This is a genomic window from Chenggangzhangella methanolivorans (assembly GCF_042648545.1).
GTDB lineage: Bacteria > Pseudomonadota > Alphaproteobacteria > Rhizobiales > Methylopilaceae > Methylopila > Methylopila methanolivorans.
Genome location: NZ_JBHRXS010000006.1, coordinates 1 through 57,042, shown reverse-complemented (window position 1 = coordinate 57,042; position 57,042 = coordinate 1). Strand labels below are relative to the sequence as shown.

The following is a 57,042-nucleotide window of genomic DNA, read 5'->3' as shown; positions in this document are numbered from 1 at the left end:
TCGGTGCAGCGCACGCCGATGGCGCGGACCGACTGGAAGCGCTCCCAGGTGGTCCCGTCGGGCTGAAGGCGGAAGGAGCCGTCAGGCCCGATGATCTCGGTGGTCGGTCCGGGCATTTCGGCGGCGGCGGGCTCCGACGGCTGTTGCTGGCCGCCCGGCGCCGACAGGCGCGGACCGCCTTCCGGAGACTGCGCGGCGGCCGGCGCGGCGAGCGCGAGCGCCAGAGCCGCGGCGAGCGAAAGACTGCGGGTCACGGGTTCGATCCTCCCTCGGATCTTGTTCTTTTTCTGGAGAGTCCGCCGCCCCGTTTTCGGGGTCAGCCCGCGATCTCGTAGCGGTAGCTTTCGATCACGGTGTTAGCGAGCAGCTTCTCGCACATCGCCTTGAGGGTCTCTTCGGCCTCGGCCGGATCCGACGTCTTGAGCTCGACGTCGAACAGCTTGCCCTGGCGAACGCTCTCCACGCCCTCGAGGCCGAGCGAGCCGAGCGCGCCTTCGATCGCCTTGCCCTGGGGGTCGAGAACGCCGGTCTTCAGCGTGACGGTGACGCGCGCCTTCATGGGTGTCATGGGCTCCGGTGTCGGGAATTGCGGGCCCTTCGTTTAGGCGCTCGCGCGGCCGAACGCCAGCCGGAAGGGCGGCCCGTCAGCGCGCGGCCGACAGCGCGGCGCCGATCGCCGCGACCGCGCGGGCGCGGACCGCGCCGGCCTTCGGAGCGTCCATCGACGAGGCCACGACGCTGATCGTGCCGGGCTGCCGCTTGTCGAACAGGGTCGCCATCATCAGCACGAGGCCGCTCGGGCATTCGCCGCGCATCTCGAAGCGCGAGGCCTGCTCGCCGTCCCTGGCGGCGGCGAAGTCGGAGAACTCGCAGGCCTTGTTGGCGGGGTTGTTCTTGAAGCCCTTTTCGTAGCCCGCGAGCGTGCCTTCCGGATCGGCGATCACCGCGTCGCGCGCGGAGTCGGGAGCCGGACGGAGCGCGATCGCGATCTCGCCGGAGGGCGGACAGGCGGGCGAGCCGCAGACGTAGCGCACGAGGTCAGGCGCGGCGCTCTTGACCGTCCAGTCGCCGCCGAAGGGATTCGGAAGCTTCGACAGGTCGAGCGCCGCGGCGGGCGCGGAAAACGCGACGGCCGCCCCTAGGGCGGCCGCGAAGACCATTGGGGTCATGGGATGACCATTCGGGTCATGAGATGACCTTACGTGTCATGGGATCCTCCGGCGCATGACGCCGCGGTCCGGAAAGGCCGCGGCGCATGCGTGTTTCGGGTCACTCCTTGGAGGTCACCAGCACCGGCCCGCGCCCGTTCGGAACCTCCGATTCGGGCAGGATGCCGAGCCGGCGCGCGACCTCGGAATAGGCCTCGACCAGCCCGCCCATGTCGCGGCGGAAGCGGTCCTTGTCGAGCTTGTCGTTCGACTTGATGTCCCAGAGGCGGCACGAATCCGGGGAGATCTCGTCGGCGACGACGATGCGGACCGTGTCGTTCTCCCAGAGGCGGCCGGTCTCCATCTTGAAGTCGACGAGACGGATGCCGACGCCCAGGAACAGGCCGGACAGGAAGTCGTTGACGCGGATCGCCAGCGCCATGATGTCGTCGATCTCCTGCGGGCTCGCCCAGCCGAAGGCCGTGACGTGCTCTTCGGAGACCATCGGATCGTTCAGCGCGTCGTTCTTGTAATAGAACTCGATGATCGAGCGCGGCAGCTGGGTGCCTTCCTCGAGCCCGAGCTTGGTCGCGAGCGACCCCGCTGCGACGTTGCGCACCACGACCTCGAGCGGGATGATCTCGACTTCGCGGATCAGCTGCTCGCGCATGTTGAGCCGACGGATGAAGTGCGTCGGCACGCCGATGTCGTTGAGATGCTGGAAGATGTACTCGGAGATGCGGTTGTTCAGCACCCCCTTGCCGTCGATGATCTCGTGCTTCTTGGCGTTGAAGGCGGTCGCGTCGTCCTTGAAGTGCTGAATCAGCGTGCCGGGCTCGGGACCTTCGTAAAGGACCTTCGCCTTGCCTTCGTAGATGCGGCGGCGGCGGTTCATCGGCGTATACCGTGGCTTGAGGAAATCCATGTCACCTGCCGGGTGTGTCGGGCCTGACCGGAGGGTCGTGTCTCATCCGGCGCGCGCGGAAAAGGGTGTGGTCGTCGCGAGAAGCGGCGTCCGCGCGAGCGCGGAACATAGGCGATCGGGCCGCGCCGCACAATGAGCGCGGGCTTGCGCCCTCCCCGGCATAGAGTCGCGCGGCGGGCGGGTCCGCCCGAGACTCTGTCGGCGGGCCGCCGCCGGCGCTAGACTCTTCTTCTGGCCCGCGCCGACGGCGCGCCGCGGCCTGCTTTGCGGAGACCCGTCCATGCCCCGGATTCGCCTCGGACTTCTCGCCGTTTTCTGCTGCGCGAGCCCTGCCCTCGCGACGCCGCCCTGCCCCGGCGTGACGGTCGCGCACGGCGCCGCGACGCCGGCCGAGGCGGCCGCCGTCGGCCGCCAGATCTCGAGCGGGGCGCTGCCGATCGACAGCAAGCTGTCGGTCGGCGCCTGGAGCGTTTTCCACGTCAAACCGAAGAGCGCCGACGCGCTGTGGCTGTTCTTCAAGGGCGATCCGGCGAAAACGCAGCGAATCTACCTCTCGCCCGGCCTTGGACGCCCGGACGAGTATCAGGACATCCGGCAGGAGGTGGAGCAGAACGCGGCCGGCATTCCGCCGGCGCTGTCGTCCTGCTTCGCCCATCTCGTCACCGGCGGCTGACGCGCCGCGAGACGGATTGCCCGGCGAGGACGCACGGCGATAGGGTCCGGCGATGTTCGCCCGCTCGCTCCTCGCCTTATCGCTGACGCTCGCCGTCGCCTCGCCCGCCCCGGCCGAGCCCGAAAAGCCGCCTCTCCCGCAGAACCGCCAGGAGTGGGCGGTCGCGGCCCGACTGACCTTCGCGGGCGCCCGGCCGTTGCCGGACAGCGTCAAGGGCGTCGCGGGCTCGCTGCGGACGGTGGTGCGCATCGAGATCCGGCGCGACGGCTCGATCGCGGACGTCAGGATCGAGAAGTCCTCCGGCTTCGGGCCGGCGGACGAGGCCGCGCTCAAGATGGCGCGCGACGCCGGATCGCTGCCCCCGCTGCCGGCCGACATCCCCGGCGAGACCCATGCGGCGACGCTGCCGCTCATCATGACGCTCGCGCCGACCGACGAGGCCGACCGGCGGCTCTACGTCCACACCGATCTCGGCCTCAGGATCGAGACGCCGCCGCCCTTCCTGCTCGACCCGCTTCCCAACAATCCCCGCCTCACGGCGGGCGTCCAGGTGACGGCGGCCGGCGCCCCTCCCCCTTACGCCGCGCCGAACGAGCCGCTCTGCCTCGTCGGATTCAAGAACGCCGACGACCCGTCGCGGACGCAGGAGGGGCTGAACGAGGATGCGAGCGTCGACCGCGCGCTCGCCGTCCAGACCCGCGCCGCGGAGGCCAACAGCCTCGCGGTCGATCGCACGTCCGTCACCGACTATCGGGGCTCGAAGCTGATCGAGCTGTTCCAGACGCCGAGGGCCGGCGCCCCCGGCTGGAGCGACTCGGAGTTCTACGTCGCGATGTTCGAGCGGCCGAGCGGGGCCTACGCCATCACCTGCGTGGCGGCGAAGGGCAGGATGGCCGAGGCCCTCCCGACGTTCCAGACGATCCGCGACGGCGCGGGGATGATCGAGGCGGCGAGCGCGCCTCCGCGATGACGCCCAACCGATTGGAAAGGCGCGGCGGCGGATAAGTCCGCGCCCGCGCCTTACCAATCGGCGCCGCTGCGCTAACTCCACGCGTTCATCGGATTGAACGAGCGGCATCCTCCGCGCTTATCCGTCTCGAAAATGCTCAGCCGCTTGAAACGGATCCTGGTCGTCGAAGACGAACCGCTCATCGCCATGGAGGTCGAGAGCATTCTCGAGGACGGCGGCCACGTGGTGGTGGGGGTCGCGCGCGACGCCGACGCCGCCTTCGCGATGGCGGAGCGCGAAAAGCCGGACGCGGCGACGATGGACATCGATCTCGCCCGGAAGACAAGCGGGCTGGACGCCGCCGAAAGGCTCTACCGGCGGCTCGGCGTGCGCAGCGTCTTCGTCAGCTCGAGGATCGACGCCCGCGTGATCGCGGCGGCCGCAGATTTCGAACCGCTGGGCTTCGTCAGCAAGCCGCCGTGGAAGACCGAACTCCTTGCGGCCTTGCGCAAACTAGAGTGATGGCGCGGGTTCGTCGTCCGGCTTGCCCGCCAGGCTGTAGCGGAAGCCGCCCTCGGCGTAGTCCAGCTTCGCGGACCCGTTGAAATAGGCCGGCACGACGCGCTTCAGGAGGCGCGTGCCGAAGCCCTGCCGAACCGGCTGCGCGGCGGGCGGCCCGCCTTCCTCGGCCCATTCGAAGCGGAAGCCTCCGCCTTCGGAGGCCCATGACAGGCGAACCGAGCCGGCGTCCGTCGACAGCGATCCGTATTTCGCGGCGTTCGTGGCGAGCTCGTGGACCCCGAGGGCGAGCCCGAGCCCCTGCTGAGAGCCCACAAGCTGCTTTTGGCCCGACACGATGATCCGCGAGACGGCTTCCTGGTGAGGCGTGAGCGCCGCGGCGACGACGGCCGAAACCTCGACGTCGTCCGACGACGACTCCATCAGCACGTCCTGCGCTAGCGACAGCGCCTTGATGCGGGCGCCGACGGTCTCCTTGGCCTCCTGCAACGACTCGGCGTGGTTCAGCGTCTGGTTCACGATCGACTGGATCATGGCGTAGGCGTTCTTCAGCCGATGCGAGAGCTCGCGCTGGACCACGATGCGGAGCCGCGCCGCCTCCCGCTGCTGTCCGATCTCCACATTCGCGTCGCCGAGCGCCTCGGTCAGGGCGTCCGTCTCGGCGCGCTGGCGCCGTCCGGCCTCGACCTGCGCGGTGGTGTCGGTGGTGACGTTGAGGACGCCCGCGACCTCGCCGGCGTCGTCGTAGACCGGGCTGTAGAAGAACGTCCAGGTGGTCGGCTGGGACACGCCGAAACGCATCATGTCGAGCGGCATGTCGTTCACGGACGCGCCCCGGCCTGCGAGCGCCTCGCTGATGAGCGGCTCGACGTCCGTCCACACGTCCGCCCAGAGAACCTCGATCGGCGCGCCGATCGCGTCTTTCGCGCGGTCGGCGAGGATCGGCAGGAACGCCTCGTTGTGGAACTGGAGAAGGTCCGGCCCCCACCACACGCACATCGGCTGGCGCGACGAGATCACCGTCCTCAGGATCGTCCGCAAAGCGATCGGCCAGGCCTCGACCGGTCCGAGCGACGTCGCGGACCAATCCTTTGCGAGGATCTCGTCCCAGATCGCGCCCTGTTCGTAGGCATCGCCTACGGAGCTGCGCCACGGTCCCGGAAACTGTGATTTCACCGCCGACCCGTCGCGGACTGGAGCCCATCGTCAGACCGAGATATTTCGGCGTCGAGACCGCTGTCAATCCGGTACCTTATTACGGTCACGGTCCCTACATCAGCAGCAGAAGCGACCGTCCCGCGACGTCGATGGCGTCGCCGCCGCCCGGCTGCGGGCGCGGATCGGCCTCCGGCTGGTCGGTGTCGACCATGACGGTCCAGTCGCCGCCGCCGTCTTTTTCCGGAACGACGAACGGCACCACGCCGTCATGGGCGTTGAAGATCAGGATCGCCTGTTCGTCCGCGGTCTTGAGCCTCAGGCCGATGCAGTCGGCGTTGGAGTCGGCCCAGTGCTCCGGCTTCTGCTCGCCGCCGCCGGGATTGAGCCACGAGATCTCCATGCCGTCGCGGAAGCTCGAGCGGCGCAGGATCGGGTGATCGGCGCGGATCTTGGCGAGCTTCTGGGTGAAGGCCAGCAGCGCCTTGTTGTTGTCGTTGAGATCCCAGTTGACCCAGGAGATCTCGCTGTCCTGGCAGTAGCCGTTGTTGTTGCCGCCCTGCGTGCGGCCGAACTCGTCGCCCGCCAGGATCATGGGCGTGCCGTGGCTGAACAGGAGCGTGGCGAGGAAGTTGCGCTTCTGGCGCTCGCGGGTCGCCACGATCCCCTCGTCGTCGGTCTCGCCCTCGACGCCGTAATTGTACGAGCGGTTGTGCGAGTGGCCGTCCTTGTTGTCCTCGCCGTTCGCCTCGTTGTGCTTGTCGTTGTAGGTGACGGTGTCGTGCAGCGTGAAGCCGTCATGGGCGGTGACGAAGTTGACGCCGGCCCACGGCCGCCGCCCGTTGCGGTCGTAGACGTCGCCCGAACCCGTGATCCGCGCCGCGAAGCCCGAGAGCGTGTCGGAGCTCTTCTTCCAGTAGTCGCGCACGTCGTCTCGGTACTTGTCGTTCCATTCCGCCCAGCCGGGGGGGAAGCCGCCGACCTGGTAGCCGCCGGGCCCGATGTCCCACGGCTCGCCGACGAGCTTCACCTGGCGCAGCGTCGGATCCTGGTTCACGGCGTCGAAGAAGCCGCCGCGCGGATCGAAGCCGTCGGGCTCGCGGCCAAGGATCGTGCCGAGATCGAAGCGGAAGCCGTCGACATGGCATTCCTCGACCCAGTAGCGCAGCGAATCCGTCACCATCTGCAGCACGCGCGGATGGCTGGTGTTCACGGTGTTCCCGGTGCCGGTGTCGTTGATGTAGTAGCGCGGCTCGTTCGGCATCGTTCGGTAGTAGCTGAGGTTGTCGATGCCCTTGAACGAGAGCGTCGGCCCGAGCTCGTTGCCCTCCGCCGTGTGGTTGTAGACCACGTCGAGGATGACCTCGATGCCGGCGTTGTGGAATGAGCGCACCATGTGCTTGAAGCTCGCGATCCGCGCCCTGCCGGACTTGCCGTTGCCGCCGGCGTAGCGCGCCATCGGCGCGAAGAAGCCGATGGTGTTGTAGCCCCAGAAATTCTTGAGGCCCTTGCCCTCAAGATGCTGGTCGTCGAGGAAGGCGTGGATCGGCAGCAGTTCGACCGAAGTGACGCCGAGCGCTTTGATGTGGTCGATGACCGCCTTCTGGCTCAAGCCGTCGAAGGTGCCGCGCACGTCCTCGGGCACGCCGGGATGCAGCATCGTGAAGCCGCGGACATGGGTTTCGTAGAACACGGTCTTGTCCCACGACACGTCGGGCTTGCGGTCGCCCTGCCAGTCGAAGGCGGTGTCGGCGACCTCGCATTTCGGCGTAAACGGCGCCGAATCCCGCTCGTCGAAGCTGAGATCCTTCTCCTTGGCGTCGAGCCGGTAGCCGAAATGGCTGTCGTCCCACGTGATCTCGCCCGCGAGCGATTTGGCGTAAGGGTCGAGCAGCAGCTTGTTGGGATTGAAGCGGTGGCCTTCCTCTGGCGCGTAGCGGCCGTGGACGCGGTAGCCGTAGCGCTGGCCGGGGAGGATTCCGGGCAGGTAGCCGTGCCAGATCTCGTCGGAGAATTCGGGGAGCGTGACGCGCTCGACCTCGTTGTCCTTCTCGTCGAAGAGGCAGAGCTCGACGCGCTCCGCATGAGCCGAGAACAGCGCGAAATTGGTGCCTTCGCCGTCGAAGGTCGCGCCGAGCCTGTTCGGCCGCCCGGCCTCCGCCCGGCGGTCGGTCTTGATGTCGCTCATGCGGTCGCTAGCCCTTTCCCCGAGGCGGCAAGCCCCGACTTCGTGTCCCGTCACCGCGATGAGAACGGCGCGCAAGCGCGCGCGTTCCCGGTGATCGTCGGATCACAAAGAAACTAGGACAGGGCCCGCCGACGTCAGCCCTTCGGCTTGGGTTTCGCGGCCTTTCCGGGCTTGTCCGCCTCGGCTTTGTCCTTGACGGGCTTCGCGGCCTTGGCGGCGGCCGGCTTGGCCGGCTCTTTCGCCGCAGCCTTCGGCGCCTCCTCGGTCGCGACCTTCGCCTTTTTCGGCTTGGCGGGCGCAATGTCGACCGCCGCGCCCTTGGTCGGTCGCGGCTTCGGCGCGTCGTTGGCGACGACGGTCTTCGTCACGACGCCGCTCGCGCCGGCGCCCTTGACCACCGGCTTCACGCCCTTCGGCTTCTTCGCCTTCGACGGGACCGGCTCGCCTTCGCTCGCGGCGATGCGCTTTTCGGCCTCGTACCAGTGCTCGTCGCCGCGGCCCTCCGGCCGTCCGGCCTCGTTCCAGATGCGGTACGCCTCGTCCTGAACACGCCTGTCTCGATCGCCCATCGCCCTCTCCTTCACCCGCTTCAGGGGTTGTCGGCTTAAACGGCCGACCGATGTGTGGGTTTCCGCTGCGGCGCGGCGCCCTGACCCGCCGCCTTGCTTGAGTGACGCTCAGACTACTGATTCGTTTCGGAGATTCGAATGTCCTATGCCTCAATCGACGCCGTCGACGCCGCAAAGCGCCCGCGGATCGCGATCGAGGCGGTGAGGCCGAGCGTCGACGGCGGCCGTTTTCCGGTCAAGACGATCGCCGGCCGCCCGATCACGGTCGAGGCCGACATCTTCGCAGACGGCCATGAAGTGCTGCGCGCCGAGATCCTCTGGCGCGGGCCGAACGGCGGCGACTGGAAGCGCGCGGCCATGGCCGAGGTCGTCAACGACCGCTGGACCGGGACCTTCACGCCCGACGAGATCGGTCGTCAGGAATTTCTCGTCGAGGCCTGGTGGGACGACTTCGGCACCTTCCGCCGCGATCTCACGAAAAAGCGCGACGCCGGCTTCGACGTGGCGCTCGAGACCGACGAGGGCATCGAGATGCTCGAGGAGTTTTCGGCGAAGGCCGAGCCCAAGCTAGCCCGGGCGCTTGCGGACGCCGCGCTGAGGACGCGCCCGCTCGACGTCGCCGGGCGCGTCGCCGAGCTGCTGTCGTCCGATGCCGCGCAGGCCGCAAAGGCCGGCGACCCGCGCCACCACGCGGCGCGCACCGAGCCGTTCCCGCTCGAAGTCGAGCGCACCAAGGCCGAGTTCGCGAGCTGGTACGAGCTGTTTCCGCGCTCCGAAAGCGGCGACCCGGCACGCCACGGCACGTTCCGCGACGTGATTAAGCGCCTGCCCATGATCCGCGACATGGGCTTCGACGTCCTCTACTTCCCGCCCATCAGCCCGATCGGGTCGTCGAACCGCAAGGGTCCGAACAACACCCTCACCCCCGGCCCGAACGACCCCGGATCGCCTTACGCGATCGGCTCGGAGGCCGGCGGCCATGACGCGCTCCATCCGGAGCTCGGCTCGCTCGAGGATTTCAAGGCGCTCGTCGACGCTGCGGCCGAACACGGGCTCGAGCTCGCGATCGACTTCGCGATCCAATGCTCGCCCGACCATCCGTGGCTGAAGGAGCATCCGGGCTGGTTCAAGTGGCGCCCTGACGGCTCGATGAAATACGCCGAGAACCCGCCGAAGAAGTACCAGGACATCGTCAATGTCGACTTCTACGGCCCGGACGCGGTTCCGGGCCTTTGGGCGGCGCTGCGCGACGTCGTGCTGTTCTGGGCCGAGCAGGGCGTGAAGATCTACCGGGTCGACAACCCGCACACCAAGCCGTTCCCGTTCTGGGAGTGGATGATCGCCGAGGTGAAGGCCAAGCACCCGGACGCCATGTTCCTGTCGGAGGCCTTCACCCGCCCAAAGGTGATGTATCGGCTCGCAAAGGTCGGTTACGGCCAGTCCTACACCTACTTCACTTGGCGCAACCACAAGAAGGAGCTCGAGGACTACCTGATCGAGCTCACCACCACCGCGCCCAAGGACTTCTTTCGGCCGAACTTCTTCGTCAACACGCCGGACATCAACCCGTTCTTCCTGCAGACCTCGGGCCGGCCGGGCTTCCTGATCCGCGCGGCGCTCGCGACGACGCTCTCGGGTCTCTGGGGCATGTATAACGGCTTCGAGATCTGCGAGAGCGCTCCCCTGCCCGGCAAGGAAGAATATCTCGACAGCGAGAAGTACGAGATCCGCATCCGGAACTGGAACCAACCGGGCAACATCATCCAGGAGATCACGCGGCTCAACCGGATCCGCAAGGAGAACCCGGCGCTGCAGACCCATCTGGGCGTGAAGTTCTACAACTGCTTCGACGACAACATCATCTATTACGGCAAGGCGCGCACCGCCCCCGACGGAACGCCGATCGACATGGTGCTGTGCTTCGTCGCGCTCGATCCCCATTCCGAGCGCACGGCCGGATACGAGGTCCCGCTCTGGGAGTTCGGGCTGCCGGACACCGGGACCGTTGAGGTCGAGGATCTGATGCGCGGCAACAGCTTCACGCTGACCGGCAAGAGCCACTCGATCTACATCAACCCCCACGAGCTGCCGTTCCACGTCTGGCGGCTTAAGCCCGCGGGAGCCGTGGCATGAACGTCCAGCACTCAGCCCAGACCAAGCCGACCGGCACGCTCGTCTCCAAGGACGGCGTCGATCCGCTGTGGTTCAAGGACGCCATCATCTACCAGCTGCACGTGAAGTCCTTCATGGACTCCAACGGCGACGGCATCGGCGACTTTCCGGGCTTGATCTCCAAGCTCGACTACATCGCCGATCTCGGCGTCAACGTGATCTGGCTGCTGCCGTTCTACCCGAGCCCGCGGCTCGACGACGGCTACGACATCAAGGAATACACTGGCGTCTCGCCCGACTACGGCACGCTGCAGGACGTCAAGCGCTTCATCCATGAGGCCCACAAGCGCGGCCTGAAGGTGATCTCCGAGCTCGTCATCAACCACACCTCGGACCAGCATCCGTGGTTCCAGCGCGCGCGGACCGCCAAGCCCGGCTCGGCGCACCGGAACTTCTACGTCTGGTCCGACAATGACGAGCTCTATTCGGGCACGCGCATCATCTTCCTCGACACCGAGCGCTCGAACTGGACCTGGGATCCGGTGGCCGGCGCTTATTTCTGGCACCGGTTCTACAGCCACCAGCCGGACCTGAACTTCGACAACCCGCAGGTGCTCAAAGCCGTCTTCAAGGTGATGAAGTTCTGGCTGGACCTCGGGATCGACGGGCTTCGGCTCGACGCCGTGCCCTATCTCATCGAGCGCGACGGCACCTCGAACGAGAACCTCCCCGAGACCCACGACATCCTGAAAAAGATCAGGGCCGAGCTCGACGCCACCTATCCGGACAGGTTCCTCATCGCCGAGGCCAACATGTGGCCGGAGGACACCAAGGAATATTTCGGCGACGGCGACGAATGCCACATGGCGTTCCACTTCCCGCTGATGCCGCGCATGTACATGGCGATCGCGCGCGAGGACCGCTTCCCGATCACCGACATCATGCGGCAGACGCCGGCGATCCCGGAAAACTGCCAATGGGCGATCTTCCTTCGGAACCACGACGAGCTGACGCTCGAAATGGTCACGGACAAGGAGCGCGACTATCTCTGGAACACCTATGCGTCCGATCGCCGGGCGCGCATCAATCTCGGCATCCGCCGGCGCCTCGCGCCGCTGATGGAGCGCGACCGGCGCCGCATCGAGCTGATGAACTCGCTGCTGCTCTCGATGCCCGGAACGCCCGTCATCTATTACGGCGACGAGATCGGGATGGGGGATAACATCCATCTCGGCGACCGCGACGGCGTCCGCACGCCGATGCAGTGGTCCATCGACCGAAACGGCGGGTTTTCGCGGGCGGACTTCGCCTCGATCGTGCTGCCGCCGATCATGGACCCGCTCTACGGCTACTTCGCCGTCAACGTCGAGGCGCAGGCGCGCGACCCGCATTCGCTGCTGAACTGGACGCGCCGCATGCTCGCGACGCGCCGCCAGCACATCGCCTTCGGCCGCGGGACGCTGCGCTTCCTCTATCCGTCGAACCGCCGGGTGCTCGCTTATCTGCGAGAGCATGAGGGCGAGACGATCCTCTGCGTCGCCAATATGGGCCGCAGCCCGCAGGCGGTGGAACTCGAGCTTTCCGAGTTCGAGGGCCGCGTGCCGGTCGAGATGACGGCCGGCTCGGTGTTCCCGCCGATCGGCCAGCTGACCTATCTGCTCACCCTGCCGCCTTACGGCTTCTACTGGTTCATCCTCGCCAAGGAAGCCGAGGCGCCGAGCTGGCATACGCCCGCGCCCGAGCCGATGGCCGACTTCGAGACGCTCGTCCTGCGCGCCGGCGTCGACGACGCCATGCAGGTGGAGGCGCGCAAGACGCTCGAGACCGCGGTGCTGCCGAACTACCTGGCGCGCCGCAGGTGGTTCTCCGGGAAACACCAGAAGCAGATCATCCCGCGCATCAAGGGCATGTCGCGCCTGCCCGGCGACGGCGAGCCGATCGGCCTCATCGAGATCGAGGTCACGGGCGGCGCCGAGCCGTCGCGCTGGCTGCTGCCGATCGCGGTCGTGTCCGAGGACGACCCGCTGCCGGCGCTCGCCGGGCGGCTGGCTTTGGCGCGCGTGCGTCGCGGCCGCGAGGTGCAGCTCCTCACCGACGCCTTCGCGCTGCCGGCCTTCGCCCATGCGATGGCGCGCTCGCTGAAGCAGTCCGCGCGGCTGCCGAGCGGCGACGGCGAGATCGTGTTCGAGCAGGCGGAAGGCGCGAACGTGCCGGAGCTTCCGGCCGACGCCGAGATCAACTGGCTCTCGGCCGAGCAGTCGAACTCCTCGCTCATCGCCGGCGACCTGATGATGATCAAGGTTCTGCGCAAGATCGCGCCGGGCGCGCATCCGGAAGCCGAGATGGGCCGCTATCTCACCGAGAACGGGTTCGCGGCTTCCGCGCCCTTCCTCGGCGAGATGGTGCGGGTCGCGACCGACGGCACGCGATCGACGCTCGCGATCGTGCAGGGCTTCGTCCAGAACGAGGGCGACGCCTGGACCTGGACGCTCGACCACCTCACCCGCCAGCTCGACGAATTCGGCTCGACGGGCGGCGGCGAGATGACCGAGGTCGAGCGCTTCAGCGAGTTCACGGACTTCGCCGGCAATCTCGGCACGCGCCTCGCCGAGCTTCATGCGACGCTCGCCAAACCGAGCGCAGACCCGTGGTTCGCGCCGGCGCCGGCCGCGACCGGCGACGTCGAGGGCTGGAAGGCCCGCGCCACCGGGCTGCTCGAAGGCGCGATCAACGCCCTGCGCGCCAAGGCCGACTGGGTCGACCCGGCGCAGGCGACGCGCGCAGGCTCGATCATCGCCCGCCGCGACGCGCTGGAGACCGCGATCGGACAGCTGGCGGAAGCCGGCGGCGGCACGCCGATGACGCGCATCCACGGCGATCTCCATCTCGGCCAGATCCTGGTCGCGAGCGGCGACGTCGTGTTTATCGACTTCGAGGGCGAACCCGCCCGGCCGCTCGAGGAGCGCCGCGGCAAGGCCTCGCCGCTGCGCGACGTCGCGGGCGTGCTGCGCTCCTTCGATTATGCGGCCGCGATGGTCGGCCGGAACGAGCAGGCCTCGGCGCATGTCGCGGGCCCGCGGCGCGACGAGTTCCTGGAGCGCTTCCGCGTCGACGCCGCCCAGGCCTTCCTCGACGCCTACCGGGCGCGCGCGGAAGCCGAGGGGCTTTCGGTGTCGAGCGAACTGCTCGACATGTTCCTGATCGAGAAGGCGGCCTACGAGATCGCCTATGAGGCGGCGAACCGTCCGGCATGGATCGACGTTCCGCTTGGGGGCCTGCACGCCCTTGCGGCCCGACTCGCTCCAGAAGAGGGAGGCCAATCATGACCGCCGCCAGAGCCATGGCCATGCGCCCAGGCCCGGAAGGACATATGAAACTCGACCGCTCCGCCCTCGACGCCCTCGCTCACGGCGCCCACGCCGACCCGTTCGGCGCGCTTGGCCGCCGGGACGACGGCGACGGCCCCTATATCCGCGCGCTTCTGCCCGGCGCGCTTTCGGTCGAGGCGATCGACGCCAAGACCGGGGCGTCGATCGGCAAGCTCAAGCAGATCGAGGACACCGGCGTGTTCGAAGGCGCGGTGCGGGGCGTGGACCCCTATCGCCTGAAGATCGACTGGCCGGGCCAGCAACAGGAAACCGAGGACCCCTACTCCTTCGGCCTGCTGCTCGGCGACATGGACCTGCATCTCCTCGGCGAGAGCCGCCATTTCGAGCTCGCCTTCGCGCTCGGCGCCAACGCGATGGAGATCGAAGGCGTCAAGGGCGTGCGCTTCGCCGTCTGGGCCCCGAACGCCAAGCGCGTCGCGGTGGTCGGCGACTTCAACGCCTGGGACAAGCGCCGCAACCCGATGCGGCTGCGCCACCCCTCGGGCGTCTGGGAGCTCTTCATCCCGCGCATCGGCCCGGGCGAGCGCTACAAGTTCGCGCTGCGCGGGCCCGACGGCGGCGAGCTTCCCGACAAGGCCGATCCGGTGGCGAAGTCGGCCGAGCCTGCGCCCGGCACGGCCTCGATCGTGGCCGATCCGAAGGCTTACGAATGGACCGACGGCGACTGGATGGCCTCGCGCGAGCGACGGCAGGAGCCCGACAAGCCGCTGTCCTTCTATGAGGTCCATCTCGGCTCGTGGATGAAGGACGGCCGCGCGGTCGACTGGAACTTCGCGATCGAGAAGCTGATCCCCTACGTGTCCCAGCTCGGCTTCACGCATGTCGAGCTGCTGCCCGTGGCCGAGCACCCGTTCGGCGGCTCGTGGGGCTACCAGCCGCTCGGCCTGTTCGCGCCGACCGGCCGCTACGGCGCGCCGGAGGACTTCGCGAAGTTCGTGGACGCCGCGCACGCCGCCGGGATCGGCGTGGTGGTGGACTGGGTGCCGGCGCATTTCCCGACCGACGCCCACGGCCTCTACCGCTTCGACGGCACGCCGCTCTACGAGCACGCCGACCCGCGCGAAGGGTTCCACATCGACTGGAACACCGCGATCTACAATTTCGGGCGCCGCGAGGTGCAGAACTTCCTGATCGCGAGCGGCCTGCACTGGCTCGAGCAGTTCCATGTCGACGGCCTGCGCGTCGACGCCGTGGCCTCGATGCTCTACCGCGACTACTCCCGCAAGGAGGGCGAGTGGGTGCCGAACCATCTCGGCGGCCGCGAGAACCTCGAGGCGATCGGCTTCCTGCAGCACTTCAACGCCGTGATGCGCGAGCGCGTGCCGGGCGCCATCACCATCGCGGAGGAATCGACCGCCTGGCCCGGCGTCACCCGCACCACCACCGAGGGCGGCCTCGGCTTCCACTACAAGTGGAACATGGGCTGGATGCACGACACGCTGAACTACATGGAGCAGAACCCGATCTACCGCTCCTACAACCATGACGGCATCACGTTCGGGCTGGTCTACGCCTTCTCCGAAAAGTTCGTGCTGCCGCTGAGCCACGACGAGGTGGTGCACGGCAAGGGCTCGCTGATCGGCAAGATGCCGGGCGACGCCTGGCAGAAATTCGCCAATCTGCGCTCGCTTTACGGGCTGATGTGGACCCACCCCGGCAAGAAGCTCCTGTTCATGGGCGGCGAGATCGCCCAATGGAGCGAGTGGAACCACGACGCGCAGGTCGACTGGCCGGCGCTCGACGACCCGCACCACGCCGGCGTCCAGCGCCTGATCCGCGACCTCAACGCGATCTACGCCAAGGAGCCGGCGCTCCATGCGCGCGACCACCTCGACTCAGGCTTCCGCTGGGTGATCGGCGACGACCGGACGAACTCCGTCTTCGCCTTCCGCCGCGAGGGGGAGGACGGCGCTCCGCCGGTTCTCGTGGTCGCCAACATGACGCCCGTGCCGCGGCACGGATATCGCATCGGCGTGCCGAAGGCGGGCTGGTGGAGCGAGATCATCAACACGGACGCAGGCCTCTATGGCGGCTCGAACGTCGGCAATGGCGGCGGGCTCGAGGCGCAAGCCGTCGAGAGCCACGGCGAGGCGCAATCGCTCGACCTCTCGCTGCCGCCGCTGTCGGTGATCGCGCTGCGCGCGGGGTAGGCTCGGGAACTGGGGGAATGAACACGGTGCGGGGTCAAATGCGCTCGGGGGAGCACGCCGGACTGAGTGATGAAGCCTTGAGCACGGCGCGACGCCTCCGCCCCCCTCTCCCGCGTGCGGGAGAGGATAAGGGTGAGGGGAAGTCGGCGCGCCCGTTCTTTTTGACTTTCCCTCATTCGACCTCGGCTTCGCCTCGGCCACCTTCTCCCGCAAGCAGGAGAAGGGAAGAGCCATGAGCATCCTCGAAGAGGGCCTGCCCTACCCGCTCGGCGCGACCTGGGACGGGCTCGGCGTGAACTTCGCCGTCTTCTCCGCGCACGCCGAGCAGATCGACCTCTGCCTGTTCGATCCTTCGGGCCGGCGCGAGATCGCGCGGATGGCGCTGCCCGAGCAGACCGACGAGGTGTTTCACGGCTATCTGCCGAACGCCCGCGCGGGGCTGCTCTACGGCTTCCGGGCTCACGGCCCCTACAACCCGCAGCACGGCCACCGCTTCAATCCGAACAAGCTGCTGCTCGACCCCTACGCCAAGCAGCTCGCGGGCGAAGTGCGCTGGTCCGACGCGCTCTACGGCTACCGCCTGCACTCCCCGCGCGCCGACCTCTCGTTCGACCGGCGCGACTCCGCGCCCGGCATGCCGAAGGCGGTGGTGATCGACGGCAGCTTCAACTGGGGCGACGACCGGCCGCCGAACGTGCCCTGGGGCGAGACCGTCATCTACGAGGCGCATCTGCGCGGCCTCACCATGCTGCGGCCCGACGTGCTGCACCACGAGCGCGGCACGTTCGCGGCGCTCGCCAGCCCCCCGATGATCGAGCACTACAAGCGGCTCGGGATCACCGCGGTCGAGCTTCTGCCGATCCACGCCTTCGTGCAGGACCGGCGGCTGGTCGAGATGGGGCTGAAGAACTTCTGGGGCTACAACAGCCTGGCGTTCTTCGCGCCCGAACCGCGCTACCTCTCCGACGGCTCTCTGAACGAGATGAAGGTCGCGATCCGCCGGCTCCATGCGGCCGGGATCGAGGTCGTTCTCGACGTCGTCTACAACCACACGGCCGAGGGCTCGGAGGAAGGCGCGACGCTGTCGTTCCGCGGCCTCGACAACCTGTCCTACTACCGACAGGAGACCCATGACTGGCGCCGCTGCGTCAACGACACCGGCTGCGGCAACACCGTCAATCTCTCTCATCCGCGCGTGCTGCAGCTCGTGATGGATTCACTTCGCTACTGGGTCGAGCACTATCACGTCGACGGCTTCCGCTTCGATCTCGGCACGGTGCTCGGCCGCGAGACCCACGGGTTCGACCCCGGCTCCGGCTTCTTCGACGCCGTGCGCCAGGACCCGGCGCTCTCGCGCGTCAAACTGATCTCGGAGCCGTGGGACATCGGGCCGGGCGGCTACCAGCTCGGCAATCATCCGCCAGGCTTCGCCGAGTGGAACGACAAGTTCCGGGACTCGACCCGCCGGTTCTGGCGCGGCGACGGCGGGCAGCGGCCGGAGTTCGCGGCGCGGATCGCGGGCTCGTCGGACCTCTTCGACAAGCGCTCGCGAAAGCCCTGGGCCTCGGTCAACTTCGTGTCCAGCCACGACGGCTACACGCTGGCCGACACGACGTCCTACGAGCGTCGCCACAACGAGGCGAACGGCGAGGACAACCGCGACGGCCACGGCGAGAACTACTCGTCCAACTGGGGCGTCGAGGGACCGTCGAGCGATCCGGAGATCCGCGCGACCCGCGCCCGCGTCGCCCGCGCGATGCTCGCCACGGTGCTGTTCGCGCAAGGCACGCCGATGCTGCTCGCCGGCGACGAGTTCGGCCGCACCCAGAACGGCAACAACAACGCCTATGCGCAGGACAACGAGACCTCCTGGGTCGACTGGCGCAAGGCGGCGACGCCCGAGGGCGAGGCGCTCGTCGACTTCATCGGCCGGCTGATCGAGCTCAGGCGCGCCCACAAGGTCCTGCACTGCAATCGCTTCCTGCACGGGCTCGACCAGCCCGCGCCCGGCGTGCTCGACATCGCCTGGTTCGACGAGAACGGCGCGCCGGTTTCTCCCGACGCCTGGAACGACCATCGCGAACGCACGTTGACGCTGCGGCGCGCAAAACCCCGAGCCGACGGCGCCGTTCCCCTCGTGACGCTGATGATGAACCCGACGCCGGAAGACCGCGCCTTCGCCCTGCCGCCCCCGAAGCTGCCGACCACGATCCTGTGCGACACGGCGGCGCCCGAGGCGCCGGAGCGCTTGGCCGAGGGAGACCGCGTCACGGTCGCGGGTCGCAGCGCCGTGCTGCTGATGTCGCTCCATCCGCCCGTGCGCCGCGGGCGTCCGCCGAAGCTCGAAGCCATATCCGGAGACGACCAAGCTTGAGCGACGCCTTCGTCCGCCCCCTGCCCCTCGGCGCGACCTACAAGGCGGGCGGCACGACGTTTCGCTTGTGGGCGCCGGCCCTCGACGACGTCGAGCTCGAGATCCGGGACGACGACCCGCGCAAGATGGAGCGCGACGAGGAAGGCTGGTTCGCGCTCACCGTGGACGTCCCCGCCGGCGCGCGGTACCGCTACCGCCTGCCCGACGGGCTCGCCGTCCCGGACCCGGCGTCGCGCTTCCAGGACGGCGACGTCCATGGCTGGAGCGTGCTGGTCGATCCGCTCGGCTATCGCTGGCTCGCGGGCGACTGGGCCGGACGGCCATGGCGCGAGGCGGTGCTCTACGAGCTCCATGTCGGCTGCTTCGGCGGCTTCCGCGGCGTCGCCGCCGCTCTGCCGCGGTTGAAGGACATCGGGATCACGGCGATCCAGCTGATGCCGATCTGGGATTTTCCGGGCGCGCGCAACTGGGGCTACGACGGCGTGCTGCCTTACGCGCCGGACGCCGCCTACGGGACGCCGGAGGAGCTCAAGGGCCTCATCGACCGCGCCCACGAGCTCGGCCTGATGATGTTCCTCGACGTCGTCTACAACCACTTCGGGCCGGACGGGAACTACATTGGGGCCTATGCCCCGCCAGCCTTCCGCGAAGATCTTCACACCCCCTGGGGCGGCGCGATCGACTTCCGCCTCCCGGAGGTCCGCTCCTTCTTCACCGAGAACGTCCTCTACTGGCTGATCGAGTACCGCTTCGACGGCCTGCGCTTCGACGCGGTGCACGCGATCTGCGAGCAGGACTGGATCGACGAGATGGCGGCCGCCGTCCGCTCCAGCCACGAGCTGCGCGACCGCCGCATCCATCTCGTTCTGGAGAACGAGAACAATCAGCAGAGCCATCTCGCCGGCGACGTCGACGCCCAGTGGAACGACGACTTCCACCACGTCTTCCACGTGCTGCTGACGGGCGAGCGCGAGGGCTATTATGACGATTTCGCAACGGATACGGCCGGAAAGCTGGCGCGCTGCCTGAAGGACGGCTTCGTCTATCAGGGCGAGCTGATGGCCCATATCGGCCATCCGCGCGGCACCCCGTCCGGACATCTGCCGCCCAAGGCCTTCGTGTCGTTCCTGCAGAACCACGACCAGGTCGGCAACCGCGCTTTCGGCGACCGCCTGACGACGCTCGCGCCCCCGGGCGGCGTCGAGGCCGCGACCGCCGCCTTCCTGCTCTGCCCGCAGATCCCGATGATTTTCATGGGCGAGGAGGTCGCGAGCGAGACCCCGTTCCTGTTCTTCACCGACTTCCAGGACGAGCTCGCCGACGCCGTGCGCGAGGGACGGCGCAAGGAGTTCTCCAAGTTCGCGGCCTTTGCGGGCGAGGAGATCCCCGACCCCAACGCCAAGTCGACCTTCGAGGCCTCGATCCCACAGCCCCATCCGACGCTCGCGGGCGAGCGCGCCGCTCTGTTCAAGCGTCTTCTCGCGATCCGCGCCGCCGAGATTTCGTCGCGCGAGGCGACCGCCGACGCCGAGGCGGAAGCGATCGGCCCCAAGGCGGTGCGCGCGACATGGCGCTTCGAGGACGGGGCGCGGCTGACGCTCGCGGTCAATCTCGCCGACAGCCCGCTGGACGTCGCCCCGATCGAGGGCCCCCTGCTCTACGAGAGCGCGCCCGGCGTCGCCGACGCCGCCCGGGCGGGACGGCTCGAGGGCTTTGCGGTCGTCGCGTTGATGGAGAAGGCATGACCACGGACGATCTCGTCCGCCGCCTCGCGACCCGCGCAGGTTTCGCCGTTCACTGGACCGATCAGGCCGGCAAGGCGCAGGAGGTCTCGCCCGAAACGCTGAAGCGTCTGCTCGCCGCGCTCGGCGTCTCCTGCGAGACCGAGGCGCAGGCCCGGGACGCGCTCGCGTCGCTCGACGCCGCCGACCGCGCCCGCCCGCCCCTCGTCACCGCGCGCGTCGGGGAGCCGTTCGACATTCCTGAAGCGACGGCCGTGCAGGCGCGGCTGACGCGCGAAGACGGCGAGATCTTCGAGTTCATGCTGCAGGACGCCGGCGACGACCGCGCCCGCGCGCGCCCGATCCTCGAGCCCGGCTACCACCAGCTGGAGTTCGGCGACGAAGCGATCGTCGTCGCGGTCTCGCCCGGCCGCGGACGTTCGATCGTTGACGCCGGCCAGGGCCGGCGCATGTGGGGGCTCGCCTCGCAGGTCTACGGCCTCACCCGCAAGGGCGACGGCGGGATCGGCGATCTCGGCGGGGTCGCGGCGCTCGCAGAAGCCGCCGCCGCGGCCGGCGCCGACGCGCTCGCGCTGTCGCCGCTCCACGCGGGCTTCTCGGCCGACCCGCACCACTTCGGCCCCTATTCCCCGTCGAGCCGGCTGTTCCTCAATCCGCTGCACGCCGATCCCGACTTCCTGTTCGGCGAGGAGCGCGTGCGCGAGGCCGCCAAGGCCGCGGGCGTGGCGGCCGGCCGGGCCAAGCTCGAAAAGGCGGCGCTCGTCGACTGGCCGGGCTCGGCGGCCGTGAAGCTCGCGACGCTCCGGACGCTCCATGACAGCTTCCGCGCCGTCGAGCTCGGCGCGGACACCACGAGCCATCTCGCGCTCGACTATGCGGCTTACCTTCGCGAGGGCGGCGCTCTGCTGATCGAGCACGCCCGCTTCGAGGCGCTGCACGCGGCGCGCTTCGGCGCGGATCCTGGCCAGTGGGACTGGCGGCGATGGCCCGAAGGCCTCAAGGATCCGAACGGCCCCGAGGTCGAGGCCTTCGCGCGCGAGCATGCCGGCGAGGTCGATTTCCACCTCTTCCTGCAATGGATCTCGGACCGCTCTTTCGCCGCGGCCCAAAGCGTGGCGCACAAGGCCGGCATGGCGATCGGCCTCGTCTCGGACCTCGCGGTCGGCATGGACGCAGGCGGCAGCCACGCCTGGAGCCGGCAGCAGGACGTGCTGGTCGGCCTCTCGGTCGGCTCGCCGCCCGACCTGTTCAACCCGAACGGCCAAGCCTGGGGCCTCGCCACCTTCTCGCCGATCGCGCTGAAGGCCCAAGGCTTCGCGCCCTTCCTCGCGACGCTGCGCGCCTGCATGAAGAACGCCGGCGGCGTCCGCATCGACCACGCCATGGGGTTCGCCCGTCTCTGGATGGTCCCGGAGGGCGAGAGCTCGAAGCACGGGGCGTATCTCTCGTTCCCCGTCGACGACATGCTGCGGCTCACCGCGCTCGAGTCGCTGCGCAACGACTGCGTGGTCGTGGGCGAGGACCTCGGCACCGTGCCGGAGGGGTTCCGCGACAAGCTGGCCGCGGCCGGCGTCGCCGGCATGAAGGTGCTGCAGTTCGAGCGCGACGACGCGCACGGCTTCTTTCCGCCGGACTATTACCCGCAGGACGCGCTCGCCATGACGACGACGCACGACCTGCCCACCATGGCTGGCTGGTGGTCGGGCGCGGACATCGCGCTCAAGGCCTCGATCGGCGGCCAGCAGTTCGGCGAGACGTCAGAGAACGACACGGCGACCCGCGAGGGCGAGCGCGGCGAGCTCTGGCGCGCCTTCGAGCAGGCGGGCGTCGCGCGGGGGCCGCGGCCGGCTCCCGACGAGACCGATCCCGCCGTCGCCGCCTCGATCCGGTTCCTGGCCGCCACCCCTTCGAAGCTCGTGCTGCTGCCGCTCGAGGACGCGCTCGGCCAGGTCGAGCAGCCGAACCTGCCCGGGACGCTCGACGAACATCCGAACTGGCGCAGGCGCCTGGCCAAGCCCGCGACGGAGATGCTCGCGGAGCCGAAGGCCGCCGAGCGGCTGAAGAGCCTGAACAGGAGACGAGAGGGGTGAGCCGCGTGGAGCGAGCGCAGCCCTTCTCCCCTCCCCCTTGCGGGGAGGGACCGGGGATGGGGGCGGCTCCGAATGAGGCTCAGAGGGCGACGTCGCTCTCCGCAGAACCGAGGCGCTCGATCCTGAACCACCCCCACCCTCACCTTCCCCGCAAGGCGGAGGGAGTTGAGACGTCGCGCCACGTCCTAGACGAGCGCCAGAAACCATCGACCCGCGTCGCGATCCAACGGAGCCCCGCCCCATGACCAACGCTCCGGCCGTCGCCGCCCCTCCCCGCGCCACCATGCGCTTCCAGTTCCACAAGGACTTCCCGTTCGAGCGCGCCATCGCGCTCGTGCCCTATCTGCGCAGGCTCGGGATCAGCCACCTCTATTCCTCGCCGATCCTGACCGCCCGCGCGGGCTCCAACCATGGCTACGACGTGGTCGACCCGACCAGGGTGAACCCCGAGCTCGGCGGCGAGGACGGCTTTCGCAAGCTGGTGGCGGCGCTGCGCGCCGAAGGCCTTGGAATGGTGGTCGACATCGTCCCCAACCACATGGCGGTCGGCAAGGACGACAACGCCTGGTGGCTCGACGTGCTGACCTATGGCCGCGGCTCGCGCTTCGGGCATTTCTTCGACATCGACTGGGAGCCGGCCGACCCGGCGTTGCGCGACAAGATCCTGCTGCCCACCCTCGGCGTGCCCTACGGCGAGGCGCTGCGCTCGGGCGACCTCAAGCTCGCGCGCGACGGCAAGCGCGGCGGGATCACGCTGCGCTACGCCGACCACATGTTCCCGATCCGCCCCGAAGACCGCTACGACATCGAGACCGCTGGCGGCATCGAGGCCTACGACGCGACGACCGAGGACGGCCGCGCCCGTCTCCACGCGCTGCTCGAAAAGCAGAACTGGCGGCTCGCCCACTGGATGGTGGCGGGCGACGAGATCAACTGGCGGCGCTTCTTCGACGTCAACGAACTCGCAGGGCTTCGCGTCGCCGATCCCGCAGTGTTCGAGGCGACCCATGAGAAGCTACTCGACCTTTACGCCGAGGGGCTGATCGACGGGTTCCGCGTCGACCATATCGACGGGCTCGCCGACCCCGGCGGCTATGCGCGGAACCTGCGCGACCATCTCGACGAGCGGCAGGCGGAGCGGCCGGGAGAGCTTTCCGAGCAACGCGCCTATCTGGTGATCGAGAAGATTCTCGGCCCCGGCGAAGAGCTCGCGCGCGACTGGAAGGTCGACGGCGCGAGCGGCTACGACTTCATGGACGACGTCAGCGCGCTGCTGCACGACGCTGATGGTGAAGAGAAACTTAACGTCTTTTGGGCCGAGATCAGCGGCCGGCCCGCCGACTTCCATGTCGAGGAGGAGACGGCGCGGCGCGAGATCCTCGACCGCTCCTTCTCGGCCCAGCTCGACCAGGCGACCGACGCGCTGCACCGGGTGGCGCGGCTCGACTACGAGACCCGCGACACGCCGCGCGCCGCGATCCGCCGGGCGCTCGTCGAGCTGCTCGCGCATTTCCCGGCCTACCGCACCTACGCCAACGCGATCGAGGGACGCACGGAGGCCGACAAGCCGATCTTCGCGAAGGCGCTCGAAAAGGCGCGCCTGACCATCATGCCGGCCGACGCGCCGGTGCTGGACCAGCTCGACGGATGGCTCGGCGGCAAGAAGGCGCCGGACGATCAGCGCATCCTGCTCGACAAGGCGATCCGCCGGTTCCAGCAGCTCTCGGCGCCGGTCGCCGCCAAGGCGGTGGAGGACACGGGCTTCTACCGCTACGGCCGGCTGCTTTCGCGCACCGACGTCGGCTTCGACGTCGCGACGTTTTCGATGGACGTCGCCGAGTTCCACCGAAAGGCGGCGGCCCGCGGCGAGGCGTTCCCCGACGCGATGCTCACCGGCGCGACCCACGACCACAAGCGCGGCGAGGACGTGCGCGCGCGGCTCGCGGTGTTGAGCGAGATCCCGGACGAGTGGACCTCCGCGGCCCGCCGCTGGCGCGAGGCCTCGGCCGAGCTGCGGAGCGCGGACGGGCCGTCGGCCGCAGACGAGCAGATCCTCTGCCAGACGCTCGTCGGAGCCTGGCCTCATTGGCTCTCGCCCGACGACGCAACGGGCTGTGAGGCCTTCGCCGACCGCGTCGCGGGCTGGCAGGAGAAGGCGCTCAGAGAAGCAAAACTCCAGACCGACTGGAGCGCGCCGAACGAGGCCTATGAGACCGCGGCGCGCGACCTGCTCATGAAGCTGATGACGACGCCCGGCCTGAAGCTGCGCGCCGAGATTGCGGCCTTCGCGCAGCGCATCGGCCCAGCAGGCGCGGCCAACGGGCTTACGCAGACGCTGCTCAAGCTCACCATCCCGGGCGTGCCCGACACCTATCAGGGCGTCGAGTTCTGGGACCTGTCGCTGGTCGATCCCGACAACCGCCGCCCGGTCGATTTCGCGGCCCGCGAAGCCGCGCTCGGAAAGGCGGAGACGCCGCTCGAGGCCGCCGCCCATTGGCGGGACGGCGCGGTCAAGCAGGCGCTGATCGCCGCGACTCTCGCCGAGCGCGCGCGCTCGCCGCGGCTCTTCTCAGAAGGCTCCTACGAGCCGCTCGAGATCGAGGGTCCGGACGCCGACCATGTCGTCGCCTTCGCCCGCACGCTTGGCGGCGACACGGCCGTCGCCGTCGCGTTCCGGCAGGCCTGCGGGCGCCTGGACGCCTCCGACGGCCTGCGGATGGCCGAAAAAGTGTTGCAGAAGAACGTCATAAACATGCCTGCGACATTGCGCGACAGGCAGGCGACAGACCATGTCACCGGACGGTCAACGAGGCTGAAGGCCGAGACGCTCTTGGGCGATCTGCTTCTTCTGCCCGTCGCTTTTCTGACGTCTTCGTCCTGAGGCGTAAGTCGTTCTGCGTATATTCAATTGCGCACAATTCAGCCCATTCATTGGAGGTGGTCGCAGGGGGCGGCCGATGACACCTCCGGCGAGGGGGCCCGGCGAATGGACGACATCAAGCTGTCTTTGTCCGCTCAGGACACCGAACTCGTTGCCCAGGCGCTCGACGTCTACGCCACGACGTTGATGTGCACGCCTCTCGGGCTCGGGCTCGATCTTCTGGTGCAGGTTCGCGCGCTGCGGTCGCGCCTCGCCGACACGGCGAGCCGGCACGTCGCGACCATGGACGCGCTGGACGATCCCGACACCAACGTCGTGATGTTCGCCGCACGGGCGTGACGCCCGGATGCTGCGGGCGTGAAACCCAAAGGCCCTCGTCCCGGGCTTGACCCGGGACCCAGAGCCGAGACGCGTTTCCAGATCATCTGACGATCGCGCTCCGTTCTGCTGACGCATCGGTTCTGGGTCCCGGATCGAGTCCGGGACAAGAACCCCATCCCCCTTCCCCATCCATGCGACGCCCCGCCACGGCCTTCGCCGGTCCTGCGCGCGCTCGCGCCGAGACGCCGGGGTTGCCCTCCCCCGCCCCCGCGTCATCTACTGCGTTGCAGCATTCGACATATCGGCCCGGCTCTTGCTAGGTCGACGGTCGACCGACTCATGCGACGGGGGACCTGGCTCATGAACGACACCGCATCCACCACGGCGGCCGATCTGGAGCGTCCTGTCCGCGGCGGCTCCGACGCCCCGGAACCGGGCGCCGCCGCCAAGAAACTCGGCAAGGAGATCCTGGCCGAGCTGACCTATTCGGTCGGCCGCACGCCCGACACCGCAAGCGACCGCGACTGGTTCGTGGCGACCGCGCTCGCGGTGCGCGACCGGATCGTCGACCGCTGGGTCGCCGAGCACAACGCCGCGACCCCGCAGAAGCGCGTCTACTATCTCTCGCTCGAGTTCCTGATCGGCCGCCTGCTGTTCGACGCGATGAACAATCTCGGCCTGATCGAGGACGCCCGCGAGGCGCTTGCAGGCCTCGGCGTTGACATCGACAAGGTGCGGGCCGCCGAGCCCGACGCGGCGCTCGGCAATGGCGGCCTCGGGCGCCTCGCCGCCTGCTTCATGGACTCGATGGCCTCGATCGGCGTGCCGGCCTTCGGCTACGGCATCCGCTACGATCACGGCCTGTTCCGCCAGGGCATGCGCGACGGCTGGCAGCAGGAATATCCGGAAGACTGGCTGTCGTTCGGCAATCCGTGGGAGTTCGCCCATCCCGAGGTCGACTATCCGATCGGCTTCGGCGGCTATGTCGAGCAGGTGATGGAGGGCGGCGAGCCGCGCTTCGTGTGGCGCCCGGCCGAAACCGTCGAGGCGGTGGCGATCGACACGCCCGTGGTCGGCTGGCGCGGCAAGCACGTGAACACGCTGCGCCTCTGGTCGGCCCGCGCGCCTGACCCGATCTCGCTCGACGCCTTCAACCGCGGCGACTATGTGGGCGCGCTCGCCGACCGCGTGCGCATCGAGTCGATCTCGAAGATCCTCTATCCGTCGGACGAGACGCCGGCCGGCCAGGAGCTGCGGCTGCGGCAAGAGTACTTCTTCGCCTCCGCCTCGCTGCAGGACCTGATCCGCCGCCATCTCGGCGAGCGCGGCGACATCAAGAGCCTCGCCAGCCACGTCTCGATCCAGCTCAACGACACCCATCCGGCGATCGCCGTGCCGGAGCTGATGCGCATCCTGCTCGACGTCCACGGCCTCTCATGGGACGAGGCTTGGAAGATCACGGGCGCGACCTTCTCCTACACCAACCACACGCTGCTGCCCGAGGCGCTCGAGAGCTGGCCGGTGCCGCTGCTGGAGCGGCTGCTGCCGCGCCACATGCAGATCATCTACCTCATCAACGCGCTCGAGCTCGAGGCCGCGCGGGCCAAGCGCCCGGGCGACGACGCGCTGCTCACCACCATCTCGCTGATCGACGAAGGCAACGGGCGCCGCGTGCGCATGGGGTGGCTCGCCTTCATCGGCTCGCACAAGGTCAACGGCGTCTCGGCGCTGCACACCGACCTGATGAAGCAGACCGTGTTCCGCGACCTGCACGCGCTGCATCCCGGCCGCATCGTCAACAAGACCAACGGGATCACGTTCCGCCGCTGGCTCAGCCAGGCGAACCCGCTGCTGACCGACGTCATCATCGACGCGATCGGGCCGGAGATGCTCGACGACCCGACGCAGCTCGACAAGCTCGCCGCGCTCGCCGACGACACGGGGCTCCATGACAGGCTGATGGCCGCGCGCCGCGAGAACAAGATCGCGCTCGCCAAGATCATCATGGAGCGCAACGAGGTGAAGGTCGATCCGGACGCGCTGTTCGACGTCCAGATCAAGCGCATCCACGAATACAAGCGCCAGCTGCTCAACATCCTGGAGACGGTCGCGGTCTACAACGCGATGCGCGCCCAGCCGATGCGCGCCTGGCTGCCGCGCGTGAAGATCTTCGCCGGCAAGGCGGCGGCGAGCTATCACACCGCCAAACTCATCATCAAGCTCGCCAACGACGTGGCGCGGACGGTCAACACCGATCCGACGCTGCGCGGCATGCTGAAGGTCGTGTTCCTCCCGAACTACAATGTCAGCCTCGCCGAGCGCATCATCCCGGCGGCCGACCTCTCCGAGCAGATCTCGACTGCGGGCCTCGAGGCGTCGGGCACCGGCAACATGAAGCTCGCGCTGAACGGCGCGCTGACGATCGGCACGCTCGACGGCGCCAATGTCGAGATCAAGGAGCATGTCGGCGACGACAACATCTTCATCTTCGGCCTGACCGCCCAGGAGGTGGAGCAGAAGAAGCGCGCCGGCTACGACGCCCGCGAGGCGGTTGCGGCTTCGGCCACGCTGCGGGAAGTGCTGGACTCGGTCGCCGGGGGCACCTTCTCGCCCGACGATCCCGGCCGCTATCGCGGGCTCGTGGACGGGCTTCTCAACCACGACACCTTCCTGGTGACGGCCGATTTCGACGCCTATTTCGCTTCCCAGCGCGCGGTCTACAAGAAATGGCGCGACCGGCCGGTCTGGATGCGCTCGAGCGTCATCAACACGGCGAAAGTGGGCTGGTTCTCGTCGGATCGGACCATACGTGAATACGCTGAAGAGATCTGGAACGTGACGCCCTCGGCCTGACGCGGCCGGGCGTCCCGCCCGCCCCCGCGAAGTCGTGTCGAGGAGAGTGTTTTATGCCGCCTGCATCCCCGCTCGGACCGCCTTACGCCCGTACGGCCATGGCGTTCGTTCTCGCGGGGGGCAGAGGCTCCCGTCTGATGGAGCTGACGGACCGCCGGGCGAAGCCGGCGGTCTATTTCGGCGGCAAGACGCGCATCATCGACTTCGCGCTGTCGAACGCGCTGAATTCCGGCATCCGCCGCATCGGGGTGGCGACCCAGTACAAGGCCCACAGCCTGATCCGGCACCTGACTCGCGGCTGGAACTTCTTCCGCGCCGAGCGCAACGAAAGCTTCGACGTGCTGCCCGCGAGCCAGCGCGTCTCGGAAGACGCCTGGTATCTCGGCACGGCGGATGCGGTCTACCAGAACATCGACATCGTCGAGGACTACGCGCCGCGCCACATCATCATCCTGGCGGGCGACCACATCTACAAGATGGACTACGAGCAGATGCTCGCCCAGCACGTCGAGAGCGGGGCCGATGTCACTGTCGGCTGCCTCGAGGTCAAGCGCGAGGAGGCCTCCGGCTTCGGCGTGATGCACATCGACGAGACCGACCGCATCGTCGACTTCCTCGAAAAGCCCAAGGATCCGCCGGCGATGCCGGGCAAGCCCGACATGGCGCTCGCCTCGATGGGCATCTACGTGTTCGACACCCCGTTCCTGTTCGACCTGCTGCGCGAGGACGCCGCCGATCCAAACTCGTCCCACGACTTCGGCAAGGACCTCATCCCGGCGATCGTGAAGGGCGGCAAGGCGGTCGCCCACCATTTCTCGAAGTCCTGCGTGCGCTCCCTGTCCGAAGACGAGCCCTACTGGCGCGACGTCGGGACGGTGGACGCCTATTTCGAGGCCAACATCGACCTCACCGACTTCGTCCCGTCGCTCGACCTCTACGACAAGGACTGGCCGATCTGGACCTTCGCCGAGATCACCCCGCCGGCGAAGTTCATCCATGACCGCGACGACCGGCGCGGACGCGCGATCTCGTCGCTGGTCTCGGGCGGCTGCATCGTGTCGGGCTCGGGGGTGAAGGAGTCTCTGCTCTTCACCGGCGTGCGGGTGAACTCCTACGCCGACGTCGACCGGGCCGTGATCCTGCCAGACGCCGTCATCGGCCGCTCGGCGCGGCTCAAGAACGTGGTGATCGACCGCGGGGTGAAGATCCCCGAGGGGCTCGTGGTCGGCGAGGATCCGGAGTTCGACGCCAGCCGCTTCCGCCGCACCGAAAAGGGCGTGTGCCTCATCACCCAAGCGATGATCGACGGGATGTGAGCGCTTTTCACAATCTTGGATTGCTATAGCCTCTCGCGGGATGACGCGGGGGGTTTTAATGAGAGGCGAGTATTCGCGTTTGTTGCGCGCGCAAGGCTACAGTGAGGGAACTATCACGGCTCAGCTTCACCGGGTGTCCCGCGTCGAAACGCATCACGGCGATCTTGACGACTTTTACGAGCGCGACCGCTGTCGATCGCTGATTCAAACGCTGACGTACTCTGTAGACGACAGCCGTCACGGCCGCCCCAATCCGTCCAAAATCCCGTTTGTCGGCGATGTTCGAAACAATCTCGCGTCCTACAAGAGCTCTGTGCTCTGGTACGTACGGTTTCGAGACACGGAGAGGAGCGGCCCGACAGCAACGTCCATCGAACTCGGCTCTCAAGACGTGCGCGTAGCGCCTCGCGGCCGCGAAAAGCCCGATCCAAAACGAACTCGACAATTGGCAGCGCGAACGCTTGCTGATTTCGATCTGGACGGCCGCTCCGCTTTCGAGGCGTTGATCGAACTCTCACGCTATGGATCGGTCGCTCAGGCTGTCGCGTCGCTGACTTTGTTCAGCCATCCGGTGACGGTTCACCAAGCCGACGGCAAAGCAATTTTTCGATCCATCCGAGATCAACGCCGCGTTGGCGAGCGCGCTGAAATCGACGGCTGTCCCGTTCTTCTCGATGACAACAAGAGCCCGACAGACGCGTTCTTGTGGGCCAACGGCCTTTCGCGGCGCGGGCGCGACGTCCAGTTCAACCACGTCTATGCGGCAAGTCGAGATCCAGACAGCTATACGTCACTCGCCAACATCTGCATGACGCCCGCCTTCATCGCGAAGTTGACCGACACCAGCGCCGCCGTGCGCGCTCTGCTCCGGTTCCGAAGCTTTCAGCTCTACGGTTGGACTCCGAAGGATATCGAGCCGCCGGCCCGGCCCGACGAATACGAAAGCCTCGAATGGGCCGCGCCTCTCCCCGCCGTGCCGGACCTTCGCGCGACGATCGAGCGGGCGATGGCGACGAAGCCGAAAGACCGAACGGTAAAGGCGGCAAGCGAGCTCGGCTGGCTCTTCGGAGCGCCAGATAGCCCGCAGCAAAGGCCCGTCCCATGAACCTCGCCGCCAAGCTGCTCCGCCGCGCCGAGGAGGGCCGGCCGGTCCGGGTCGGCCTCATCGGGGCCGGCAAGTTCGGCGCGATGTTTCTCGCGCAGGCCCGCGCGACCCCGGGGCTGCACGTCATGGGGATCGCGGATCTCTCGCCCGACCGCGCCCGCGCGGCGCTCGTGGCGACGGGCTGGGACGCCGACGCAGCGATCGTCGGCTCGTTCGACGCCGCGCTTTCCGGCGGCGGCGTCGCCATTGTGGAGGACGCCGAGGCCCTGATCCGCGCGAGCGGCCTCGAGGTCGTGATCGACGCCACCGGCAGCCCGTCGGCGGGCGTGCGGCACGCGCTGCTCGCCGCCGAGCACGGCCGGCACATCGTGATGGTCAATGTCGAGGCGGACGTGCTGGCCGGCCCGCTGCTCGCCAAAAAGTTCGAGCAGGCGGGACTGGTCTATTCGATGGCCTATGGCGACCAGCCGGCGCTCGTCTGCGAGATGGTCGACTGGGCGCGCGCCTGCGGCTTCGAGGTCGTGGCGGCGGGAAAGGGCACGAAGTACCTGCCGAGCTATCACGCCTCGACGCCCGACACCGTGTGGGACCATTACGGGCTCTCGCCCGAGGAGGCGAAGGCGGCGGGCATGAACCCGCAAATGTTCAACTCCTTCCTCGACGGCACCAAATCCGCGATCGAAATGGCCGCGATCGCGAACGGCACAGGGCTCAAGGCCCCGAAGGGCGGCCTCGCCTTCCCGCCCGCAGGCGTCGGAGAGCTCGCGAGCGTGCTGCGGCCGCGGGCGGACGGCGGCGTTCTGGACGGGTCCGGCATGGTCGAGGTCGTGTCGAGCCTCAACCGCGACGGGTCGCAGACGCCGAACGACCTGCGCTGGGGCGTCTATGTGACGTTCGAGCCGAAGGATCCCGGCGGCGACTACGCCCGCCGCTGCTTTCGCGAATACGGCGTGTCGACCGATCCGACGGGGCGCGTCGCGGCGCTCTGGCGGCCCTCGCATCTCATCGGGCTGGAGCTCGGGGTGAGCGTCGCCTCGGCCGCGCTCCGCGGCGAGCCGACAGGCGCGCCGACGGGATTTCGCGCCGATGTCGGCGCCTGCGCCAAGACCGCGCTCGATGCGGGCGCGACGCTCGACGGCGAGGGCGGCCGCACCGTCTGGGGCCGCCTGATGCCGGCGGAGGACTCGCTGCGCCTCGGCGCGCTGCCGATCGGCCTCGCGCACGGGGTGACGCTCACGCGGCCGATCGCCAAGGGCGAGATCGTGACCTGGAGCGACGTCGAGATCGCCGACAGCGAGGCGGTGCGCGTCCGGCGCGAGATGGAGGCGGCGTTTCGGCCTGATCCCACTAGCCAAAAAGCCTAAGCTTGCGCGGGGATTAGACCGGGCGGCCGGCTTGCGCGGCGGCAGTCGGCGGACCAAGGTTCGCTCGTCGAAGCAGAGTTCGCGCGTCCATGTCCCTCAACGTCCTCGCTGTCGCCTCCGAGATCTACCCGCTCATCAAGACCGGCGGCCTCGCCGACGTCGCAGGCGCGCTGCCGGCGGCGTTGAAGCCGCACGGCGTCGAGACCACGACGCTGCTGCCGGGCTATCGGCAGGTGATGCAGAAACTCGGCGCGGCCGAGCCGGTGGCGGAGTTCGGTGACCTGTTCGGCGGCCGCGCTCGGCTGCTCGCCGGCGAGCACGCAGGCCTCGACCTGCTGGTGATCGACGCCCCCCATCTCTACGACCGCGCAGGCGGCCCCTATTCCGGCCCGGACGGAACCGACTGGCCCGACAACGCCTATCGGTTCGCGGCGCTCGGGCGCGTCGCCGCCGAGGTCGCGCGGGGGGCGGCGGGCCATCCGATCCCTCAAGTCGTGCATATGCACGATTGGCAGGCGGGCCTTGCGGCCGCTTACCTCACCTACGCCCCCGGCCCGCGGCCCAAGATGGTCGCGACCATCCACAACATCGCCTTTCAGGGCTGGTTTCCGCCGACCCTGCGCGGCGCGCTCGGCCTGCCCGACCATGCGATGGACATGGACGGGGTCGAATATTACGGCGGCGTCGGCTTCCTCAAATCCGCGCTCTATTTCGCCGACCGCATCACCACCGTGTCGCCGACATACGCCAGCGAGATCCTCGAACCGGACGGCGGCATCGGGCTCGACGGCCTGTTGTCGGCGCGCGCCGCGGATGTCTCCGGCGTGCTGAACGGCGTCGACACGGAGGTCTGGAATCCCGCGACGGATCCTCGGCTCCCCGCGCGCTATTCGGCCGCCGACCTGTCCGGCCGGCGCGACACGCGGCGCGCGCTCGCCGAGCGCTTCGGGCTCGACCCGCACGGGACGCGGCTCATCTTCGGCGTCGTCAGCCGGCTGTCGAGCCAGAAGGGGCTCGATCTCCTCGCCGAGGCCGTGCCCACCATCCTCGAGCTCGGCGCCGACCTTGCGCTGATCGGCTCCGGCGAAGGTTGGCTCGAGGAGCGCTTCTCGGCGCTCAGCCAGCGGCATCCGGGACGCGTCGGCTGCTTCATCGGCTATGACGAGGATCTCGCCCATCTCATGCAGGCCGGCGCCGACGCGATCCTCGTGCCCTCGCGGTTCGAGCCCTGCGGCCTCACCCAGCTCTGCGCGCTGCGATACGGCGCGGTCCCGGTGGTCGCGCGCGTCGGCGGCCTCGCCGATACGGTGATCGACGCCAACCCCGCGGCGCTCGGCCCGGGCGTCGCCACCGGCGTCCAGTTCTCGCCGGTCTGCCAGTCGGCGCTCGAGACCGCGCTCCGCCGCACGGCGGCGCTCTGGGCCGACAAGGCGGCGTGGGCGAGGATCCAGCAGAACGGCATGGCGGCCGACGTCTCGTGGAACGCGAGCGCCGGAGCCTATGCGGCGCTCTATCGGGAACTGGTCGGGAACATCTAGAGCTTCGGCAGCGCCACCACCGGCCCACTGGTCACGGTGAAGGTCGCGAGATCCACTTCCAGGAAGCGTGTCTCGTCGTACTTGCGGACGAAGCAGCGGAGCTTGGGCGCGTCGGCCTTCACCAGCATGCTGCCGTAGTTCGTCTCGTCCGCACGATCGAACTCATCGACGCCCTCGGCCAGCGTGATCATGCTCCCGCCGTCCGGCCGCACCATCACGACGCGCTTTGCGTCGTCGTCGGTCAACAACTTGTCTCCGTTGCTGTCCGCCGGCACGTAGACGTAGAGGTGGGCGACAGGATCGTCCTTCTCGCTGAAGCGCACTGCGTGCCGCCGCAGGACCAGCCCGCTGTCCGTCGGAAACACCCGCTTGATCTCACCGGTCTGCGTGTTGAAGAATACAACGTTGAGCGCGATCTGATCTTCGCCGCCCTTAAAGCCGGAGGACAATGCTGGTCGCTTGCGCGAAGACGAAGCGCGAAGCAGCGGCGCCTCGAAGACGGAGGGTCCCGAAGGCTGGAAGCCTCCGACCTTCAGTTCGCGAGCAGGTTCGCGCGCCGGAGCGTCTTTCTCACCAGCCGACGAGATCTCGACGACATTGCGTGCGCGAGGGCCGACCAGCTCAACGACCCAGTAGACCACTGCCAGGAGGCTCAGCAGCGCCAGCCCAAAAATCACCAAGGCGTTCATGCGCCAGATGAAACGAAAGAACGCGTTGCTATCGGTCATCGTTGACGGTCGCCTTCATTGCGCAATCCGCTCCACGCGGGTGGTAGCCTGACCATGGGACAAATTTCCGCCCGCACCAACGGCCCTCGGCGCAAGGCGCTCACCTTGCCGCTCCGCTCCCCCGAAAGCGGCATTGGCCGGACGCCAGCGAGCCTCTATCGATCGTCACGACAAATCGACCGATAGAGCCGAGCCCCATGACGTCGCCCTATGACGACCTTCCCAAGACGCCCGCGAACCATCAGCCGCTGACGCCGATCGGGTTTCTGGCGCGCTCCGCGATGGTGTTTCCCGAACGCGTCGCGATCATTCATGGGCCGCTCAAGCGCACCTACGCCGAGTTCTGGGACCGCGCCCGGCGGCTTGCGGCGGCGCTCGCCAAGCGCGGGATCAGGCGCGGCGACACGGTCTCGGTGCTGCTCTCCAACACGCCCGAAATGCTCGAATGCCATTACGGCGTGCCGATGACCGGGGCGGTGCTCAACACGCTCAACACACGGCTCGACGCCGAGATCCTGGCCTTCACTCTCGACCATGCCGAGACCAAGGTTCTGATCGTCGACCGCGAGTTCTCGAAAGCGATGACGGCGGCGCTCGCGAACGCCAGGGTGAAGCCGCTGCTGATCGACGTGAACGATCCCGAATACCATGGCGCCGGCGAGCCGATCTCCGACTTCGACTATGAGGCGCTGCTGGCCGAAGCCGAACCCGGCGAGGCGCCCCAGTGGGCCGGCGACGAGTGGGACGCGATCTCGCTGAACTACACCTCCGGCACGACCGGGGACCCGAAGGGCGTCGTCTACCACCACCGCGGCGCGCATCTGCTCGCCACCGGCAACGTCGTGACCGGGAACATGGGCAAGCACCCGGTCTATCTCTGGACGCTGCCGATGTTCCACTGCAATGGCTGGTGCTTCACCTGGTCGGTCAGCGTGACGGCCGGCACGCATGTCTGCCTGCGGCAGGTGCGCGCGAAAGCGATGTATGACGCCATCGCCGACCACGGCGTGACCCATCTTTGCGGCGCGCCGATCGTGATGGCGACGCTGATCAACGCGCCGGAGGACGAGAAGCGCCCCCTGCCCCGTCAGGTGGCGTTCTTCACCGCGGCCGCCCCGCCCCCGGAAGCCGTGCTCGCCGGCATGAAGGACGCGGGCTTCGAGGTGACGCATCTCTACGGGCTCACCGAGACCTATGGGCCCGCGGTCGTCAACGACTGGCACGAGGACTGGTCGGAGCTCGACCTGCCCGGACAGGCCAAGCGCAAGGCCCGGCAGGGCGTGCGCTATGCGGCGCTCGAGGATTTCCGCGTCATCGACCCTGAGACAATGGAGCCGGTTCCCGACGACGGCGAGACCATCGGCGAGCTCATGTTCCGCGGCAACGTCGTGATGAAGGGCTATCTCAAGAACCCCAAGGCCACGGAAGCGGCGTTCCGCGGCGGATGGTTCCATTCGGGCGATCTGGGCGTCCGGCATCGGGACAAATATGTGCAGATCAAGGACCGCTCGAAGGACATCATCATCTCGGGCGGCGAAAACATCTCGTCGATCGAGGTCGAGGACGCGCTCTACAAGCACCCGGCGGTGGCGGCGGTCGCGGTGGTGGCCAAGCCCGACGAGAAGTGGGGCGAGACGCCCTGCGCCTTCGTGGAGCTGAAGCCGGGGAAGTCCGCCACCGCGGAAGAACTGATCGCCTGGTCGGCGGAGCGCCTCGCCCGCTTCAAGCTGCCGAAGACGATCGTGTTCGACGAGCTGCCCAAGACCTCGACGGGAAAAGTGCAGAAATTCGTGCTGCGGGAGCGCGCGCGGGAGGGGTGAAACGGGATCCTCCTGCGCAAAGCGGAGGAGGAACCGGAGGCGGCGGCTCCGGACCGGGCGTCATCCGGGCTCTGCGCTGCGCTCCGGTCGGGTTGACGCCTCTCGACAAGACGAAACCCGCGGCCCTCTCGGACCACGGGTTCGCCAGGCTTGGCGCTCGCGTCGCCGGCAGACCCCCGGGTCGAGCCCGGGGGACGGCTTCCGCCCTTACTCGGCCGGCGCGATCGTGGTCGCGGGGATCGGGGACGTCGCGGCTTCCGCCGACTCGTCCTTGTCCATCGCGATCTGCTTCATGATGAAGATCACCGTGAAGGCCACGACGATCAGCGTGAACAGCCACTCGAAGCCGGCGAAGGGATACATCGCCGCAAGCTCCGGGAGGTTGGCGACGGACGTGATGCCAGTGCTCATGAGTTGTCTCCTTATGTCGCGATGATCAGATCTTGGCCTCGGCGCGCTGGATGGCCTCGAACTCGGCCTCCAGACCCGAATGCGCCGGGTAGGTCGTGGCGACGTGCTTGCCGTCGAGGCCGAGCAGCTCCTTCTCGGGCGACACGCGCAGCATGCCGAGCGAGGACAGGACCTTGCCGAGCGCCCAGCCCGGCGCGAAGCCGAAGCCGAGGGCGAAGACGAGCGAGCCGATCAGGTTGCCGATCGGGGTGACGATCGGCAGGCCTTCCGCGTTGACGCCGAACCAGCCGGCGCCGTCCGCGAGCGTCACCGCGACGCCGGCCGACGGCATGATCGCCGGATAGCCCCAGAGCGCGAAGCCCGCGACCACGCCGCCGAACAGGCCGCAATAGCCGTGGACCGCGACCGCGCCAACGGCGTCGTCGATCTTGTATTTCTTCTCGACCCAGTAGTGCAGCTTGTAGGCCATGATCGTGCCGGCGACCGCGATCACCAGCGCGATGACCGGGTGGTAGAAGTCGTTGCCGGCCGAGGCCGAGATCAGGCCCGTGAGGCCGCCCGAATATGTCCAGAACGGGTTGCCCTTCGAGACGATGTAGGCCGTGACCATGCCGCCGAAGAGGGCGAGCGAGAAGTTCATCACGACGCCCGAGAGCGTGATCGGCACGCCATAGATGTTGGTGGCGGTGAAGTAAGGCGTGGCGCCTTCGGCCGCGACGTTCACGATCGGCACGTGGCAGGCGGCGTAGAAGCCCCAGAAGCCGATGAAGATCATGAACAGGCCGATCGTCACCAGCCACGGATTGTGCGGCGGGATCTCGCGCGGCGTGCCGTCGGCGGCGAACTTGCCGATGCGCGGGCCGAGATGCATGAGCACGCCGAGCGTCGCGAAGCCCGCGACCGAGTGCAGGATCGCCGAGCAATACTGGTCGTGGAAGCCGAGATACTGGGCCATCCAGCCGTTGCCGGCCCAGGCCCAGGCCGCCGGGATGACCCAGGCGATCGCGCCGACATAGATGGCGATGATGAAGAAGGCCGAGGTCTTGGTGCGCTCGATGAGCGAGCCCGAGACGATCGAGGCCGCGGTCATGCCGAACAGCGCGAAGGCCGCCCAGAACACGCCCGAGATGCGGTCGGTGAGGTTCGGCGCGATCTTCTGCGACCACGGCTCGAAGCCCGTCTCGAAGCTGAGCGACAGGCTGTTCACCGGCCAGCCCTGGAACGCGATGTAGATCCACATGCCGAACAGGAAGAAGCACAGCCCGACGAGCGGAATGGCCATCGTGTTCTTCAGCAGAGTGTGCTGCACATTCTTGGTGCGGGCGGCGCCCACCTCATACATGCAGAAGCCGACGTGGATGAAGAACATCAACACGACGGTCAGAAAGAAGTAAAACTCCGTGAAGATTGTTGTGAGAGCTGTGAGGTGCTCTGTCATGCGCCGTCTTCCCCGTGATCCCCGTGACGGACCAACCCGGCGATCGACGCGAGGCGGCCCAAGGCGTGCGAGGCAAACCGGGCGCCAACGAAGCGAATTTGTTTCGCGAGAGGAAAGCTACACGCCCGGCAAGATCTTCGAAGAAGCGCGCGGCCGCTTGCTGCGCTTGACTTTCACGTCCGCCCGCCTCCGGCCTCACATTTTCGTGACGCTCCTTGCGCTTCGGCGGCGCCCAGCGGCGTGCGTCGGACCTGACGGAAACGTGGCGCAAAAGTGATCATCGCTTCGGCGCCTGCAGATCACGCCGCCGTCATGTGGCGCAGCGGACACGAGGCGCGCGCAAACGCCGGGGCGCGGGCCCATGCTCTTCACTTGCCCGCAAGACTTCAGTGTATTCATGGATCGGGGAAGTGGGCGGCCGCGAGGCTGCGTGGCGCGTGCGGGCGACCGCCGCGTGTTGGGCGAGCGTCAGATGACCAGAGTACGTTTCGGGTTCACGCGAAGCGCCGCGGCGCTTGGCGTCGTGGCCGCGTCGATCGCCCTTGCGGGCTGCGGCGCGACGACGGGCGGCGGCGGCTCCCGCGAGGCCGCCATCGCCTTCGCGATGTCGAAGAACTATCCGACGGCCCTGCCGGTGCAGTTCCGCAAGACCGAGATCCCGGATCCGACCGGCGAGGCGCCCGGCACCATCGTGATCGAGACCGGCCAGCGCTATCTCTATCTCGTGCAGCCGAACGGCACGGCGCTGCGCTACGGCGTGGGCGTCGGCAAGGAAGGCTTCGGCTGGTCGGGCGAGGCCACGGTCCAGAACAAGCAGGAATGGCCCGACTGGGTCCCGCCCCCCGAGATGCTGGAGCGCCGCCCGGACCTTCCGCTGCGGATGTCCGGCGGCCCGGAGAACCCGCTCGGCGCCCGCGCGATGTATCTGTGGAAGGACGGCAAGGACACGCTGTTCCGCATCCACGGCACCAACGAGCCGCTGACCATCGGCAAGGCGATGTCGTCGGGCTGCATCCGCATGATCAATTTCGACGTCGAGGATCTGTATTCGCGGGTTCCGCTCGGCACGAAGGTCGTGGTGCGCTGACCCATTGCTTGTCCCGGACCTGATTCGGGATCCAGAGACGAAATCGCTTCAAGAAGACGCGACGGCCGCCGGGAGTTCCCATCCGGCGGCCGTCGTCGGTTCTGGGTCCCGGATCACGTCCGGGACAAGAAGGGCGGCGCCCTCATCTCGAAGCGGCCGCCTCGATCTCCGAGACGTCGACGAGCGTCCGGCCGCGGTTCGTGCGGTCGACGAAGACCGGCACGTCGCTCTTGAGCCAGGGCGACGGGTCGAAGTCGAGGTTGCGGCTCAGCGCGACGCGGCGCTCTCCGGTAATCCCGTCGCTCCACTCGGCCTCTACGCGCCAGGCCGCCTGACGGTTGAACTGCACGCTCGGGTTCCGCGCCACGCCCAGAACCCGCCCGACGTGACGGTCGCCGGTCTCCCTGAGCCGCGCGTCGCGCCGCCGCGACAGGCCGCGGGCGATCAGAAGGCCGAGCCCGATGGCCAGGAACACGCCGCCGAGCCCGCCGAAGATCAGCGGCCCGAACCATCGCTCCATGAAGCTGTCGATGCGCGCGCTGTCGGGGACCGCCGGATCGTAGCGCACCACGACGCTCTCGCCGACGTCGAAGGCCGGCGGGCTGGAGCGCACGCGGCTGCGGATGTCGACCTGCCGACCGTCGGCGGTCTCGAAGCGCACGACCGCGCGATAGCCGCCGTCGCCGTCCGAGTCGCGGCTGTAGTCGTTGGCCACGACCCGGCCGGAGGCTTCCCTCAGCCCCTCGTAGGCCCGGTTCTGATAGATCCCGAGCCCGGCGCCGACGACGGTGAAGAGCCCGCCGACGAGCGCGAAGATCAGGCCCACATAAAACAGCGTCCGCATCGTCCTTCGCTCCTTGCGCTTACGCCGCGATCCCTTCGCCGGGCCCGCCCGACTGCCGCTCGAACAGGCGTCGATAGGCGCCGTCCTCGCGCTCGAGCAGCGCCTCGTGCGTTCCCTGCTCGACGATCCGCCCCCGGTCGAACACGAAGATGCGGTCCATCGCGCGCACCGTGGATAGCCGATGCGCGATGACGATCGTGGTGCGGCCGTCCATCAGGCGCTCGATCGCCTGCTGGATCAGGCTTTCGGACTCCGAATCGAGGCTCGAGGTGGCCTCGTCCATGATCAGCACCGGCGCGTCGGCCAGGAACGCCCGGGCGATCGCGACGCGCTGCCGCTCGCCGCCCGACAGCTTCACGCCGCGCTCGCCCACCAGCGTCCCGTAGCCCTTCGGCAGGCGCGAGATGAACTCGTGGGCGTTGGCGAGCTTGGCCGCCGCCTCGATCTCGGCCTGGCCCGCGCCGGGCCGCGCATAGGCGATGTTCTCGCCGAGCGTGCGGTGGAACAGGATCGGCTCCTGCGGCACGATCGCGACCTGGGCGCGCAGGCTCGACTGGGTGGCGCGGGCGACGTCCTGGCCGTCAATCGTCACCTTGCCCTCGTTGGCGTCGTAGAGCCGCTGCACGAGCTTCACGAAAGTCGTCTTGCCCGAGCCCGAGCGGCCCACCAACCCGACGCGCTCGCCGGCCCGGATCTCGACGTCGAGTCCGCGGAACAGCGGCTCGACGTGGCCGGCGTAGTGGAACGTGACGTTTTCGAAGGCGATGCGCCCCTGCCCGACCGAGATCGGCCGCGCGTCCGGACGGTCGCCGACGCCGATCCGCTCGTCGTGCAGCGCCACGAGCTCCTCGAGATCGTTCACCGCCCTCTGCACGTCCGCGACATGCATGCCGACGTCGCGGAGATAGCCGTAGATCACAAAGAACATCGAGAGCACGAAGGCGGCGTCGCCCGCGCTCGCCTCGCCGCGCCACCAGAGCCAGATGGCCACGCCGAGGATCGCGGCGCGCAAGGCGGCGAGCGCCGCGTTCTGAAACGTGTTGTTCCAGACCGAGCGCATCCAGGTGCGGGTCGTGCGCCGCCCCCACTTGCCGATCAGCCAGCCGAGCCGCGCCTCCTCGCGCGCCTCCGCCCCAAAGGCCTTCACCACCGCGTTGCAGGTGACGGCGTCGGCGAGCGCGCCGCCGAGCCGCGTGTCCCAGGCGTTCGACAGCTGGGCCGCCGGCGCGACCCAGAGCAGCGAGGCCGCGACCGTCACGCCCACATAGAGCAGCGAGCCGACGAGCGTGACGAGGCCCATGGCCGGCCAGTACGCGCCCAGGATCGCGGTCGCGCCGACAAGGACGACGAGCGAAGGCGCGAGCGCCACCAGCAGGATGTCGTTGAACTGGTCGATGGACCAGATCCCGCGCGTGATCTTGCGCACGGTCGAGCCCGCGAAGTTGTTGGCGTGCCAGTCGGTCGAGAAGCGCTGCACGCGCGCGAAGGCCTCGGCCGCGACCTCGCGCATCAGGCGCTGGGTCATGTGCACGATCGCCTCGAAGGCGACGTGGCGGAACAGCGCGATCGCAAAGCCCAGCGCGACGATCAGCCAAAGCGCGTCGAGCGCGGCCTGGAGCGCCGCCGCGCGGTCGGCCGAGGCGAGCGCGTCGACGAGACGGCCGGCGAAGACCGGGATCGCGAGGTCGGCGGCGGTCGCGGCCGCGATCGCGCCGCCGACGAGCGCCAGGCGTTTCGGCTGGCGGCGCCAGTGCGAGAAGACGAAGCCGAGCACCCGCAGGAACGGGCTCGCTCCGGAGGTCCGAAGAGATCGGGTCATGAAACGGCGCGGCCCCGCGCTTGAGCGGCGGCCGCCTCCCAGATTGGGGGCGCGCGAAGCGTCAGGCGCGCGGCGTCGATGGCGGCCGCACGCCAGCGTTCGATCAAACGCCCGAAACTGTCGAAATCGGTGGAGAGACGTCGTCGGCTGCGGCGCGGCCCGGTGGACCGCGCGGTCCGCGGACCTATCGGCCGGCGAGGCGCATGCGTCCGGAGGCGACGGCGATGACGGTCGTGGTCATGCGTTCTCCCTCCAAGGATCGAGGCGCCGGAAGCGGCGGGCGGATACGGGTTTATACGTAGCCGATTCGCGTCGCAAGCGAGCTCGGCTCACGCTCGCGAGAGCAATATCGCCCAAACGAAAACGCCGCCGATCGAGGAGACCGGCGGCGCGAAGTTCACGTAAAACTGTGTAACGCGTGATGCTAGTGGAGCGTGGGCTCCGGAGACTTGAGGCGCACCATTTCGTCCTTGATGCGAAGCTTCTTACGCTTGAGGGACGAAACCTTAACTTCATCGGAGTTCGGATGCATCATCTCCACCTCGATCTCTTTCTCGATGGCGCGATGCTTCTTTTCGAGCTCGGCGATGTGCGACTCGATAGACATCAAGCACGTCTCCCTGTTTCAGATAGACGAGCGGAATCATGTCACGGTCCCGTCACGCTGTCGATGCACATCGGCCTACCGATTCTTCACAGCGACGTGGGAGGCTTACCGTCCGGTTTACGCCCCGTGGGCGCGCCCCGGCTTGCCGCCCGGTGGGCCGCGGGCGATAGTCGGCGTGGCGTGACAGTTGTGCGTTGAACGGCGGGGCGCGAATGGCGGTGCGGGACGACGAGGCGCGGGCCGAGGAAGCGGCGGCCCGGGAGGAGCTCGCCCGGCTGCGCGAAGAGCATCGCGACCTCGACAACGCGATCGAGGCGCTCGAGAAGCTCGGCGCCGGGGACAGGCTTCAGATCCAGCGCTTCAAGAAGCGCAAGCTGAGCCTCAAGGACCGCATCATCTTTCTCGAAGACAGGCTGACGCCCGACATCATCGCCTGAGGGCAAGGAGCGTGACGGGCTTTCGCGACCACGACGACGTTCGATGTCCTCCGCAACAGCGGATCGGCGCGATGACGTCGCTCGTCCAGACATGATCTAAATCAACTAAAAAGATCGTTCCTCCTGCGTCGCGTCGGAAAGCAATCAGCGGCAAAATCGAGCTTGCGTCGACTGCATATTAATGACTATCTAACCAAATACTACTTAAGGTATTCATGGAGGCGAAATGCCGTCGAGCAGATTGTCGTCGATCGCGCTTGCCGCTTCGATCGCGCTCGTAGTCTCCCTGCCCGCCTCGGCCCGCCCCGGCGAAGGAACCGGCACGGCTGAATTTTGGGGCCATTTCTCGAGCGCCGGAAAGCAGATCGGGGGAACGTCCGGAATCGTTTCGTCCGTGAGAAAGGAAAAGGGCGTGTTCGAGATCGAGTTCTACCGGCAGATCGACAAATGCGGGTGGTTTGGCTCGATCCACGGCCGCTCGGCAGGATCGGTCGGCGTAGAACTCGGCAAGTCGACTCCGCCGTCCGATCCGCGTGTGCTCGAAGTCCGCACTTTCGACGCGAAAGGCGCGCTCGCCAAACGTGACTTCAGCCTTCTCGTGAAGTGCCAGGATTGATCGACATGACGACCTTCGCGAAGAGAAGCTTGGTCGCCGCGCTGGTCGTCGTTTCGACGGCCGCCGGCTTCACGCAGGCGATGGCCCAGTTCGGCGTCGCCACGATGTCGGCGCGCGTTTTCAAGGACGGCCAACTCGACGGCGGAGAAGGGGTGGTCGCAACGCGAAGGGAGGGGCCCGGCCTCTACTTCGTCATTTTCGGCCGCAGCATCTACGACTGCACATTTTCCGCGACCCAGGGCAGCAGGTTCGGAGCGCCTGACGAGCCCGGATCGATATCGGTCTACAATGGCGGCGAGGTCGACTCCATCTTAGTCAGGACCTACAACCTGAGCGGCCAGCTCTCGGATCGCCCCTTCAACGTGCTGGTCTATTGCGGGCGGTGACGCAGATCTCCGCTGCGCCGACGGCTTAGCCCGGCGACCAAAGTCGGACAAAGCCGTCGACCGCCAGAGGCGCCCCTGTTCTTTCGGCGGGCCTCGAAGGCGGATCGCCGTTCTGCGCGACGGCGAAAAGGTCGGCGCGTCCGGACGGCGCGCTTGCCTCGCGCGTCTGCGGCGCCTATCGTCCGCCGCCTCAAAAACCCTCTCTTTCCGGAGCATGACCAATGGCCGCGGAGGCCCGCGCCGAACAGACGCCCGTCGCCATCGTGATGGGCAGCCAGTCCGACTGGGCGACGATGCGCCATGCGGCCGAGACGCTCGCCGCGCTCGGCGTCGGCCATGAGGCGCGCATCGTCTCGGCGCATCGCACGCCCGACCGGCTGGTCGCCTTCGCCAAGAGCGCCAAGGCCGACGGCTTCAAGGTGGTGATCGCAGGCGCGGGCGGCGCCGCGCATCTGCCGGGCATGGTGGCGGCCATGACGCCGCTGCCGGTGTTTGGCGTGCCCGTTCAATCCCATACGCTGTCGGGCCTCGACAGCCTGCTGTCGATCGTCCAGATGCCCGGCGGCGTTCCGGTCGGCACGCTTGCGATCGGCAAGGCCGGCGCGATCAACGCCGCGCTGATCGCGGCCTCGGTGCTCGCGCTCTCCGATGAGCCGCTGGCTGAGCGGCTCGACGCATGGCGCGCGACGCAGACCGGCGGCGTCGCCGAGACGCCGGTTTCGGAGGGCTAAGGTCATGGCGGTCGCCCTTCCCCTCACCCCCGGCTGCCGCATCGGGGTTCTCGGCGGCGGCCAGCTCGGCCGCATGATCGCGCTCGCCGCGGCCCCGCTTGGCCTCAAGACCCACGTGTTCGCGCCCGACCCCAACTCGCCCGCCTTCGACGTCGCGGCCGAGCGCACGGTCGCGGCGTACGACGACGAGGCCGCGCTCGCGCTGTTCGCCGACTCGGTCGATGTCGTCACTTACGAGTTCGAGAACGTGCCGGCCGAGACCGCGAAGCTCGTCGCGGCCCACAAGGCGCTGTTCCCGAACGAACGGGCGCTTGCGACCACGCAGGACCGGCTCGTCGAAAAGACCTTCCTGCGCGACCTCGGCCTGCCGACGCCGAACTTCGCCGCCGTCGACGACCGCGCCTCGATGGCGGCCGCGCTCGGGGCCGTGGGGCGTCCCGCGGTGCTGAAGACGCGGCGCTTCGGCTATGACGGCAAGGGCCAGGTGCTGGTGCGCGAGGGTCTCGGCATCGACCAGGCGGTCGCCATGATGGGCGGCCAGCCGGCGATCCTCGAAGCCTTCGTTCCGTTCCGCGCCGAGGTCTCGGTGATCGCGGCGCGCGGGCGCGGCGGCGACTTCGCGGCCTACGACATCGTCGAGAACCGCCACGAGAACCACATCCTGCGCTCGAGCCACGTGCCCGCGGCGATCAAGCCCGAGACCGCCGCCTCCGCCATTGCGATCGCGAAGAAGATCGTGGAGGCGCTCGACTATGTGGGCGTCATCGGCGTCGAGCTGTTCCTCGTCGACGGACCGGCGGGCGAGCGCGTGGTGGTGAACGAGATCGCCCCGCGGGTGCACAATTCCGGGCACTGGACCATCGAGGGCGCGGCTACGAGCCAGTTCGAGCAGCATGTCCGCGCGATCGCCGGCTGGCCGCTCGGCTCGACCCGCACGCGCGGCGAGGTGGTGATGACGAACCTGCTCGGCGCCGAGGCCAATCGCTGGCGCGAGCTGCTCGCCGAGCCCGGCGCCGCCCTGCACCTCTACGGCAAGGGCGAGCCGGCGCCGGGCCGCAAGATGGGGCACGTCACGCGGGTGAAGTGACGGCTCTTCTCCCTCCCTCGCAGGCAAGTCGGATGTTTCCGACTTGCCCACTCTGAATGGCCGACTCCGCAACGGCGGAGTTGGCTCGGGAGGGCGGCGCGCCGCGAAGCGGCGTGGCGGGAGGGATGGCCTCCGGTCTAGGGCGCCGGTAGATGACGGCCGCGGCAGCCCGATTTGTCCAGCCCTCTCCTGAACCGCGCCCCAGCCTGCCCTCCCCTGTCCCAGGGACGGGAGAACGCCCAACCTTTGGGCCTCAACACTGTCCTGGAAGACGTCCTCCCGCATGGACAAGCGCCCCGCCCTTTGCTAGACACGACTCAACGATGACGCCGCGCGCGATCCGCGTGGACGTCGTCTTTTTGTTTTTTTGACGCGGTGAAGGCCGCGATATCGAAACCAGACTGAGGCGACACGTGCAGGTTCTCGTCCGCGACAACAATGTCGATCAGGCCCTGAAGGCCCTCAAGAAGAAGATGCAGCGCGAAGGCATCTTCCGTGAAATGAAGCTCCGCGGCCACTACGAGAAGCCCTCCGAGAAGCGCGCCCGCGAGAAGGCCGAGGCCGTCCGCCGCGCCCGCAAGCTCGCCCGCAAGCGCGCCCAGCGCGAAGGCCTGCTGCCGCAGAAGAAGAAGTGAGTCGGCCGCCGCGGGCTTCCGCGGCGCGACGAGCTTTGGAAAAAAAGCGCCCGTTCGGCGACGCCGACGGGCGTTTTGGCGTTTCAGGCGCAGGAGCGGCCCGCTTTGCCGCGGGCTAACGCAATGTCGCCGCAATCCGCCTGTGTCTGTGGCGGATTCCAAACCGCACAGCGAACAGGTGAGTGAGGCCATGATCGGTCGTCCCGGCTCCGTCCGCCTCCGGAACGCAAGCCTGCTGCTCGCGGCCTCGCTCGCGCTCGCCGGCTGCGAGACCATGGGCGGCGGCGGTTCGGCCCGCGACGTCGACCCCGACGTCTACGCGGCCCGCTCGACCGACCTCAATTCGCTCTCCCAGGTGGTCGCCAGCAACCCGAACGACCCGCAGGCGCTCAACATGCGCGGCTCGGCCTATGCGCGGCTCGGCCAGTACGACAACGCGATCGGCGACTTCAACCGCGCGCTCCAGATCGACGGCAACTTCGCCAAGGCCTACGCCAACCGTGCGCTGGCCTATCGCTCCAAGGGCGACACCGGGCAAGCCCTCGCCGACTACAACCGCGCCATCGACGCCGAACCGAGCTATTCGGCCGCCTATGTGGGCCGCGGCAACATCTACCGCTCGACGGGGCGCACCGACATGGCGCTCGCCGACTTCGAGAAGGCGGTGCAGCTCGACCCGAACAACGCGCAGGCCTGGCACAATCGCGGCCTCGTGCACCAGGCGCAGGGCCGGCAGGAAGAAGCGATCGACGACTTCACCAAGGCGACCGCGATCTCGGTGACGCAGGCCGAGCCCTATATCGGGCGCGGCATGAGCTATCTCGCGCTCGCCGACTACGCGGCCGCGATCGACGACTTCAACACCGCCCGCACGCTCGCGCCGAAGAACATCGACGCGTGGCTCGGCCGAGCGACCGCCTTCGAGAAGCGCAACGAGCTCGGCAACGCGCGAGCGTCCTACGCGCAGGCGCTGAACCTCAATCCAAGCGACAAGCGCGCGCTCGAAGGCTTCAGCCGCGTCGGCGGCCAGCGCGGCACGAGCTACACCGAGAACTGACGGCGCGACGCCGTCAGTCCACCACGGTCAGGTTCAGCGCATAGTCGTCGAAGCCGGGATCGTAGAGCAGCTTCCACGCCATCTTGCGGCCGGAGGCCGCGACGAGCCGCGCCAGCGCCGCGCGCGCCGGTTCGTCGGCCGCGCCGAAACCGACTTTCAGGCGCGACAGCAGGCCGGTCGGAACCGTGCCGATAAGCACCCGTCGTCCCTCGGCCGCCGCCACCGCCTCGCGCAGATCGCCGAGCAGCTCCATGCCCGTGCGGGGCTTCGCCTTCAGGCTGATCCTTCGGTCGAGCGCGGGCGTGACGGGGCGCATCGCGCCCGAGGCGTCGACGGCGGCCCGCGGCGCGACCCGGATCATGCCGTCCTCGATGACGTCGAAGGCGGCGACCGGCCGGCCCGCCTCGTAGCGGACGACGGCCGCCCGCAAGGCGGCCGCGGCCTGGTCGGGCGAGGACGGCATCGGCGTCGTCAGCACGTCGCCCCGGGGCGCCAAGAACGCGTCGCCCTCCGCAGCCTCGACCATCGAGGCCATCGCGCGCCGGTCGCGGAAGGGCGCGTCCTCGTAGGAGATCGCGCGTCCCGAGACGCGCTCGATCTCCATCGCGGCGGCCGCGACCGGCCGGGGATCGTCGATCACGGCCATGGCCCCGGGCCCGGCGGGCGGCAGGTCCGGGAACCGGATCTTGCTGCAGGCGAGCCGCGCCTTCTTCGCGACTACCTTGTACTCGCGCGTCTTCGACAGCCCGGCGCGGAGCGACGTCATCGTCCGGTTATCGAACGAGCCTCCGAGCACGTTCATCTTCCCGTAGTTCTCCCAGTCGGGATGGGTGTCGACGACCATGAACTGCATCTGCTGGCGGAATCTCGTCCCGCAAGGGGCCCGCCGCTTCTCGCGATAATAGTCGATCGCGTCCGTGTTCCAGCCGACGCCGTCCGGTCCCCACTCGCCCGTGTCTTCGTCGACGGTCCACTCGCCGCCGCTGATCTCGTAGAACGGCAGGATCGTGGACCCGGCGCACCAGCACGTGTCGTTGGTCTTCTTCTCCGGCCTCGGACTGGTCTCCTTGACGCTCGTGCCCGACCATTTGAGGTCTTTGTCAGCGGCGGCCGCGAGCTTCTGCTGCCACAGTCCGAGGCCGTCCTCGAACCAGCGGGTGAACTCGCTGGCCTCGCTGGTGGGCTTCACGAGCTTGACCTTCAACTCGAAAGTCTCGGTGACCGGCGAAATCTGCGGCGGGACGTACATCGCCGCGATCCGGTCGCGCAGATAAAGGTTCGAATGCAGGATCCACGTGTAGCAGAGCGAGGCGAAGTTGTAGGTGCGGCCGGCGCAGGCGCCGCTCGCGAGCGGGCGGTTCTGGAGGACGCCGGTCGACATCATTCCGCAGCCGGCGCCGAGATCGCACGGCTGCTTGTCGATCGGCAGCCACTCTCCGGCTCCGTGCGGCTTGCAGGTCTTCGGATCGTACTCCGTATGCGCGGCGACGAAGGTCTCGACGTAGCGCTTGATGGAGCCGCTGGCGGGCCGCCCCGGGGTCTGGCTGGCGCATGCGGCCTTGGCCGCGGCGACCTCGCCGGGCGAGAGGTCCGGCTCCCCGATCGCCGCGTCTTGAGCGGACGCGGCGCGGGGCGCGCACGCCAGGAGCATCGTGGCGAACGCCACCGCAATGAGCCTGAACATGCCGCCTCCCGCCATGGCCAGGGACGCTAGCAAAGCGTCGGGCGGCGCAACACTACGGGCGACTACGGATGTCCGACCCGCCGCGCCCGGCCGGCTGTCCGGATTCGTCCGCAAATGTCGGGGGAGCGCCCGAGATCACCTCGACGCAGACGTCCATGCCCGCGATCAGGTAATGGGTGAGGCTTTCGCCGACGCCCAGCGACTGCGCCGTCACCCCTGCGCCAAGCTGAGCGAGAAACGGGCTCTCGCGGATGCTGTAGAGCGTGCCGACTGCGACGTTCTCCTCGCTGCGGCGGCCCCAATAGTCGAGCAGCTCGCCGTCGTCCAGCACCCTGAAGACCGTGGGATTCTCGAACCAGACGGTCGTTTCCCGATGGTCTTCGAGCGTCACCCGCAACCGCCAGTCGGTCGCGTGCCCGTAGGCGACGTCCACGACCGTCCACAGGCGCGAATTGGGACGCGGCGCGCCGAGCGTCCGGTCCAGAAGCGTGAAGCCCCGGGCGAAGGCTGCGCGCTCCCCTGATGCGGATCCCGTCATGCCGCGGATATGGGACAGAAGGATCCGTCGCGACAGGCGGAAACGGCCTCCTCCCTCGCGCAGCGCGAGGGAGGAGGCCCGGACCGTCAGCTTTTGGCGTCGACGTAGAGCTTGCCGCCGGTCTCCAGAAACTCCTTCGACTTCGCCTCCATGCCGTCTCGCGCCGCGAGAGTCTCGGCTTCGAGCGCCTTGGCCGCGTTGTCGCCCATCGCGCGGGCTTCTGCGCGAAGCTCCTGCGTGATCTGCATCGAGCAGAACTTCGGCCCGCACATCGAACAGAAATGCGCGACCTTGTGGGCGTCCTTCGGCAGCGTCTCGTCGTGGAAGGCGCGGGCCGTGTCGGGGTCGAGCGAGAGGTTGAACTGGTCCTCCCAGCGGAAGTCGAAGCGCGCCTTGGAGAGCGCGTCGTCCCGCACCTTCGCGGCCGGGTGCCCCTTGGCGAGGTCGGCCGCGTGGGCCGCGATCCGGTAGGTGATGACGCCGGTCTTGACGTCGTCGCGGTTGGGCAGCCCCAGATGCTCCTTCGGCGTCACGTAGCAGAGCATCGCGGTGCCGAACCAGCCGATCATCGCGGCGCCGATGCCGGAGGTGATGTGGTCGTAGCCCGGCGCGATGTCGGTCGTGAGCGGCCCGAGCGTGTAGAACGGGGCCTCGCCGCATTCGCGCAGCTGCTTGTCCATGTTCTCCTTGATCTTGTGCATCGGCACGTGGCCGGGGCCCTCGATCATCACCTGGCAGCCTTTGTCCCAGGCGATCTTGGTGAGCTCGCCCAGCGTCTCGAGCTCGGCGAACTGCGCCGCGTCGTTGGCGTCGGCGATGGAGCCCGGGCGCAGGCCGTCGCCGAGCGAGAACGAGACGTCATAGGCGCGGCAGATGTCGCAGATCTCGTCGAAGCGTTCGTAGAGGAAGCTCTCGCGATGCCCCGCGAGGCACCAGCGCGCCATGATGGAGCCGCCGCGGCTGACGATGCCCGTCATGCGGTTCGCGGTCAGCGGCACGTGGCGCAGGCGGACGCCCGCGTGGATGGTGAAGTAGTCGACGCCCTGCTCGGCCTGTTCGATGAGGGTATCTTTAAAGACCTCCCAATCGAGCTTGAGCGGGTCGCCGTCGACCTTTTCGAGCGCCTGGTAGATCGGCACGGTGCCGATCGGCACCGGCGAGTTGCGGATGATCCACGAGCGGATGTTGTGGATGTTGCGGCCCGTCGACAGGTCCATGACCGTGTCCGCGCCCCAGCGGGTCGCCCAGACCAGTTTCTCGACCTCTTCGGCCGCGCCCGAGGTCACGGCCGAATTGCCGATATTGGCGTTGACCTTGACCAGGAAGTTCCGGCCGATCGCCATCGGCTCGAGTTCCGGGTGGTTGACGTTGGCCGGGATAATGGCGCGGCCGCGGGCGATCTCGTCGCGCACGAATTCGGGCGTCACGAACTCCGGGACGCTCGCGCCGAAGCTTTCGCCGTCAGCATGGCGGATGTTGGCGCCGTCGAGCGCGGCCTCGCGGGCGAGGTTCTCGCGGTGGGCCACATAGGCCATCTCGGGCGTGATGACGCCCGCCTGGGCGAACTCGTATTGGGTGACCATCTGGCCGGGCCGCGCGCGGCGGATCTCGCGGATCGCCGGGCACGCCGCCACCAGCTTGTCGGCGCCGACATTGCCGTTGTCCTCGGGCTTGACCGCCCGGCCGGGAATGGTTTCGAGGCCGAGCTTGGCGATCCACGGCTCGCGGACGAGCGGCAGCCCCTTCTTCAGGTCGATGGGCGCGTCGGTCTCGGTGTAGGGGCCGGACGGATCGTAGACGCGGACCGGCGGTTCGTTGGCGTCGGTCAGCCGGATTTCGCGGAAGGGCACGCGCATCTCGGGATGCGAAGCCGGCGCGGCGTAGACCTTTCGCGAGCCCTCGATCGGGCCTGTGGTGACGCTGTCGGGCGCGGCGCGCGCGTCTTTCGGCGGAACATGGACGTTCATTGCGGGATCTCCTCCTCGAATGCTTCTCGTTTCGGAGATCCGGGGGAGTTCGACGCAAAGTCTGGGGCGAATGGTCGATCGGCCGTGATGGCCTCGCCGCTCGCAGGTTCCCGTCCCTTCGCCGGCATGACCCGGATCAGGTTCTAAGGGATCGGCGTGTCGCCATCTCAGCCCCGCATCGCAGCGGGACGCCCCTCGGACCGAGACGGAGGTTAGGAGGGTTCAAAGCGGTTGTCGATACGTCAACCAGCAGGCGCCTATGGTCCGGCGCGGCCGCGGGGACGGCCGACTCATCCGGAGATGCGGGCCGTGGCTCCCCTTCTGATCGCGTTTGCGACCTTCCTCTGCCTGACGGGCGCGTCGTTCGGCTGCATGCTGGTCTATTCGCGGCTGCCCGAGCGGCTGCAGCGCGACGACACCCACAACGTCATCAAGCTGGTGGCCACCATCTTCGTCACCATGACGTCGATGGCGATCGGCCTGCTGATCAATTCGTCGAAGACGACCTTCGACGCCATCGACCACAACGTCCATTCCTTCGCGACCGAGATCATCATCCTCGACCGCTCGCTGCGCGCGCATGGCCCCGACACCGCCGAGGCCCGCGCCAAGCTCGCAAGCTATGTCGAGCGCGCGGTCGCGGGCACATGGCCCAGGGACGCCGTCGGCCGCGACGTGACGGTCGAGGACGAGGCCGCCGAAGCCCAGCTCGACGAGGTCGGCGCGGCTATGCGCAAGATCGAGGCGGACGAGCCCGAGGACCTCCAGCTCAAGGCCGAGTGGCGCCAACGCTTCCAGAAGATCACCGAGCTGCGCTGGACGCTGATCCAGCACTGGGAAGGCACCATGCCGCCGCAGCTCATCGTGGTGCTGGTGGGGTGGGTGTCGCTGATCTTCGCGAGCTTCGCGTATCGCGCGCCCCCAAACGTCGTGGTGGCCGTGTGGATGACCGCCGGCGCGGCGCTGATCTCGGCGGCGCTCTACCTCATCCTCGACATGGACGCGCCGTTCTCCGGCTGGATCCGCGTCTCGCCGGCTGCGCTCGAAACCGCGCTCGAGCATATGAGGCGGTGAAGGCTCAGGCCCTGAACGGCCGCAGCTCGGTCTTCACAAGCCGTTCGCCGTCCTCGGCGAGCGTGTAGGCGAGGCGTTCGGCGGTGCCGATGTTCACCTCCTCGATCGCCTGCGGATCCACGCCGTCGAGCCGCATCAGCATCGAGCGCAGCGCGTTGCCGTGGCCGACCACCAGCACGCGGCCCCCGCCCCTCACCGCCGGCGCGATCTCGCGCTCGTAGAACGGCCAGACCCGCGCGGCGGTCATGGCGAGGCTTTCGCCGCCCTCCGGCACGGCGTCGTAGGATTTGCGCCAGATCCGCACCTGCTCTGCGCCGAAGCGGGCGCGCGCCTGGGTCTTGTTGAGACCGGCGAGCGCGCCGTAGTCGCGCTCGTTGAGGGCTGCGTCCTCGCGCACGGCGAGATCGGCCTGGCCGAGCTCCTCGAGCGCGAGCGCCATGGTCTGGCGGGCGCGGGTCAGGACGCTCGTGAAGGCGTGGGTGAAGCTCAGGCCGAGCTCGCGCAACGCCCGGCCCGCCGCGCGCGCCTCCTCGACGCCGCGCGGGGTCAGGGACGGGTCGCGCAGGCCGGAGAACAGGTCGCGCTCGTTGTCCTGGCTCTGACCGTGGCGGACGAGGACGAGGAGACGCTGCGGCTCGGCTGTCATGCGGGCGAACTCGAAACTCTGCGCGGGCCGGCGGCCCGAGATGAAAAAGGCCGGACCTCGCGGTCCGGCCTTTCGAAACGTCGATCGGCGCGGCGCCCGTGACGGCGCCGCGCCGGTCAGGTCACTTGATCAGGAGCCAGAGGCCGACCACGGCCACGCCCGCGACGACGGTGGGAAGGATCGTGCCCTTCTCGCTGAGGCCGCCGATCACGCCGGTGACGAGCGCCGCGACGACGCCGAGACCGCACAGGCCCCAGTGGCCGGTGACGCCGCCGATGCCGAGCGAGATCACGATCAGGATGACGGCCGCGGTGGCGACCTTCGAGAGCTTCATGACGAGCGAGTAGGTGCCTTCGTGCTCGGCGTAGTCATTGCCGGTCGCGGTGGCGTATTCGGTCGGAGCGTGCTCGGCCATGCAGGCTTTCCTCGGCGTTCTTGTTGCTTGCTTCAAATCGCGTTTAGCCGAAACGGCGGGCGTGGGCAATCGGCCAAACGCCGCGGATTCGGACGGAAAATCAGCTGATCGGGCGACGGTCCAGGACACATGGTCCAGCGTCGCGCCCGAGCGCCGCGGCGGCTTATCCGACGCTCAGGCGATGACAACAGCGTGAACCGCCTGGGCCGGACCGGAAAGGCCGCAAGCGGCCGGTCGCGCGCCAATCCATTGCGCGATCGACGACTTTGACGCCGGCGTCAGTTTCCGACCGCCTGTCGTCGCTCGTACGGCTCCGCGGACCGCGGCCAAGCTCCAGTTGAAAACGGTTCTAAACGCGCAGAGCGTGGGCGACAGGCGTGGCCATCAGGGTCCGGCCTCCGGGAGATCCCCCCATGACGCCGTCCTTTCGCCTCGCGCTTGCGCTCGCAGGCCCCCTCGCCCTCGCCGCTCCCGCCCTCGCGCAGGCGCCTGACGTCAACGCCATCGTCAACGCGCAGGAAGCGGTGGCGGGCAAGCACAAAGCGCGCATCAGCGGCGCCAAGGGCCAGTGCGTGGCCGGAACCTTCAAGCCGTCCGCCGACGGCAAGGCCATGTCGAAGTCGGCGATGTTCGCCAAGGCCGAACTGCCGGTCGTCGCCCGGTTCTCGATGGGCGGCGGCAATCCCGCCATCCCGGACTTCACCAAGGGCGTCACGCGCGGCTTCGCGCTCCGCATCGATCCGGAGGGGGACGCCTCGGAATTCGTGTTCATCTCGGCTCCGGTGTTCGGGGCCAAGAACCCGGACCAGATGCTGGCCGGCTTCAAGGCGCGCGCGCCCGGGCCGGACGGCAAGCCCGACCAGGAGAAGATCAAGGCCTTCACGGCTGCGAACCCCGAAGCCGCCAACCAGTCGAAATGGCTCGCCGGAAAGCCGATCCCTGCGAGCTGGGCCACGGTTCCCTATTGGGGCGCGCACGCCTTCACGCTCACGGACGCCTCGGGCAAGGCGACCGTCGCGAAGCTGAAATTCACGCCCAAGGCCGAGGCCCCCGGACTCACGGACGACGAGGCCAAGGCCAAGGGCAAGGATTTCTATGTCGCCGAGCTGACCGAGCGGCTCGCCAAGGGCCCGGTCGTGTTCGACCTCGTGGCGATCCCGACGAAGGACGGCGACCCGATGAACGACGTCACCGCGATGTGGCCCGACGAGGAGAGCCGCCCCGCCACGACGCTTGGAACCGTCGAGATCGCCAAAATCGAGCAGGCCTCGGCCTGCGACGGACAGACGTTCGACCCGACGATCCTGGCCGAAGGCGTCGAGGGGCCGAAGGACGACCCGATGTTCGCCATCCGCTCCCCGGCCTACGCGATCTCGGTGGTGCGGCGGGCGCAGTGACGCCAGGCGAGTTCGCCCAACCGTCCCGTCCCTGATCAGGGACGGGACGGAGACGGATCGTCGCCGCCGAGACCGACCGCCTCGAGCGCCGCCCGCTGGCGCGCCGCCACGCCCTCGACCGAGAAGCCCGCCATCGCGTCGCGGAACAGCTGCGAGAAGTTCAGCTCGGCGGCGAGATGCAGGAAGACGCCGCCGAGCCCGATCGCCGCGCGGTCCATGAAGACGAACTCGCGCGGCACGGTGATCGGACCCTTCTTCTTCAGCTCCTGCGCGACCTGGAACGCTTGCTTTCGCCCATACTCGCCGGGCGAGACGCCGTCCGCGATCGTGCGCACGCGGTCGTCGAGCAGCGGGCCGTAGATGAAGCGCGCCCAGATGTTCAGCACGTCGATCAGCTCGCGCTTGAGGCCCTTGAAGCCCCAGGTCTCGTAGGCGTGGACGACCCGCGCGTCGTCCCCGTCGCGCAGCCCCTCATAGAGATCCACGACCCCGCCGACGAAGCTCGCCGGAAACACGCGGATGCAGCCATAGTCCAGCAGGTTGATGCCCTGCGGCTCTCCGTCTTCGAGATAAGCCGCGTAGTTGCCGAGATGCGGGTCGCCATGGATCACGCCATGAGTCGAGAACGGCCGCCACCACGCTTTGAACATCGCCACGGCGAGGCGGTTGCGGATCTCGAGAGAGGCCTCCTTGAACTCGAGCAGCTTGCGGCCTTCGAGCCAGTCGAGCGTCAGCAGGCGTCCGGTCGAGAGCGCGCGATGGACGCCCGGCACCCGCACCTCGGGCGTGTCGGCGAGGATGCGGGCGTAGAGCGCGGCGTGCTTGGCCTCGCGACGATAGTCCAGCTCCTCGCGGATGCGCGCGCCGATCTCCTGAACGATCTGGCTCGTGTCGATCGACTTGTCGAACCGCCCCCTCAGGTCGAACAGCAGGCGGAGCTGGCCGAGATCGGCCTCCACCGCCGAGGCCATGTCGGGATATTGCAGCTTCACCGCGAGCGCCTGTCCGTCGACCGTCGTCGCGCGGTGAACCTGCCCGAGCGAGGCGGCGGCGGCGGGCTCCTTCTCGAACGACCCGAATTTTTCCAGCCAGTCCGGACCGAGCTCCGCCGCCATCCGGCGGCGCACGAAACCATAGCCCATGGGCGGGGCGTCGGACTGGAGCTGGGAGAGTTCGGCGGCGTATTCGGGCGGCAGCGCGTCGGGGATGGTGGCGAGCAGCTGCGCCACCTTCATGATCGGGCCCTTCAGCCCCCCGAGCGCCGCGCGAAGATCGGCCGCGCGCTGGTCGCGTCCTTCGGCGCGGCCGCGGAACTGCGCGGTGGCGATCCGCGCCGCGACGCCTCCGACATTGGCCCCGACCCGGGCGTAGCGGCCCATGCGGGCCGTAAGACGGTTTCGTTCGATGTCGCGCTCGCTCATGGTCGGCATACGTCGTGCGCAAGCGTCTGGTTGACCAGAGCGGCAGGACGCTGCAGGCCTTTCGTCACGCGCACGTTCCGGAGAGGCCCTCGATGCGGCTCGCGCTCCTTGCTCTGCTCGCCCTGAACGCCGGCTATGTGGACGCCGCCGGCTTCCTCGCGCTGCATGGGCTGTTCACCACCCACGTCACCGGCAACTTCGTGACGCTTGGCGCCTCCTTCGCGTTCGGCACGACCGGCGTGCTGGCCAAGCTTCTGGCGCTGCCGACCTTCTGCGTCGTGATCCTGCTCGCCCGCACCCTCGGCCTCGCGATCGACCGTAAGGGCTGGCCGGCGCTCAGGCTGATGTTCCTGCTGCAGGCGGCGCTGCTCGGCGTCGGGGCCTGGCTGTTCCTGAAGCTCGGCCCCTTCCCGGACGGCGACGCCGCGCCCGCGGTCGCGACCGGCCTCGTGATCGTCGCCGCCATGGCGATCCAGAACGCGCTCCACCGCACCCGGCTGACGGCGCTGCCGCCCTCGACGGTGCTGACCGGCTCCACCACCCAGATGATGATCGACATCGCCGACTTCACCCGCGGCCTGCCGGCGGACAAGCGCGCCCCGACGCGCAAGCGCATCGGCCTGACGGCGACGTCGATCGGGGCCTTCGCCGTGGGGTGCGGCGCGGCGGCCTTCGCCTACACCTACATCCACGAATACTGCTTCGCGGCGGCGCCGGTGGTGGCGCTCGTCGCCTTCGCGACGACCTGGGCGAAAGACCAAGTCTGACCCGAATGTGTGGACCGGCTGCTGTTCGCAACTGAGGCGTGCTGGTGCGGAAGTCGCTGATATGTATCC

Annotated in this window: 48 protein-coding genes and 1 riboswitch (1 of these 49 only partly in view); of the genes, 29 read left to right on the top strand and 19 right to left on the bottom strand. The window is 68.4% G+C overall.

The genetic code is table 11. The annotated features are described in order from the left end of the window. From ACFOWB_RS11485 to purC, 4 genes are all read right to left on the bottom strand, one after another. Window positions 1-254: the 5' end (the start) of a hypothetical protein gene (locus tag ACFOWB_RS11485; protein WP_378147379.1), read on the bottom strand. 364 nt of this gene lie to the left of the window's left edge; the window shows 254 of its 618 coding nt (coding positions 1-254); its start codon is at window positions 252-254; the stop codon falls past the left edge of the window. Window positions 255-316: 62 nt separating this feature from the next. Beyond that, complete coding sequence (purS, locus tag ACFOWB_RS11480; RefSeq protein ID WP_261402384.1) at window positions 317-559, bottom strand: phosphoribosylformylglycinamidine synthase subunit PurS; 243 nt, start codon at window positions 557-559, stop codon at window positions 317-319. 85 nt (window positions 560-644) lie between these two features. Continuing rightward, complete coding sequence (locus ACFOWB_RS11475; protein WP_261402383.1) at window positions 645-1,169, bottom strand: hypothetical protein; 525 nt, start codon at window positions 1,167-1,169, stop codon at window positions 645-647. Between the two features lie 100 nt (window positions 1,170-1,269). Continuing rightward, on the bottom strand, window positions 1,270-2,073 hold the full coding sequence (purC, locus tag ACFOWB_RS11470; RefSeq protein WP_261402382.1) for a phosphoribosylaminoimidazolesuccinocarboxamide synthase: 804 nt from the start codon (window positions 2,071-2,073) through the stop codon (window positions 1,270-1,272). 280 nt (window positions 2,074-2,353) lie between these two features. Between purC and ACFOWB_RS11465 the strand changes: the two genes are divergently transcribed. The 3 genes from ACFOWB_RS11465 to ACFOWB_RS11455 all read left to right on the top strand — a co-directional run bounded on the left by ACFOWB_RS11465 (window position 2,354) and on the right by ACFOWB_RS11455 (window position 4,217). After that, entirely contained in the window at window positions 2,354-2,746 is a 393-nt protein-coding gene (locus ACFOWB_RS11465) for a hypothetical protein (protein WP_261402381.1), read from the top strand. Window positions 2,747-2,798: 52 nt separating this feature from the next. After that, the gene (locus ACFOWB_RS11460; protein WP_378147376.1) at window positions 2,799-3,716 is read left to right on the top strand and encodes a TonB family protein; all 918 of its coding nucleotides are present in this window, start codon (window positions 2,799-2,801) and stop codon (window positions 3,714-3,716) included. 144 nt (window positions 3,717-3,860) lie between these two features. Next, a complete protein-coding gene (locus ACFOWB_RS11455; protein WP_261402378.1) occupies window positions 3,861-4,217 on the top strand; it encodes a response regulator in 357 nt (118 codons plus the stop codon). On the opposite strand, the gene ACFOWB_RS11450 is transcribed toward ACFOWB_RS11455, so the two are convergent. The 3 genes from ACFOWB_RS11450 to ACFOWB_RS11440 form a co-directional block, all read right to left on the bottom strand. Then, window positions 4,209-5,390, bottom strand: coding sequence for a sensor histidine kinase (locus tag ACFOWB_RS11450; RefSeq protein WP_261402377.1), 1,182 nt, complete (start codon window positions 5,388-5,390; stop codon window positions 4,209-4,211). The two genes, ACFOWB_RS11455 and ACFOWB_RS11450, sit on opposite strands and share 9 nt — an antisense overlap. A 94-nt stretch (window positions 5,391-5,484) precedes the next feature. Next, window positions 5,485-7,557, bottom strand: a complete 2,073-nt coding sequence (gene glgX / locus ACFOWB_RS11445) for a glycogen debranching protein GlgX (protein WP_378147373.1) — start codon at window positions 7,555-7,557, stop codon at window positions 5,485-5,487. 134 nt (window positions 7,558-7,691) lie between these two features. Continuing rightward, a complete protein-coding gene (locus ACFOWB_RS11440) occupies window positions 7,692-8,126 on the bottom strand; it encodes a DUF2934 domain-containing protein (RefSeq protein WP_378147371.1) in 435 nt (144 codons plus the stop codon). 138 nt (window positions 8,127-8,264) lie between these two features. Between ACFOWB_RS11440 and ACFOWB_RS11435 the strand changes: the two genes are divergently transcribed. The 13 genes from ACFOWB_RS11435 to glgA all read left to right on the top strand — a co-directional run bounded on the left by ACFOWB_RS11435 (window position 8,265) and on the right by glgA (window position 33,361). After that, window positions 8,265-10,259: an alpha-1,4-glucan--maltose-1-phosphate maltosyltransferase gene (locus ACFOWB_RS11435; RefSeq protein ID WP_261402375.1), complete on the top strand. Its 1,995-nt coding sequence runs from the start codon at window positions 8,265-8,267 to the stop codon at window positions 10,257-10,259. Then, on the top strand, window positions 10,256-13,564 hold the full coding sequence (gene treS, locus ACFOWB_RS11430) for a maltose alpha-D-glucosyltransferase (RefSeq protein ID WP_378147368.1): 3,309 nt from the start codon (window positions 10,256-10,258) through the stop codon (window positions 13,562-13,564). Before ACFOWB_RS11435 ends, treS begins: the two co-directional genes overlap by 4 nt. Beyond that, window positions 13,561-15,777, top strand: a complete 2,217-nt coding sequence (gene glgB / locus ACFOWB_RS11425) for a 1,4-alpha-glucan branching protein GlgB (protein ID WP_378147366.1) — start codon at window positions 13,561-13,563, stop codon at window positions 15,775-15,777. Before treS ends, glgB begins: the two co-directional genes overlap by 4 nt. Window positions 15,778-16,009: 232 nt before the next feature. Then, a complete protein-coding gene (gene glgX / locus ACFOWB_RS11420; protein ID WP_261402374.1) occupies window positions 16,010-18,151 on the top strand; it encodes a glycogen debranching protein GlgX in 2,142 nt (713 codons plus the stop codon). Beyond that, window positions 18,148-19,896 carry a malto-oligosyltrehalose trehalohydrolase gene (treZ, locus tag ACFOWB_RS11415; protein ID WP_378147363.1) on the top strand — a complete coding sequence of 583 codons (1,749 nt, stop codon included), beginning with the start codon at window positions 18,148-18,150 and terminating at the stop codon, window positions 19,894-19,896. Before glgX (ACFOWB_RS11420) ends, treZ begins: the two co-directional genes overlap by 4 nt. Then, window positions 19,893-21,983 (top strand): 4-alpha-glucanotransferase, encoded by a 2,091-nt coding sequence (gene malQ / locus ACFOWB_RS11410; protein WP_261402371.1) that lies wholly within the window; start codon window positions 19,893-19,895, stop codon window positions 21,981-21,983. Before treZ ends, malQ begins: the two co-directional genes overlap by 4 nt. 241 nt (window positions 21,984-22,224) lie before the next feature. Then, entirely contained in the window at window positions 22,225-24,864 is a 2,640-nt protein-coding gene (treY, locus tag ACFOWB_RS11405; protein WP_378147360.1) for a malto-oligosyltrehalose synthase, read from the top strand. Window positions 24,865-24,969: 105 nt separating this feature from the next. Beyond that, entirely contained in the window at window positions 24,970-25,203 is a 234-nt protein-coding gene (locus tag ACFOWB_RS11400) for a hypothetical protein (protein WP_378147358.1), read from the top strand. A gap of 342 nt (window positions 25,204-25,545) precedes the next feature. Next, the gene (locus tag ACFOWB_RS11395; RefSeq protein WP_378147356.1) at window positions 25,546-28,038 is read left to right on the top strand and encodes a glycogen/starch/alpha-glucan phosphorylase; all 2,493 of its coding nucleotides are present in this window, start codon (window positions 25,546-25,548) and stop codon (window positions 28,036-28,038) included. 53 nt (window positions 28,039-28,091) lie between these two features. Beyond that, window positions 28,092-29,354, top strand: a complete 1,263-nt coding sequence (glgC, locus tag ACFOWB_RS11390; RefSeq protein ID WP_378147354.1) for a glucose-1-phosphate adenylyltransferase — start codon at window positions 28,092-28,094, stop codon at window positions 29,352-29,354. A 133-nt stretch (window positions 29,355-29,487) separates the two neighbouring features. Next, the gene (locus ACFOWB_RS11385; protein WP_261402367.1) at window positions 29,488-30,459 is read left to right on the top strand and encodes a hypothetical protein; all 972 of its coding nucleotides are present in this window, start codon (window positions 29,488-29,490) and stop codon (window positions 30,457-30,459) included. Further along, window positions 30,456-31,823, top strand: a complete 1,368-nt coding sequence (locus ACFOWB_RS11380) for an NAD(P)H-dependent oxidoreductase (protein WP_261402366.1) — start codon at window positions 30,456-30,458, stop codon at window positions 31,821-31,823. The genes ACFOWB_RS11385 and ACFOWB_RS11380 overlap by 4 nt, the downstream gene beginning before the upstream one ends. Window positions 31,824-31,912: 89 nt before the next feature. Then, window positions 31,913-33,361: a glycogen synthase GlgA gene (gene glgA, locus ACFOWB_RS11375; protein ID WP_261402365.1), complete on the top strand. Its 1,449-nt coding sequence runs from the start codon at window positions 31,913-31,915 to the stop codon at window positions 33,359-33,361. Here the strand turns inward: glgA and ACFOWB_RS11370 are convergent. Further along, window positions 33,358-34,089, bottom strand: a complete 732-nt coding sequence (locus tag ACFOWB_RS11370; protein WP_261402364.1) for a hypothetical protein — start codon at window positions 34,087-34,089, stop codon at window positions 33,358-33,360. The two genes, glgA and ACFOWB_RS11370, sit on opposite strands and share 4 nt — an antisense overlap. Before the next feature lie 197 nt (window positions 34,090-34,286). On the opposite strand from ACFOWB_RS11370, the gene ACFOWB_RS11365 reads away from it, so the two are divergent. Next, entirely contained in the window at window positions 34,287-35,909 is a 1,623-nt protein-coding gene (locus ACFOWB_RS11365) for an acyl-CoA synthetase (RefSeq protein ID WP_378147351.1), read from the top strand. 207 nt (window positions 35,910-36,116) lie between these two features. Here ACFOWB_RS11365 and ACFOWB_RS11360 read toward each other — a convergent pair whose 3' ends face one another. Both ACFOWB_RS11360 and ACFOWB_RS11355 read right to left on the bottom strand, forming a co-directional pair. After that, window positions 36,117-36,320 (bottom strand): hypothetical protein, encoded by a 204-nt coding sequence (locus ACFOWB_RS11360; RefSeq protein ID WP_261402362.1) that lies wholly within the window; start codon window positions 36,318-36,320, stop codon window positions 36,117-36,119. Window positions 36,321-36,345: 25 nt separating this feature from the next. Next, complete coding sequence (locus ACFOWB_RS11355; RefSeq protein ID WP_378147348.1) at window positions 36,346-37,758, bottom strand: ammonium transporter; 1,413 nt, start codon at window positions 37,756-37,758, stop codon at window positions 36,346-36,348. Window positions 37,759-38,230: 472 nt separating this feature from the next. On the opposite strand from ACFOWB_RS11355, the gene ACFOWB_RS11350 reads away from it, so the two are divergent. Next, on the top strand, window positions 38,231-38,845 hold the full coding sequence (locus tag ACFOWB_RS11350) for a L,D-transpeptidase (RefSeq protein WP_261402360.1): 615 nt from the start codon (window positions 38,231-38,233) through the stop codon (window positions 38,843-38,845). Between the two features lie 142 nt (window positions 38,846-38,987). On the opposite strand, the gene ACFOWB_RS11345 is transcribed toward ACFOWB_RS11350, so the two are convergent. The 3 genes from ACFOWB_RS11345 to ACFOWB_RS11335 form a co-directional block, all read right to left on the bottom strand. Then, complete coding sequence (locus tag ACFOWB_RS11345; RefSeq protein WP_261402359.1) at window positions 38,988-39,689, bottom strand: DUF3592 domain-containing protein; 702 nt, start codon at window positions 39,687-39,689, stop codon at window positions 38,988-38,990. 19 nt (window positions 39,690-39,708) lie between these two features. Continuing rightward, window positions 39,709-41,508, bottom strand: a complete 1,800-nt coding sequence (locus ACFOWB_RS11340) for an ABC transporter ATP-binding protein (protein WP_378147346.1) — start codon at window positions 41,506-41,508, stop codon at window positions 39,709-39,711. Window positions 41,509-41,932: 424 nt separating this feature from the next. Next, the gene (locus ACFOWB_RS11335; RefSeq protein WP_261402358.1) at window positions 41,933-42,115 is read right to left on the bottom strand and encodes a YdcH family protein; all 183 of its coding nucleotides are present in this window, start codon (window positions 42,113-42,115) and stop codon (window positions 41,933-41,935) included. 212 nt (window positions 42,116-42,327) lie between these two features. On the opposite strand from ACFOWB_RS11335, the gene ACFOWB_RS11330 reads away from it, so the two are divergent. From ACFOWB_RS11330 to ACFOWB_RS11300, 7 genes are all read left to right on the top strand, one after another. Then, on the top strand, window positions 42,328-42,552 hold the full coding sequence (locus ACFOWB_RS11330) for a YdcH family protein (protein WP_261402357.1): 225 nt from the start codon (window positions 42,328-42,330) through the stop codon (window positions 42,550-42,552). Window positions 42,553-42,793: 241 nt separating this feature from the next. Further along, the gene (locus ACFOWB_RS11325) at window positions 42,794-43,168 is read left to right on the top strand and encodes a hypothetical protein (protein WP_261402356.1); all 375 of its coding nucleotides are present in this window, start codon (window positions 42,794-42,796) and stop codon (window positions 43,166-43,168) included. Between the two features lie 5 nt (window positions 43,169-43,173). Continuing rightward, a complete protein-coding gene (locus tag ACFOWB_RS11320) occupies window positions 43,174-43,554 on the top strand; it encodes a hypothetical protein (RefSeq protein ID WP_261402355.1) in 381 nt (126 codons plus the stop codon). 221 nt (window positions 43,555-43,775) lie between these two features. Further along, a complete protein-coding gene (gene purE, locus ACFOWB_RS11315) occupies window positions 43,776-44,285 on the top strand; it encodes a 5-(carboxyamino)imidazole ribonucleotide mutase (RefSeq protein ID WP_261402354.1) in 510 nt (169 codons plus the stop codon). Window positions 44,286-44,289: 4 nt separating this feature from the next. After that, the gene (locus tag ACFOWB_RS11310) at window positions 44,290-45,372 is read left to right on the top strand and encodes a 5-(carboxyamino)imidazole ribonucleotide synthase (protein ID WP_261402353.1); all 1,083 of its coding nucleotides are present in this window, start codon (window positions 44,290-44,292) and stop codon (window positions 45,370-45,372) included. A gap of 413 nt (window positions 45,373-45,785) precedes the next feature. After that, window positions 45,786-46,007 carry a 30S ribosomal protein S21 gene (gene rpsU, locus ACFOWB_RS11305; RefSeq protein ID WP_128775521.1) on the top strand — a complete coding sequence of 74 codons (222 nt, stop codon included), beginning with the start codon at window positions 45,786-45,788 and terminating at the stop codon, window positions 46,005-46,007. Window positions 46,008-46,197: 190 nt separating this feature from the next. Continuing rightward, on the top strand, window positions 46,198-47,064 hold the full coding sequence (locus ACFOWB_RS11300) for a tetratricopeptide repeat protein (RefSeq protein ID WP_378147339.1): 867 nt from the start codon (window positions 46,198-46,200) through the stop codon (window positions 47,062-47,064). 13 nt (window positions 47,065-47,077) lie between these two features. On the opposite strand, the gene ACFOWB_RS11295 is transcribed toward ACFOWB_RS11300, so the two are convergent. The 3 genes from ACFOWB_RS11295 to thiC form a co-directional block, all read right to left on the bottom strand. Beyond that, window positions 47,078-48,748: a hypothetical protein gene (locus ACFOWB_RS11295; RefSeq protein WP_378147337.1), complete on the bottom strand. Its 1,671-nt coding sequence runs from the start codon at window positions 48,746-48,748 to the stop codon at window positions 47,078-47,080. Window positions 48,749-48,800: 52 nt separating this feature from the next. Further along, window positions 48,801-49,286 (bottom strand): hypothetical protein, encoded by a 486-nt coding sequence (locus ACFOWB_RS11290; protein ID WP_261402350.1) that lies wholly within the window; start codon window positions 49,284-49,286, stop codon window positions 48,801-48,803. An 86-nt stretch (window positions 49,287-49,372) separates the two neighbouring features. Beyond that, entirely contained in the window at window positions 49,373-51,253 is a 1,881-nt protein-coding gene (gene thiC, locus ACFOWB_RS11285; protein ID WP_261402349.1) for a phosphomethylpyrimidine synthase ThiC, read from the bottom strand. A gap of 96 nt (window positions 51,254-51,349) precedes the next feature. After that, a riboswitch (TPP riboswitch) is annotated at window positions 51,350-51,459 on the bottom strand. Between the two features lie 103 nt (window positions 51,460-51,562). Between thiC and ACFOWB_RS11280 the strand changes: the two genes are divergently transcribed. Then, window positions 51,563-52,327, top strand: coding sequence for a bestrophin-like domain (locus tag ACFOWB_RS11280; protein ID WP_261402348.1), 765 nt, complete (start codon window positions 51,563-51,565; stop codon window positions 52,325-52,327). Between the two features lie 4 nt (window positions 52,328-52,331). On the opposite strand, the gene ACFOWB_RS11275 is transcribed toward ACFOWB_RS11280, so the two are convergent. Both ACFOWB_RS11275 and ACFOWB_RS11270 read right to left on the bottom strand, forming a co-directional pair. Continuing rightward, the gene (locus ACFOWB_RS11275) at window positions 52,332-52,973 is read right to left on the bottom strand and encodes a 2,3-bisphosphoglycerate-dependent phosphoglycerate mutase (protein ID WP_261402347.1); all 642 of its coding nucleotides are present in this window, start codon (window positions 52,971-52,973) and stop codon (window positions 52,332-52,334) included. Window positions 52,974-53,094: 121 nt separating this feature from the next. After that, on the bottom strand, window positions 53,095-53,388 hold the full coding sequence (locus ACFOWB_RS11270; protein ID WP_261402346.1) for an aa3-type cytochrome c oxidase subunit IV: 294 nt from the start codon (window positions 53,386-53,388) through the stop codon (window positions 53,095-53,097). Between ACFOWB_RS11270 and ACFOWB_RS11265 the strand changes: the two genes are divergently transcribed. Both ACFOWB_RS11265 and ACFOWB_RS11260 read left to right on the top strand, forming a co-directional pair. Then, entirely contained in the window at window positions 53,387-53,584 is a 198-nt protein-coding gene (locus ACFOWB_RS11265) for a hypothetical protein (RefSeq protein WP_378147332.1), read from the top strand. The genes ACFOWB_RS11270 and ACFOWB_RS11265 overlap by 2 nt on opposite strands. A 217-nt stretch (window positions 53,585-53,801) precedes the next feature. Further along, complete coding sequence (locus tag ACFOWB_RS11260) at window positions 53,802-54,785, top strand: catalase family peroxidase (RefSeq protein WP_261402345.1); 984 nt, start codon at window positions 53,802-53,804, stop codon at window positions 54,783-54,785. Window positions 54,786-54,820: 35 nt separating this feature from the next. Here ACFOWB_RS11260 and ACFOWB_RS11255 read toward each other — a convergent pair whose 3' ends face one another. Further along, on the bottom strand, window positions 54,821-56,206 hold the full coding sequence (locus tag ACFOWB_RS11255; protein WP_261402344.1) for an ABC1 kinase family protein: 1,386 nt from the start codon (window positions 56,204-56,206) through the stop codon (window positions 54,821-54,823). A gap of 92 nt (window positions 56,207-56,298) precedes the next feature. Between ACFOWB_RS11255 and ACFOWB_RS11250 the strand changes: the two genes are divergently transcribed. Beyond that, window positions 56,299-56,973, top strand: a complete 675-nt coding sequence (locus ACFOWB_RS11250) for a YoaK family protein (protein ID WP_261402343.1) — start codon at window positions 56,299-56,301, stop codon at window positions 56,971-56,973. The last annotated feature ends 69 nt before the right edge of the window (window positions 56,974-57,042 follow it).

Excerpts from the sequence above, each read along its gene's own strand:
- purE (WP_261402354.1), top strand. The coding sequence starts at position 43,776 with ATGGCCGCGGAGGCCCGCGCCGAACAGACGCCCGTCGCCATCGTGATG.
- ACFOWB_RS11370 (WP_261402364.1), bottom strand. The coding sequence starts at position 34,089 with ATGACCGATAGCAACGCGTTCTTTCGTTTCATCTGGCGCATGAACGCC.
- ACFOWB_RS11340 (WP_378147346.1), bottom strand. The coding sequence starts at position 41,508 with ATGACCCGATCTCTTCGGACCTCCGGAGCGAGCCCGTTCCTGCGGGTG.
- ACFOWB_RS11350 (WP_261402360.1), top strand. The coding sequence starts at position 38,231 with ATGACCAGAGTACGTTTCGGGTTCACGCGAAGCGCCGCGGCGCTTGGC.
- glgB (WP_378147366.1), top strand. The coding sequence starts at position 13,561 with ATGACCGCCGCCAGAGCCATGGCCATGCGCCCAGGCCCGGAAGGACAT.
- ACFOWB_RS11275 (WP_261402347.1), bottom strand. The coding sequence starts at position 52,973 with ATGACAGCCGAGCCGCAGCGTCTCCTCGTCCTCGTCCGCCACGGTCAG.
- glgX (WP_378147373.1), bottom strand. The coding sequence starts at position 7,557 with ATGAGCGACATCAAGACCGACCGCCGGGCGGAGGCCGGGCGGCCGAAC.
- ACFOWB_RS11400 (WP_378147358.1), top strand. The coding sequence starts at position 24,970 with ATGGACGACATCAAGCTGTCTTTGTCCGCTCAGGACACCGAACTCGTT.
- ACFOWB_RS11300 (WP_378147339.1), top strand. The coding sequence starts at position 46,198 with ATGATCGGTCGTCCCGGCTCCGTCCGCCTCCGGAACGCAAGCCTGCTG.
- thiC (WP_261402349.1), bottom strand. The coding sequence starts at position 51,253 with ATGAACGTCCATGTTCCGCCGAAAGACGCGCGCGCCGCGCCCGACAGC.
- ACFOWB_RS11380 (WP_261402366.1), top strand. The coding sequence starts at position 30,456 with ATGAACCTCGCCGCCAAGCTGCTCCGCCGCGCCGAGGAGGGCCGGCCG.
- ACFOWB_RS11270 (WP_261402346.1), bottom strand. The coding sequence starts at position 53,388 with ATGGCCGAGCACGCTCCGACCGAATACGCCACCGCGACCGGCAATGAC.
- ACFOWB_RS11310 (WP_261402353.1), top strand. The coding sequence starts at position 44,290 with ATGGCGGTCGCCCTTCCCCTCACCCCCGGCTGCCGCATCGGGGTTCTC.
- ACFOWB_RS11290 (WP_261402350.1), bottom strand. The coding sequence starts at position 49,286 with ATGACGGGATCCGCATCAGGGGAGCGCGCAGCCTTCGCCCGGGGCTTC.
- ACFOWB_RS11440 (WP_378147371.1), bottom strand. The coding sequence starts at position 8,126 with ATGGGCGATCGAGACAGGCGTGTTCAGGACGAGGCGTACCGCATCTGG.
- ACFOWB_RS11250 (WP_261402343.1), top strand. The coding sequence starts at position 56,299 with ATGCGGCTCGCGCTCCTTGCTCTGCTCGCCCTGAACGCCGGCTATGTG.
- ACFOWB_RS11465 (WP_261402381.1), top strand. The coding sequence starts at position 2,354 with ATGCCCCGGATTCGCCTCGGACTTCTCGCCGTTTTCTGCTGCGCGAGC.
- treS (WP_378147368.1), top strand. The coding sequence starts at position 10,256 with ATGAACGTCCAGCACTCAGCCCAGACCAAGCCGACCGGCACGCTCGTC.
- treY (WP_378147360.1), top strand. The coding sequence starts at position 22,225 with ATGACCAACGCTCCGGCCGTCGCCGCCCCTCCCCGCGCCACCATGCGC.
- ACFOWB_RS11395 (WP_378147356.1), top strand. The coding sequence starts at position 25,546 with ATGAACGACACCGCATCCACCACGGCGGCCGATCTGGAGCGTCCTGTC.
- glgA (WP_261402365.1), top strand. The coding sequence starts at position 31,913 with ATGTCCCTCAACGTCCTCGCTGTCGCCTCCGAGATCTACCCGCTCATC.
- ACFOWB_RS11265 (WP_378147332.1), top strand. The coding sequence starts at position 53,387 with ATGCAGGCTTTCCTCGGCGTTCTTGTTGCTTGCTTCAAATCGCGTTTA.
- ACFOWB_RS11360 (WP_261402362.1), bottom strand. The coding sequence starts at position 36,320 with ATGAGCACTGGCATCACGTCCGTCGCCAACCTCCCGGAGCTTGCGGCG.
- ACFOWB_RS11460 (WP_378147376.1), top strand. The coding sequence starts at position 2,799 with ATGTTCGCCCGCTCGCTCCTCGCCTTATCGCTGACGCTCGCCGTCGCC.
- ACFOWB_RS11475 (WP_261402383.1), bottom strand. The coding sequence starts at position 1,169 with ATGACCCCAATGGTCTTCGCGGCCGCCCTAGGGGCGGCCGTCGCGTTT.
- purS (WP_261402384.1), bottom strand. The coding sequence starts at position 559 with ATGAAGGCGCGCGTCACCGTCACGCTGAAGACCGGCGTTCTCGACCCC.
- ACFOWB_RS11330 (WP_261402357.1), top strand. The coding sequence starts at position 42,328 with ATGGCGGTGCGGGACGACGAGGCGCGGGCCGAGGAAGCGGCGGCCCGG.
- ACFOWB_RS11320 (WP_261402355.1), top strand. The coding sequence starts at position 43,174 with ATGACGACCTTCGCGAAGAGAAGCTTGGTCGCCGCGCTGGTCGTCGTT.
- glgX (WP_261402374.1), top strand. The coding sequence starts at position 16,010 with ATGAGCATCCTCGAAGAGGGCCTGCCCTACCCGCTCGGCGCGACCTGG.
- ACFOWB_RS11435 (WP_261402375.1), top strand. The coding sequence starts at position 8,265 with ATGTCCTATGCCTCAATCGACGCCGTCGACGCCGCAAAGCGCCCGCGG.
- glgC (WP_378147354.1), top strand. The coding sequence starts at position 28,092 with ATGCCGCCTGCATCCCCGCTCGGACCGCCTTACGCCCGTACGGCCATG.
- ACFOWB_RS11355 (WP_378147348.1), bottom strand. The coding sequence starts at position 37,758 with ATGACAGAGCACCTCACAGCTCTCACAACAATCTTCACGGAGTTTTAC.
- ACFOWB_RS11365 (WP_378147351.1), top strand. The coding sequence starts at position 34,287 with ATGACGTCGCCCTATGACGACCTTCCCAAGACGCCCGCGAACCATCAG.
- ACFOWB_RS11295 (WP_378147337.1), bottom strand. The coding sequence starts at position 48,748 with ATGTTCAGGCTCATTGCGGTGGCGTTCGCCACGATGCTCCTGGCGTGC.
- purC (WP_261402382.1), bottom strand. The coding sequence starts at position 2,073 with ATGGATTTCCTCAAGCCACGGTATACGCCGATGAACCGCCGCCGCCGC.
- ACFOWB_RS11255 (WP_261402344.1), bottom strand. The coding sequence starts at position 56,206 with ATGAGCGAGCGCGACATCGAACGAAACCGTCTTACGGCCCGCATGGGC.
- malQ (WP_261402371.1), top strand. The coding sequence starts at position 19,893 with ATGACCACGGACGATCTCGTCCGCCGCCTCGCGACCCGCGCAGGTTTC.
- ACFOWB_RS11260 (WP_261402345.1), top strand. The coding sequence starts at position 53,802 with ATGACGCCGTCCTTTCGCCTCGCGCTTGCGCTCGCAGGCCCCCTCGCC.
- ACFOWB_RS11345 (WP_261402359.1), bottom strand. The coding sequence starts at position 39,689 with ATGCGGACGCTGTTTTATGTGGGCCTGATCTTCGCGCTCGTCGGCGGG.
- ACFOWB_RS11335 (WP_261402358.1), bottom strand. The coding sequence starts at position 42,115 with ATGTCTATCGAGTCGCACATCGCCGAGCTCGAAAAGAAGCATCGCGCC.